General features: G+C 64.1%; 58 protein-coding genes and 1 pseudogene (1 of these 59 running past the window's edge). 25 read left to right on the top strand and 34 right to left on the bottom strand.

Going from position 1 to position 55,890, the window contains the following annotated elements; genetic code table 11:
- The 3 genes in view from P9272_RS13505 to P9272_RS13495 are tightly spaced (at most 53 nt apart) and all read right to left on the bottom strand, a layout consistent with a single transcriptional unit that may run on beyond the window.
- Positions 1–881 carry the 5' portion of a hypothetical protein gene (locus P9272_RS13505; RefSeq protein ID WP_278160914.1) on the bottom strand. Its footprint begins 706 nt before the window's first position, so 881 of the gene's 1,587 nt are visible here — the first part of the coding sequence; its start codon is at positions 879–881; the stop codon falls past the left edge of the window.
- A complete protein-coding gene (locus P9272_RS13500; RefSeq protein ID WP_278160913.1) occupies positions 878–1,312 on the bottom strand; it encodes a GtrA family protein in 435 nt (144 codons plus the stop codon). The genes P9272_RS13505 and P9272_RS13500 overlap by 4 nt, the downstream gene beginning before the upstream one ends.
- A gap of 53 nt (positions 1,313–1,365) precedes the next feature.
- Positions 1,366–2,403 carry a glycosyltransferase family 2 protein gene (locus tag P9272_RS13495; protein ID WP_278160912.1) on the bottom strand — a complete coding sequence of 346 codons (1,038 nt, stop codon included), beginning with the start codon at positions 2,401–2,403 and terminating at the stop codon, positions 1,366–1,368.
- 176 nt (positions 2,404–2,579) lie between these two features.
- On the opposite strand from P9272_RS13495, the gene P9272_RS13490 reads away from it, so the two are divergent.
- Positions 2,580–3,809 carry a glycosyltransferase family 87 protein gene (locus P9272_RS13490; protein ID WP_278160911.1) on the top strand — a complete coding sequence of 410 codons (1,230 nt, stop codon included), beginning with the start codon at positions 2,580–2,582 and terminating at the stop codon, positions 3,807–3,809.
- 37 nt (positions 3,810–3,846) lie between these two features.
- On the opposite strand, the gene coaA is transcribed toward P9272_RS13490, so the two are convergent.
- From coaA to hisB, 9 genes are all read right to left on the bottom strand, one after another.
- Positions 3,847–4,806, bottom strand: coding sequence for a type I pantothenate kinase (gene coaA / locus P9272_RS13485; protein ID WP_278160910.1), 960 nt, complete (start codon positions 4,804–4,806; stop codon positions 3,847–3,849).
- A gap of 79 nt (positions 4,807–4,885) precedes the next feature.
- Complete coding sequence (locus P9272_RS13480) at positions 4,886–5,209, bottom strand: phosphoribosyl-ATP diphosphatase (protein ID WP_278160909.1); 324 nt, start codon at positions 5,207–5,209, stop codon at positions 4,886–4,888.
- Positions 5,210–5,274: 65 nt separating this feature from the next.
- Positions 5,275–6,069 (bottom strand): imidazole glycerol phosphate synthase subunit HisF, encoded by a 795-nt coding sequence (gene hisF, locus P9272_RS13475; protein WP_278160908.1) that lies wholly within the window; start codon positions 6,067–6,069, stop codon positions 5,275–5,277.
- Positions 6,066–6,905: an arginase family protein gene (locus P9272_RS13470; protein ID WP_278160907.1), complete on the bottom strand. Its 840-nt coding sequence runs from the start codon at positions 6,903–6,905 to the stop codon at positions 6,066–6,068. The genes hisF and P9272_RS13470 overlap by 4 nt, the downstream gene beginning before the upstream one ends.
- On the bottom strand, positions 6,902–7,648 hold the full coding sequence (hisA, locus tag P9272_RS13465) for a 1-(5-phosphoribosyl)-5-[(5-phosphoribosylamino)methylideneamino]imidazole-4-carboxamide isomerase (RefSeq protein ID WP_278160906.1): 747 nt from the start codon (positions 7,646–7,648) through the stop codon (positions 6,902–6,904). The genes P9272_RS13470 and hisA overlap by 4 nt, the downstream gene beginning before the upstream one ends.
- A gap of 3 nt (positions 7,649–7,651) precedes the next feature.
- On the bottom strand, positions 7,652–7,942 hold the full coding sequence (locus P9272_RS13460; RefSeq protein ID WP_278160905.1) for a DUF1330 domain-containing protein: 291 nt from the start codon (positions 7,940–7,942) through the stop codon (positions 7,652–7,654).
- Between the two features lie 2 nt (positions 7,943–7,944).
- Positions 7,945–8,595, bottom strand: coding sequence for an imidazole glycerol phosphate synthase subunit HisH (gene hisH / locus P9272_RS13455; RefSeq protein ID WP_278160904.1), 651 nt, complete (start codon positions 8,593–8,595; stop codon positions 7,945–7,947).
- A gap of 1 nt (position 8,596) precedes the next feature.
- Entirely contained in the window at positions 8,597–9,073 is a 477-nt protein-coding gene (locus tag P9272_RS13450) for a DUF2628 domain-containing protein (RefSeq protein ID WP_128258555.1), read from the bottom strand.
- A gap of 4 nt (positions 9,074–9,077) precedes the next feature.
- On the bottom strand, positions 9,078–9,674 hold the full coding sequence (gene hisB / locus P9272_RS13445) for an imidazoleglycerol-phosphate dehydratase HisB (protein ID WP_278160903.1): 597 nt from the start codon (positions 9,672–9,674) through the stop codon (positions 9,078–9,080).
- A gap of 215 nt (positions 9,675–9,889) precedes the next feature.
- Here hisB and hslV point away from each other — a divergent pair, with 215 nt between their 5' ends.
- The 7 genes and pseudogenes from hslV to P9272_RS13410 all read left to right on the top strand — a co-directional run bounded on the left by hslV (position 9,890) and on the right by P9272_RS13410 (position 14,812).
- The gene (gene hslV / locus P9272_RS13440; protein WP_128258553.1) at positions 9,890–10,441 is read left to right on the top strand and encodes an ATP-dependent protease subunit HslV; all 552 of its coding nucleotides are present in this window, start codon (positions 9,890–9,892) and stop codon (positions 10,439–10,441) included.
- Between the two features lie 23 nt (positions 10,442–10,464).
- Positions 10,465–10,992, top strand: a complete 528-nt coding sequence (locus P9272_RS13435; RefSeq protein ID WP_278160902.1) for a GNAT family N-acetyltransferase — start codon at positions 10,465–10,467, stop codon at positions 10,990–10,992.
- A 4-nt stretch (positions 10,993–10,996) separates the two neighbouring features.
- Complete coding sequence (locus P9272_RS13430; protein ID WP_278160901.1) at positions 10,997–11,605, top strand: DUF2585 domain-containing protein; 609 nt, start codon at positions 10,997–10,999, stop codon at positions 11,603–11,605.
- Between the two features lie 5 nt (positions 11,606–11,610).
- A complete protein-coding gene (hslU, locus tag P9272_RS13425) occupies positions 11,611–12,921 on the top strand; it encodes an ATP-dependent protease ATPase subunit HslU (RefSeq protein ID WP_128258550.1) in 1,311 nt (436 codons plus the stop codon).
- 61 nt (positions 12,922–12,982) lie between these two features.
- Positions 12,983–13,215: pseudogene (locus P9272_RS13420) on the top strand (hypothetical protein).
- A complete protein-coding gene (locus tag P9272_RS13415) occupies positions 13,212–13,622 on the top strand; it encodes a type II toxin-antitoxin system VapC family toxin (RefSeq protein WP_278160899.1) in 411 nt (136 codons plus the stop codon). Before P9272_RS13420 ends, P9272_RS13415 begins: the two are co-directional and overlap by 4 nt.
- A gap of 230 nt (positions 13,623–13,852) precedes the next feature.
- Positions 13,853–14,812 carry a DUF1402 family protein gene (locus tag P9272_RS13410; protein ID WP_278160898.1) on the top strand — a complete coding sequence of 320 codons (960 nt, stop codon included), beginning with the start codon at positions 13,853–13,855 and terminating at the stop codon, positions 14,810–14,812.
- 6 nt (positions 14,813–14,818) lie between these two features.
- Here P9272_RS13410 and P9272_RS13405 read toward each other — a convergent pair whose 3' ends face one another.
- The 3 genes from P9272_RS13405 to P9272_RS13395 are packed head-to-tail and all read right to left on the bottom strand — an operon-like array spanning position 14,819 to position 17,510.
- Positions 14,819–16,045: an FAD-dependent oxidoreductase gene (locus P9272_RS13405; protein WP_278160897.1), complete on the bottom strand. Its 1,227-nt coding sequence runs from the start codon at positions 16,043–16,045 to the stop codon at positions 14,819–14,821.
- 4 nt (positions 16,046–16,049) lie between these two features.
- Positions 16,050–16,364, bottom strand: a complete 315-nt coding sequence (locus P9272_RS13400) for a MocE family 2Fe-2S type ferredoxin (protein ID WP_128258546.1) — start codon at positions 16,362–16,364, stop codon at positions 16,050–16,052.
- A 39-nt stretch (positions 16,365–16,403) separates the two neighbouring features.
- Complete coding sequence (locus tag P9272_RS13395) at positions 16,404–17,510, bottom strand: fatty acid desaturase family protein (RefSeq protein ID WP_278160896.1); 1,107 nt, start codon at positions 17,508–17,510, stop codon at positions 16,404–16,406.
- 188 nt (positions 17,511–17,698) lie between these two features.
- Here P9272_RS13395 and P9272_RS13390 point away from each other — a divergent pair, with 188 nt between their 5' ends.
- The 8 genes from P9272_RS13390 (at position 17,699) to P9272_RS13355 (ending at position 25,855) form a co-directional block, all read left to right on the top strand.
- Positions 17,699–18,730, top strand: coding sequence for a LacI family DNA-binding transcriptional regulator (locus P9272_RS13390; protein WP_278160895.1), 1,032 nt, complete (start codon positions 17,699–17,701; stop codon positions 18,728–18,730).
- Positions 18,731–19,074: 344 nt separating this feature from the next.
- Positions 19,075–20,016, top strand: a complete 942-nt coding sequence (locus tag P9272_RS13385) for a sugar ABC transporter substrate-binding protein (RefSeq protein WP_128258543.1) — start codon at positions 19,075–19,077, stop codon at positions 20,014–20,016.
- Positions 20,017–20,125: 109 nt separating this feature from the next.
- Positions 20,126–21,202, top strand: a complete 1,077-nt coding sequence (locus P9272_RS13380) for an ABC transporter permease (protein ID WP_128258542.1) — start codon at positions 20,126–20,128, stop codon at positions 21,200–21,202.
- A 2-nt stretch (positions 21,203–21,204) separates the two neighbouring features.
- Positions 21,205–21,975 carry an ATP-binding cassette domain-containing protein gene (locus P9272_RS13375; RefSeq protein WP_095768022.1) on the top strand — a complete coding sequence of 257 codons (771 nt, stop codon included), beginning with the start codon at positions 21,205–21,207 and terminating at the stop codon, positions 21,973–21,975.
- Positions 21,976–22,054: 79 nt separating this feature from the next.
- Positions 22,055–23,047, top strand: a complete 993-nt coding sequence (iolG, locus tag P9272_RS13370; RefSeq protein ID WP_128258541.1) for an inositol 2-dehydrogenase — start codon at positions 22,055–22,057, stop codon at positions 23,045–23,047.
- Positions 23,048–23,415: 368 nt separating this feature from the next.
- Positions 23,416–24,210 (top strand): SDR family oxidoreductase, encoded by a 795-nt coding sequence (locus tag P9272_RS13365; protein ID WP_128258540.1) that lies wholly within the window; start codon positions 23,416–23,418, stop codon positions 24,208–24,210.
- Positions 24,211–24,295: 85 nt separating this feature from the next.
- Complete coding sequence (locus P9272_RS13360) at positions 24,296–24,535, top strand: hypothetical protein (protein ID WP_128258539.1); 240 nt, start codon at positions 24,296–24,298, stop codon at positions 24,533–24,535.
- 228 nt (positions 24,536–24,763) lie between these two features.
- A complete protein-coding gene (locus tag P9272_RS13355) occupies positions 24,764–25,855 on the top strand; it encodes a 3-deoxy-7-phosphoheptulonate synthase (protein ID WP_128258538.1) in 1,092 nt (363 codons plus the stop codon).
- A gap of 19 nt (positions 25,856–25,874) precedes the next feature.
- Here the strand turns inward: P9272_RS13355 and P9272_RS13350 are convergent, their stop codons facing one another.
- Complete coding sequence (locus tag P9272_RS13350; RefSeq protein WP_278160893.1) at positions 25,875–26,510, bottom strand: LysE family translocator; 636 nt, start codon at positions 26,508–26,510, stop codon at positions 25,875–25,877.
- Between the two features lie 126 nt (positions 26,511–26,636).
- Here P9272_RS13350 and P9272_RS13345 point away from each other — a divergent pair, with 126 nt between their 5' ends.
- The gene (locus tag P9272_RS13345; RefSeq protein WP_128258536.1) at positions 26,637–27,338 is read left to right on the top strand and encodes a YafY family protein; all 702 of its coding nucleotides are present in this window, start codon (positions 26,637–26,639) and stop codon (positions 27,336–27,338) included.
- A gap of 41 nt (positions 27,339–27,379) precedes the next feature.
- On the opposite strand, the gene P9272_RS13340 is transcribed toward P9272_RS13345, so the two are convergent.
- Together P9272_RS13340 and P9272_RS13335 are read right to left on the bottom strand one after the other, a co-directional pair.
- The gene (locus P9272_RS13340) at positions 27,380–28,180 is read right to left on the bottom strand and encodes a class I SAM-dependent methyltransferase (protein WP_278160892.1); all 801 of its coding nucleotides are present in this window, start codon (positions 28,178–28,180) and stop codon (positions 27,380–27,382) included.
- 105 nt (positions 28,181–28,285) lie between these two features.
- On the bottom strand, positions 28,286–29,398 hold the full coding sequence (locus tag P9272_RS13335; protein ID WP_278160891.1) for a LacI family DNA-binding transcriptional regulator: 1,113 nt from the start codon (positions 29,396–29,398) through the stop codon (positions 28,286–28,288).
- A gap of 623 nt (positions 29,399–30,021) precedes the next feature.
- On the opposite strand from P9272_RS13335, the gene P9272_RS13330 reads away from it, so the two are divergent.
- The 7 genes from P9272_RS13330 (at position 30,022) to P9272_RS13300 (ending at position 37,137) form a co-directional block, all read left to right on the top strand.
- A complete protein-coding gene (locus P9272_RS13330) occupies positions 30,022–30,984 on the top strand; it encodes a sugar-binding protein (RefSeq protein WP_128258534.1) in 963 nt (320 codons plus the stop codon).
- Positions 30,985–31,106: 122 nt separating this feature from the next.
- Positions 31,107–32,672: a sugar ABC transporter ATP-binding protein gene (locus tag P9272_RS13325; protein WP_128258533.1), complete on the top strand. Its 1,566-nt coding sequence runs from the start codon at positions 31,107–31,109 to the stop codon at positions 32,670–32,672.
- A complete protein-coding gene (locus P9272_RS13320) occupies positions 32,669–33,664 on the top strand; it encodes an ABC transporter permease (RefSeq protein ID WP_127866773.1) in 996 nt (331 codons plus the stop codon). Before P9272_RS13325 ends, P9272_RS13320 begins: the two co-directional genes overlap by 4 nt.
- A 186-nt stretch (positions 33,665–33,850) precedes the next feature.
- Positions 33,851–34,693 (top strand): transporter substrate-binding domain-containing protein, encoded by an 843-nt coding sequence (locus P9272_RS13315; protein WP_278160890.1) that lies wholly within the window; start codon positions 33,851–33,853, stop codon positions 34,691–34,693.
- A gap of 194 nt (positions 34,694–34,887) precedes the next feature.
- The gene (locus P9272_RS13310; protein WP_278160930.1) at positions 34,888–35,583 is read left to right on the top strand and encodes an ABC transporter permease subunit; all 696 of its coding nucleotides are present in this window, start codon (positions 34,888–34,890) and stop codon (positions 35,581–35,583) included.
- Positions 35,584–35,590: 7 nt separating this feature from the next.
- Positions 35,591–36,322, top strand: a complete 732-nt coding sequence (locus P9272_RS13305; protein WP_278160889.1) for an ABC transporter permease — start codon at positions 35,591–35,593, stop codon at positions 36,320–36,322.
- A complete protein-coding gene (locus P9272_RS13300; protein ID WP_128258532.1) occupies positions 36,322–37,137 on the top strand; it encodes an ATP-binding cassette domain-containing protein in 816 nt (271 codons plus the stop codon). Before P9272_RS13305 ends, P9272_RS13300 begins: the two co-directional genes overlap by 1 nt.
- Positions 37,138–37,299: 162 nt before the next feature.
- On the opposite strand, the gene phnN is transcribed toward P9272_RS13300, so the two are convergent.
- The 9 genes from phnN to P9272_RS13255 all read right to left on the bottom strand — a co-directional run bounded on the left by phnN (position 37,300) and on the right by P9272_RS13255 (position 46,924).
- The gene (gene phnN / locus P9272_RS13295) at positions 37,300–37,926 is read right to left on the bottom strand and encodes a phosphonate metabolism protein/1,5-bisphosphokinase (PRPP-forming) PhnN (protein WP_278160888.1); all 627 of its coding nucleotides are present in this window, start codon (positions 37,924–37,926) and stop codon (positions 37,300–37,302) included.
- Positions 37,923–39,062: an alpha-D-ribose 1-methylphosphonate 5-triphosphate diphosphatase gene (locus P9272_RS13290; RefSeq protein WP_278160887.1), complete on the bottom strand. Its 1,140-nt coding sequence runs from the start codon at positions 39,060–39,062 to the stop codon at positions 37,923–37,925. Before P9272_RS13290 ends, phnN begins: the two co-directional genes overlap by 4 nt.
- Positions 39,063–39,089: 27 nt before the next feature.
- On the bottom strand, positions 39,090–39,797 hold the full coding sequence (locus P9272_RS13285) for a DUF1045 domain-containing protein (protein ID WP_128258530.1): 708 nt from the start codon (positions 39,795–39,797) through the stop codon (positions 39,090–39,092).
- 233 nt (positions 39,798–40,030) lie between these two features.
- Positions 40,031–40,843: a 5-deoxy-glucuronate isomerase gene (iolB, locus tag P9272_RS13280; protein ID WP_278160886.1), complete on the bottom strand. Its 813-nt coding sequence runs from the start codon at positions 40,841–40,843 to the stop codon at positions 40,031–40,033.
- A 16-nt stretch (positions 40,844–40,859) separates the two neighbouring features.
- The gene (locus P9272_RS13275) at positions 40,860–41,072 is read right to left on the bottom strand and encodes a DUF3329 domain-containing protein (protein ID WP_278160885.1); all 213 of its coding nucleotides are present in this window, start codon (positions 41,070–41,072) and stop codon (positions 40,860–40,862) included.
- Between the two features lie 64 nt (positions 41,073–41,136).
- Positions 41,137–42,051, bottom strand: coding sequence for a myo-inosose-2 dehydratase (gene iolE / locus P9272_RS13270; RefSeq protein WP_278160884.1), 915 nt, complete (start codon positions 42,049–42,051; stop codon positions 41,137–41,139).
- A 37-nt stretch (positions 42,052–42,088) separates the two neighbouring features.
- Positions 42,089–43,933, bottom strand: coding sequence for a 3D-(3,5/4)-trihydroxycyclohexane-1,2-dione acylhydrolase (decyclizing) (iolD, locus tag P9272_RS13265; protein ID WP_278160883.1), 1,845 nt, complete (start codon positions 43,931–43,933; stop codon positions 42,089–42,091).
- 54 nt (positions 43,934–43,987) lie between these two features.
- Complete coding sequence (gene iolC, locus P9272_RS13260; RefSeq protein WP_278160882.1) at positions 43,988–45,922, bottom strand: 5-dehydro-2-deoxygluconokinase; 1,935 nt, start codon at positions 45,920–45,922, stop codon at positions 43,988–43,990.
- 156 nt (positions 45,923–46,078) lie between these two features.
- Positions 46,079–46,924, bottom strand: coding sequence for a MurR/RpiR family transcriptional regulator (locus tag P9272_RS13255; RefSeq protein WP_278160881.1), 846 nt, complete (start codon positions 46,922–46,924; stop codon positions 46,079–46,081).
- Positions 46,925–47,082: 158 nt separating this feature from the next.
- Here P9272_RS13255 and P9272_RS13250 point away from each other — a divergent pair, with 158 nt between their 5' ends.
- Positions 47,083–48,192, top strand: a complete 1,110-nt coding sequence (locus P9272_RS13250) for a Gfo/Idh/MocA family oxidoreductase (RefSeq protein WP_278160880.1) — start codon at positions 47,083–47,085, stop codon at positions 48,190–48,192.
- 68 nt (positions 48,193–48,260) lie between these two features.
- Here the strand turns inward: P9272_RS13250 and P9272_RS13245 are convergent, their stop codons facing one another.
- From P9272_RS13245 to iolE (P9272_RS13215), 7 genes are read right to left on the bottom strand one after another with little or no spacing between them, the layout of a single operon-like run.
- The gene (locus P9272_RS13245) at positions 48,261–49,199 is read right to left on the bottom strand and encodes a sugar phosphate isomerase/epimerase (protein WP_278160879.1); all 939 of its coding nucleotides are present in this window, start codon (positions 49,197–49,199) and stop codon (positions 48,261–48,263) included.
- Between the two features lie 33 nt (positions 49,200–49,232).
- Positions 49,233–50,225, bottom strand: coding sequence for an inositol 2-dehydrogenase (gene iolG / locus P9272_RS13240; RefSeq protein WP_278160878.1), 993 nt, complete (start codon positions 50,223–50,225; stop codon positions 49,233–49,235).
- Positions 50,226–50,284: 59 nt separating this feature from the next.
- Positions 50,285–51,103, bottom strand: coding sequence for a carbohydrate ABC transporter permease (locus tag P9272_RS13235; RefSeq protein WP_128258520.1), 819 nt, complete (start codon positions 51,101–51,103; stop codon positions 50,285–50,287).
- Entirely contained in the window at positions 51,100–51,993 is an 894-nt protein-coding gene (locus tag P9272_RS13230; protein WP_278160877.1) for a sugar ABC transporter permease, read from the bottom strand. The genes P9272_RS13235 and P9272_RS13230 overlap by 4 nt, the downstream gene beginning before the upstream one ends.
- Before the next feature lie 11 nt (positions 51,994–52,004).
- Complete coding sequence (locus tag P9272_RS13225; RefSeq protein ID WP_278160876.1) at positions 52,005–53,318, bottom strand: extracellular solute-binding protein; 1,314 nt, start codon at positions 53,316–53,318, stop codon at positions 52,005–52,007.
- Complete coding sequence (locus P9272_RS13220; RefSeq protein ID WP_278160874.1) at positions 53,315–54,412, bottom strand: ABC transporter ATP-binding protein; 1,098 nt, start codon at positions 54,410–54,412, stop codon at positions 53,315–53,317. Before P9272_RS13220 ends, P9272_RS13225 begins: the two co-directional genes overlap by 4 nt.
- Before the next feature lie 27 nt (positions 54,413–54,439).
- The gene (gene iolE / locus P9272_RS13215) at positions 54,440–55,351 is read right to left on the bottom strand and encodes a myo-inosose-2 dehydratase (RefSeq protein WP_278160873.1); all 912 of its coding nucleotides are present in this window, start codon (positions 55,349–55,351) and stop codon (positions 54,440–54,442) included.
- Positions 55,352–55,890: the final 539 nt, after the last annotated feature.

The following is a 55,890-nucleotide window of genomic DNA, read 5'->3' as shown; positions in this document are numbered from 1 at the left end:
GGCCAGCACCACAATGCGAGGAACCCCAGGAAAAGCCAGGCGCAGCCGTAATAGGCCATGACGTGCGCAGAGACGCCGCTTTTCGCGTAAAGGTCGACCAGCAGCGGGTAAACGTCGCGCAGGAATTCCGGATACACCAGGACGACGGCGACCAGATAGGCAATGCATATGCCGCCGATGACCCAGTGCTCCAGCGCGAAGATGGGCTTTAGGCTGCGCCGATGCGTCGCGACGAACAAGGCCGAGGCCAGCACCATCACTGCATAGTAAGGTTTGACTAGCAGCAGGACGCTTCCGCAAAGGCCGGCAAAAACCGCGATGGCGGCGCCCGGCATGGCCTCGGCGTCCTTGCGCGCCCGCCAGGCGTGAAGCGCCAGCAAAGGCATGAAAAGCGCGACGCCGAGGTGCTCGCGCTGGCTGAAGACGTTCCCGGGGAAGATCACCAGCACTGCGAAAAAGGCGGGGCCGAGAGCAGACAGGCTGGCCCTCTCGGGAAATCCCGCTCGTCCGACGATCGCGCCGGAAAACCAGACACCGATCAATGCAATGAGGTAAGTCCAGGCCTGGATAAGGATTTCCGGCGCCAGGCTGAGAATCCTCGCCATGGCCACCGGCGGCAGATAGAGCCATACACTGAAGGGGGGATTGACCTCCTGCACCTGCGTATAGAGCCGCTCGCCCGAAAGCACCCGCTCGCAGATGATGATCAGCCAACTCGTGTCGGGGATCGTTCCCCAGCGCACCTGCCATAGAATTGCGATGGCCAGGAGAATAACAAAAGTGGCGACAGACCCGACATAGTCGGTTCGCGCGGACGGGAAGGCGACCCCTGCCATGGCATTGTCCCGCGTCGCGGTCGCGACCTGTTCCGACATGCTCATGGGCAGGCCGCCGCGAAAACGAATTTTCGAAGCAACACGAAATTCAGCGCCGGCACCAGGACGCAGGACAGCGCCACCGGTACCGAGGGAGAAAGGCCGCCGAGATCGGTGAGCACTGCGGCGAGCGCGAACGAGAGCAGGAACCCGATGGCGGTGGCGCCGGCGAAGCGCGGGATTTCGAAGCCGACCGCGCCATCCGACATGAACGTCACGATACGATGCCCACAATAGGAAAACACCGCGCCGGCGCCGTAGCCTGCCATCGAGGCGAACGTCACCGGCATGCCGAGGCCATGTCGGTCCGAAAGCGCCAGCGTGAGCACCGCATAGGTCAATGTCGACAGGCCGCCGATCGCAGCGAACCTCAAGATGCGGGCGGACTCCGAACGGCGGATGGCCCAGGCGATGAACCAACCACTCGCGAAGGCCATATCGTCGGCCCTGTCAAGGATCGCTTCGGGGTGGGTCGCTGGTTGCCGCACGGTCAGCCGAACCGGCGTTCGAGCGACGCGGGCTGCCTGCCCGTCGTTGCCTCGGAGCGGCTCATAGCGGCGATCGCTTCCTCGAAACCGGTCAACCGGTCGACGACATAGAGCGGCCGCCGTTTCACCTCCGCGTGGATGCCGCCGACATAGAGGCCGATCACACCGGTCATGAACAGGTTGATGCCCGACAGGAAGGAGATGATGACCACCGTCGACGTCCAGCCGTGGACAGTGCCGCTGACGAACAGCCAGGAGAACAGGGCGTAGCAGCCGAGCAAGGCAGCTGCGCCGGAAACGGCAATGCCGGCCCACAAGGCCAGCCGCAGCGGCTTGTCGGAGAAGCTGATGATGCCGTGCGCCGCCAGCCGCACCATCTTCCAGAACGGGTATTTGGTTTCGCCCGCCGCCCGCACCGGCCGCTCGAATGGTACCTCAGCCTGCCTGAAGCCCATCCAGCCGAACATGCCGCGCACGAAGCGGTCCCGCTCCGGCATGCGCTTGAAAGTTTCAAGCGCCTTGCGCCCGACGAGCCGGAAGTCGCCGACGTCGCGCGGGATGGTGACGGACGTCATCTGCTCCAGCACGCGGTAGAACAGGCTGGCGGTCAGCCGTTTGAGCAGCGTCTCGCCCTCGCGCTTGATGCGGCGGGCATAGACGATCTCGTAGCCTTCCTTCCATTTGGCGATAAGATCGAGCACCACCTCAGGCGGATCCTGGAGGTCGGCGTCCATGACGATGACGGCGTCGCCCGCGGCCGCGTCCATGCCGGCGGTGATCGCGATCTGGTGGCCGAAATTGCGTGACAGCTCGATCAGTTTGAAGCGTGATTCCCCGGCGGCCATGCCGCGCAGGAAGATGACGCTGGTGTCCCGGCTGCCGTCATCGACAAAAATGGCTTCGGCGCTCGCATCCAGCGTATCGAGCAGGTTTGTGACCCGGCGCACCAGCAGCGGCAGCACCGCCTCTTCATTGAAGATCGGAATGACGAGTGAATAGACCGGGGCCTTGCGGCTCTCGGCATTGCCCGCATTGATCACCGATGCCTCCCGAGCACCCACTGGAGTTGGGAGTGAAAACTAATGGGATTTGCCTAAGGTGCCGTTAACTTATGGGGCACGACAAGGGGCGACGGCGCATTGCCCGATGGCGAGGGACCGGGCCGGCTGACGACGGCGGCAACGCGATCTTAAGGGCGCAGGGCTAAACAGACTCGATGACAGAGGTCGCCATGCAGCCAAGCCGCATCAGGTCGCGAAGCCTCTTTGAAGTGGCCATCGTCACCGTCGTATCTATTGTCGGGTTCGGCATGGCCGACTTTTACCTGCGCAGATTGTGGACCATTGGCCCGGACGGCTTGTCGGCGCTCTCGAAGACCTTGCCTTACTGGGATTTCAGCAATCTCTGGGCCGGTGGGCGAATGGCGCTCGACGGCCATGTCGACACGCTTTTCGACGTCGACGCCTACCGGGCGGCGCTACGTGGCATGTTCGGGGCAGATCTCCCAAACCAGGAATGGAGCTATCCGCCGAGCATCCTGCTGATCGGCGCGCCGCTTGCGGCCCTGCCGATATTCCCCGCCTATCTGGTCTGGACCTTCGGCACCGTTCTGTGTCTGTGGCTGGCGGTCCGGCCCCTGAAGGTGGGAGGAGCCGCCGAGCTGGCGATTGTCTTGAGCCCCGCCGTTATCTGGGACGCGGTCTTCGGCCAGAACGGCGCGCTGACGACCGCCTTGCTGATCGGCGGCCTCGCGGCGGCACCAAGGCGCCCGGTGTTGGCGGGGATCCTGTTCGGCCTGCTGACGATCAAGCCGCATCTTGGCATCCTCGTCCCCTTCTGCCTGCTCGCCTGCGGCAATTGGCGAGCGATCGCCGCGGCCGCCGGGACCGCGGCTCTTGTGGCGGTGGCCACGGGCCTGTTTTTCGGCTTCGATGTCTGGTCGCTGTTTTACACGCAAACCCGGCCACTGATGACCGGGATCATGGAAGCGCCCTTCCCCCAGCACTACCACGCCAATGCCATGACCGTGTTCTTTACGGCGCGGGCGATCGGCTTCGGCGTCTCGGCTGCTTATGGCCTGCAGGCGATTGCCACGATCGTCGCCATCGGCGCCGTCGTCTGGCTCTGGCGGCCGGGCCGCCAAGTGGAGCATGCTGAAAGGGTCGTGCTCACCGCAGTTCTCGCGATCCTCGCCACACCCTACGGTTATACCTACGACACGATCGCTGTGGCGGTGGCGGCTGCGCTGCTGTGGACGATGGTTTCGAGACCGCCCCGTCTCGTCCTCGCCATCTGCTGGCTCTACGCGTTCGTTGCGCATATCCTCAACAATGCCGGTTTCCACATCGGCGTGCTCGTGCCGTCGTTTCTTGCCGGGTGGATGTTTTTCTCGATATGGGTGCGAAGCCGAGGAGCGCAGTCGCGCCCGAAGCCGTCAGCGGCGTAGTCGATTGGCGCGCGTCATCGGCGCTCCCCATCTCCGATCAAAGCTTCCTCAGCGCCACTTCCTCGATCAGGTGGTTCGCGCCTTTGCGCAGGATGAGGTCGGCCCGCGCCCTGGTGGGCAGGATGTTCTCGCGCAGGTTCTTCAGGTTGATGTTGGCCCACAGCCCCTCGGCGATGGCGCGCGCGGCGTCCTCGGAAAGCTGCGAGTAGCGGTGGAAGAAGGAGTCCGGATTGCGGAAGGCGGTCTCGCGCAGCCGCATGAAGCGCTGGATGTACCACTGATGGATCAGCTTCTCGTCGGCATCGATATAGATGGCGAAATCGAAGAAGTCGGACAGGAACGGCACGATCTTGCCGTCCTTCGGCAGCTTGCCCGGCTGCAGCACGTTGATGCCTTCGAAGATCAAGATGTCGGGGCGGTCGATTGTAACGACCTCGCCGGGGACGACGTCATAGGTCAGGTGCGAATAGACCGGCGCGCGGACGCTGCCTTGCGCCGATTTGATGCCCGACAGAAATCTGAGCAGCGCGCCGACATCGTAGCTCTCGGGAAACCCCTTGCGCTCCATGAGGTTCTCGCGGCGCAGGATCTCGTTGGGCAGCAGGAAGCCGTCGGTGGTGATGAGATCGACCTTGGGGCTCGATGGCCAGCGCGCCAGCAGCTCTTTCAGCACGCGCGCCGTGGTCGACTTGCCGACTGCGACCGAACCGGCGATGCCGATGATGAAAGGCGTCTTGACGATGTCCTGCGCCTTGAAGAAGGCCTGGCGCTGCCTGAACAGCAGCTGGCTCGCCTCGACATGGGCCGAAAGCAGGCGGGAAAGCGACAGGTAGATGCGCTTGACCTCTTCGAGGTCGACCGGGTCGTTGAGCGAACGCAGGCGATCGATCTCGTCCTCGGTCAGCGTCAGCGGCGTGTCGGCGCGGAACTGCGACCATTGCTCGGCGGAGAAGAAACGGTAAGGGGAATACTTCTCGGTGGGAGCAAGCTGGTCCATCGAGTTTCCTGCCTCCTAGAGCATGATGCCGAAAAGTGTGAAGCGGTTTTCGGGCGACACCATGCTTTATCCGCCTCTTTCAGGCCTTGGGCCGCGACGCCTTTTCGGCAACCCCTGAGCGGCTGGTGCGGCTCTCGAGTTCCTTGAGCACGTCGTCCAACGGAACGCCAGCGATGCCGAGCACGACCAGCCAATGATATACGAGATCGGCGCTTTCCGAAACGAGGGCCTGCTTGTCGCCGCGGATGGCGGCGATGACGGTTTCCACAGCCTCCTCGCCGAGCTTCTGCGCCGCCTTGTCCATACCCTTGGCGACCAATTTCGCCGTCCACGAGTCCGGGTCGCCGGAATGGGCGCGCTGATGAATGATCGTTTCCAGCTCGGCGAGCGAAAATTGAGCCATAGCAGTCATCTATCTGCTTGTTTAAGCATGATCTTTTCCGACAACCGGTTCCCGCTTTTCATGCTTTAAGTCCGAGGCGAGGCCGAGTCCAGCCGCATCGGCAGGCCGGCCCTGGCCATGTATGCCTTGGCCTCGGCGATTGAGTAGGTGCCGAAATGGAAGATCGAGGCGGCAAGCACGGCACCCGCGTGGCCGTCGCGTATGCCTTCGACCAAGTGATCGAGCGTTCCGACGCCGCCCGAAGCGATGACCGGCGCTCGCACGGCATCGGCGACGGCGCGGGTCAGCGCGATGTCGTAGCCCGCCTTGGTGCCGTCCCGGTCCATCGAGGTCAACAGGATCTCGCCGGCTCCCCGATCGACCATGCGTGCGGCGAATTCGACGGCGTCGATGCCCGTCTTCTCGCGACCGCCATGGGTGAAGATCTCCCAGCGTTCGGCCTCGCCGGCCGCCGACACCTTCTTGGCGTCGATGGCCACGACAATGCACTGGTTGCCGAACTTGTCGGCGGCTTCGGTGACGAAATCCGGGTTCTTCACCGCCGCCGTGTTGATCGACACCTTGTCGGCGCCGGCCAGAAGCAGCTTGCGGATGTCGGCCACCTGGCGCACGCCGCCGCCGACGGTGAGCGGCATGAAGCATTGCTCGGCCGTCCTGGCGACCACATCGAAGATCGTCTCACGATTGTCCGACGAGGCGGTGATGTCGAGGAAGCAGAGCTCGTCGGCGCCCGCGGCATCATAAGCTTTGGCGGCTTCGACCGGATCGCCGGCGTCGATGAGGTCGATGAAATTGACGCCCTTGACCACGCGGCCGTTCTTGACGTCCAGGCAGGGGATGACGCGGGCTTTCAGCATCACTTGCGTTCCAGGGTGGACAACAGCTCTACCACCAGTTCGCCGACCAATGGCGGCACGTCGCCCTTGGGGTCGAAGGCCGGATCGTAGGCGGAAATGGTGAGCCCAGCGATGGCGAGCGGGCCGGCGAGGCCGCACATCGCGGTGCGCACCTGCTCCGGCGCCGGGCCGCCGGGCGTGGTGTAGCGGTTGGCCTGCAGCTTCTCGGGATCGTGCACGTCGAGGTCAACATGCATGTGGACCTGGCGTGCGCCGTCGGCTTTCAATGTCTGCGCCGCGCTCTTCCAGTCGGGGCATTCGGTCCGGATGATCGGCAGCTCTTCCAGCAGTTTCATTTCGGCAGCGTCGAGGTCGCGCGCATTGACAAGGACGCAGCGCGACGGATCGACCGGCTTGAAGCCGGGGATATGGTTCGCCATCGGCCGCCAGCAGAGGCCGAGCACGGTGGCCAGTGCCATGCCGTCGAGGAAGCCCGTTATGGTGGTTTCCGGCGTGTTGAGGTCGCCATGCTGGTCGGCCCAGATGATGGCGTCGGCGCCGGCACCTGCCACGGCACCGGCGGCGGTCAGGCAGTTGCCGGCCAGCACGATCGGAAACCGCTTCTTGTCCAGCGCCATGCGGACTTCGCCCGAAACGGCGTTGCAGACGGCAAAGCCGGTACCGATCTCGCGCTCTTCCTCGTCCTCGACTACCTTGCCGATGTCGTTCACCTCGACGTCGTGGCCGGCAAGCTTCAGCGCATCGGCCAATCCGCCGGAAATCAGCGCGTCCGGACCCTGGCCGCATCCGCTGTGGAAATGGCCGCTGTCGTAGGATGCCAGGATGATCGAAATGTTCACGCTCTTGCCTCCGCCCGCTCGCGGCGCAGGATCGCCAGCGCCTCGGCCGGTTCGATACGTCCGTCATATAGGGCGCGGCCGGAGATCGCGCCTTCGAGTTTTTGCGCATCGGGCATGGTCATGCGCACGATGTCGGCAATCGAGGCGAGGCCGCCGGATGCGATCACGGGAATGGAAACCGCCTCTGCGAGGTCGATGGTCGAATCCCAGTTGATGCCGGTCAGCACGCCGTCGCGGTCGATGTCGGTGTAGATGATGGCGGCAACGCCGGCGCCCTCGAATTTCCTGGCTAGCTCGACGACCCCAAGCTCGGACGCCTCCGCCCAGCCTTCGACGGCGACCTTGCCGCCCTTGGCATCGATGCCGACAGCGATCTTCCCTGGAAAAGCCTTGCACGCTTCCTTGACGAGTTCGGGTTCGCGCACCGCCACGGTGCCGAGGATGACGCGCGTCAGGCCGCGATCCAGCCAGTCTTCGATTTGCGGCAAGGTGCGGATGCCGCCGCCGAGCTGCACCGGATTCTTTGTGGCCTTCAGGATGGCGCCGACCGCGGCGCTGTTGACGCTCTGGCCCTTGAAGGCGCCATTGAGATCGACGACATGCAGCCACTCGAAGCCCTGATCCTCAAAGGCTTTGGCCTGCGCGGCGGGATCTTCGTTGTAGATCGTGGCGGTGGCCATGTCGCCGTGTTTCAGGCGCACGCATTTGCCGTCCTTGAGGTCTATTGCCGGAAACAGGATCATGGGTCAGGCGCCCTCGACGATGACGAAATAGCCGGTCGAAGCGGCGAGCCGGAATTTCGAGGCGTGCTGATACTCAGGCGAATGATAGCATTCGGTCGCCTTGTCGTAGGACTCGAACTCCACCAGCACGTGACGATTGCCGGTCGGCCCTTCCGGACTCTCGTAGCGGCCCGCGCGGACTGCGAATTTCGCGCCATATTTCGCAAAGGCGACGGCATTCGCTTCGATATACTGCTTGTAGACGTCCGGATCGTGGACATCGATCATCGCCATCCAATAGCCCTTCCTGCTCATTTTCAGGGCCTCCATTTCAGGAAATTGGTAATCAGCGCCAGGCCGAGCGCCTGGCTCTTCTCGGGATGGAACTGCGTGCCGGCGAGGTTGTCGCGTGCAACGGCTGCCGTGACCGGGCCGCCATAGTCGGCGATCGCCAGCAGCTCAGCCGGGTTCTTCGCGTCCAGATGGTAGGAATGGACGAAATAGGCATGCAGCCCTTTCGGACCCGTCTCGATCCCGGAAAACAACGGGTGCTCGCGCGTAAGCTCGATCGTGTTCCAGCCGATCTGCGGGATCTTCAGCGCCGGATCGGACGGCTTGATCTCCTTGACGTCGCCGGTGATCCAGCCGAGGCCCTTGGTGATAGTCTTTTCCAACCCGCGTTCCGACATCAGCTGCATGCCGACGCAGATGCCGAGGAACGGCCGCCCCTTGGCGATTGCCGCTTCTTCCACCGCCTCCCACATGCCTGGCACCGCGTGCAGGCCGGCGGCGCAGTCGGCATAGGCGCCGACACCCGGCAGCACGATGCGGTCGGCCGAACGCACCCGCTCGGCGTCGGCCGTCAGCTCGATCGTCGCGGCGATGTCTCCCTCGCGCGCCGCGCGCTCGAAGGCCTTGGTGGCCGAGCGCAGATTGCCCGAGCCGTAATCGATGATGGCTACCCGCATGTCAGGGCCTTCCAGGCGTATGGGTCAGTCCCAGCGCCATGCCGGTTTGCGGCGGGCGCGCTAACGATGCGTCCGGCACGATGCGCGGCAGAACCGGCTGCTCCTCGCTCTCCTCGCCGGTTTCGAGCGCATGGCGCGTCTCGGCATCGACGAGGCTGCCGGCCTCGACCACGCCCCATTCGCGCCAGCCGCGCCGGCGCAGCGAAGCGATGCGCAGGTCCTGGCCTTCGAAGCCGACATAGAGCGAGACCAGCAGCGACAGCAGCGATCCGGCCCCTTCGAGCCCGAGCCTCTCGCCGGCCACCGACAGGATTGCCATGACGATGAAGGTCAAAGCCGCCTCGATCCACATCCGGTGCCAGGCTAGCCAGAGCGGCGCGACCAGGAAACCCAGCCAGGTGAAGCTGTCGCGCACGAAACTTGCGTCCTCGGCTTTCGCGCTGCCCGCCGGCGGCTGCATCACGACATAGATCGCCATAGGGCTATCCTTTCAGGGAACCCTTGGTGGACGGCACCGCGTCGGGCTGGCGTGGATCGGGCTCCAGAGCCGCGCGCAGCGCCCTGGCCACGGCCTTGAAGCAGGTCTCGGCGATGTGATGGTTGTTGGCGCCGTAATGGTTGGTCACATGCAGCGTGATGCCGGCATTCTGCGCCAGGGCCTGGAAGAACTCGCGCACCAGTTCGGTATCGAACGTGCCGATCTTCGGCGACGAGAAGCCGACGTTCCAGACCAGGAAGGGCCGGCCGGACACGTCGATGGCCGCTCCGGTCAGCGTCTCGTCCATGGCGAGGTCGATCGATGCGTAGCGCATAATGCCGCGCCGCTCGCCCAGAGCCTTGCTCAACGCCTGGCCGATCGCGATCCCGGTGTCCTCGACCGTGTGGTGGTCGTCGATATGAAGGTCGCCCTTGGCCTTGATCGTCATGTCGATCAGCGAATGCCGCGACAGCTGGTCGAGCATGTGGTCGAAGAAGCCGACGCCGGTCGAAATGTCGGCTTTGCCCTTGCCGTCGACATGGACCGAAACCGAAATCTCGGTTTCCTTGGTCTTGCGGCTGACTTCGGCGGAACGCGTCATCGTTCTGTCCTTATTGCCCTGGCCGGGGCTTCGGGCTTGAAAACGAAAGCCTTCTATCAGCATGATCCGGCGATTGCCAGTTGCCATTCCTGCCCTGTCGGCCTCGGCCGAGGGGCGGTTTGCAATCGCTGGCCCTATGCATACATATGGCCGATCAAACTTACTCGTACCGCGCCAATCGCCTTTTCAAGGGATAGCGCGAATCGGAGCTCAAAATGTCGAATGAACTCACCATGCACGCCACGACCATCATCAGCGTGCGCAAGGGCAGCAAGGTCGTGATCGCCGGCGACGGTCAGGTCAGCCTCGGCCAGACGATCATGAAGGGCAACGCCCGCAAGGTGCGCCGCATCGGCAAGGGCGGCAGCGTCATTGCCGGCTTCGCCGGCGCTACCGCCGACGCCTTCACCCTGCTCGAGCGGCTCGAAGCAAAGCTCGAGCAGTATCCCGACCAGCTGACGCGCGCCTGCGTCGAGCTCGCCAAGGACTGGCGCACCGACCGTTACCTGCGCCGCCTGGAAGCCATGATGCTGGTCGCCGACAAGTCGGTCTCGCTGGCGCTGACCGGCAATGGCGACGTGCTGGAACCCGAGCATGGCGTCATGGCCATCGGCTCCGGCGGCAATTACGCCCTGGCCGCGGCCCGCGCGCTGATCGATACCGACAAGGACGCCGAGGAGATCGCCCGCAAGGCCATGCAGATCGCGTCCGACATCTGCGTCTACACCAACAACAATTTCGTGGTCGAAACGCTCGACGCCGCCTGAGGTCCATGATCGGGGAGAGGATCATGGCCAACCAGGAGCATAGCTACGATTTTCGACCGGTCACCGAGAAGGATCTGCCTTTGATCGCCAGGTGGCTGCGCGAGCCGCATGTCGCCCAGTGGTGGGACGATCCGGAAAAGGAGATCGCCGAGATCCGCGAGCATATCGATTCGGTGTCGGTGGAAGCGCTGATCGTCGAACTGGACGGCAGGCCGATCGCCTATCTGCAGAGCTATGACCCGCATATGGAGGACGACCATCCCTATGCCGACCAGCCTTTCGGCACGCTGGGCATCGATCTGACGATCGGTCCGCCGGAGCTTGTCGGCATCGGCCATGGCTCGGCAATCCTGAGCCAGTTCGTCGAGGAGCTGTTCGAGGAAGGCGCGCCCCGCGTCATCATCGATCCGCATCCAGACAATGCCCGTGCCATCCGCGCCTATGAGAAGGCAGGCTTCAGGCCGATCGGCCGCAGGCATTCGCAATATGGGGATGTCGTGCTGATGGCCGTCGATGCGGATGAAGACGACGATGAAAATCTGGGGGACTGACCGAATGACCGCGCCTGAGGACAAGACGCTTTCCGCCTATGAGGACAGCTGGCGCATGGGCCTGCTGCTCGTGCTCGCCTTGATCGTCTTCCAGGCGGGCGCCCTTTATGGCATGGGCCATCCGCCGATCTGCACCTGCGGCTACGTCAAGCTCTGGCACGGCGTGGTCAACAGTTCGGAGAATTCCCAGCACATCGCCGACTGGTACACTTTCTCGCACATCATCCACGGCTTCCTGTTCTATGCGCTGGCCTGGGCGCTGTTCCCGCGATCGCCGGTGGGCTTAAGACTCGCCTTCGCTGTCCTCATCGAAGGTGGCTGGGAAATCCTGGAGAACAGTCCCTTCATCATCGACCGCTACCGCGCCGGCACGATTTCGCTGAACTATTACGGCGACTCGTACGGCGACTCGATCATCAACTCGGTGTCCGACACATTGTTCATGGTGCTGGGATTTGTGATGGCGCGAAAGCTACCTATATGGTTGATCGTGGCCCTGGCTCTCATCTTCGAGCTCGGCACGGGCTACATCATCCGGGACAATCTGACGCTCAACGTGATCATGCTGCTGCATCCGTTCGAGTCCATCAAGCAGTGGCAAAGTGGAATTTGAGTAATATGAGCACCTTTTCCCCACGCGAAATCGTTTCGGAACTCGACCGCTTCATCATCGGCCAGAAGGACGCCAAGCGCGCCGTGGCCATCGCCTTGCGCAACCGCTGGCGTCGTCAGCAGCTGGAAGGCCAGATGCGCGAAGAGGTGATGCCGAAGAACATCCTGATGATCGGCCCGACGGGCGTCGGCAAGACCGAGATCTCGCGTCGCCTGGCGCGGCTCGCCGGAGCGCCCTTCGTCAAGGTCGAGGCGACCAAGTTCACCGAAGTCGGCTATGTCGGCCGCGATGTCGAGCAGATCGTGCGCGACCTCGTCGAGGTCGCCATCGGCCTGACCCGCGAGAAGATGCGCGAGGACGTTGCGGCGCGCGCCCAGATCAATGCCGAGGAGCGCGTGCTGGAAGCCCTCGTCGGCAAGACGGCGAGCCCGGCCACGCGCGATTCCTTCCGCAAGAAGCTGCGCGACGGCGAGCTCGACGACAAGGAAATCGAGATCGAGGTGGCCGACACCGGAAATGGCGGCATGCCAGGCTTCGAGATCCCCGGCATGCCCGGCGGCAATGTCGGCGTGCTCAACATCAACGACATGCTGTCGAAGGCGATGGGCGGCCGCAGGACCAAGACCCGCAAGACCACGGTGCGTGATTCCTACGCACTGCTCGTTAACGACGAGTCCGACAAGCTGCTCGACCAGGACGAAGTGGTGCGCCGGGCGCTGGAATCGGCCGAGAACGACGGCATCGTCTTCCTCGACGAGATCGACAAGATCGCCGCAAGGAGCGACATTTCGGGCGGCCCGTCGCGCGAAGGCGTGCAGCGCGACCTGCTCCCGCTGGTCGAAGGCACCACCGTCGCGACAAAATACGGGCCGATCAAGACCGACCACATCCTGTTCATCGCGTCCGGCGCCTTCCACGTGTCCAAGCCATCCGACCTGCTGCCCGAGCTGCAGGGCCGCCTGCCGATCCGCGTCGAGCTGCGCGCGCTGGAGAAGTCGGATTTCGTCCGCATCCTCACCGAGACCGAGGCGAGCCTCATCAAGCAGTATATCGCGCTGATGAAGACCGAGGGCGTCGAGCTGACCTTCACCGACGACGCCATCGATTCGCTGGCCGGCATCGCCGTCGACCTCAACGCCAGCGTGGAGAATATTGGCGCGCGGCGCCTGCAGACGGTGATGGAGCGCGTGCTGGACGAGATCTCTTACGACGCGCCGGACCGCAACGGTACGACGGTCACAATCGACGCCGCCTATGTCGAGAAGCATGTCGGCGACCTGTCGCGCAACACCGACCTGTCGCGATTCATCCTGTAGGCGCCGCCGCCGGCAGATAGCCTTCCTTTCGCGCGTTGCGCGCACGGGACGGCTAGGGCGCATGGCCGGAAATCTGCACGTCCGCAATCTGGATGACGACTTGAGCTGAAGATGCGTGCGGCCCGGCATGGGCGATCGGCCGAGGCCGAGCACCGTGAAATCCTTAGGCAGGTGCTGGAAAATGAGAGCGAGCCCTCGTTCGAAGAGCTGGCGGCCCGACTGCGGTTGCTCACTGCCCAGCGAAAGCAAAAACCCTCCGAAGTGCTGCTGCGCGAAGAACGTGACGAACGGTGACGGAAACGCTCGTCGTTGATGCCAGCATCGCTGTCAAATGGGCGGTCGAGGAGGAGGGTACGTCTCTGGCGCTTGGCTTGCGGCATGGTCGACGCTTCGCGGCGCCGGAACCGCTGATCGTTGAGTGCGCCAACATTCTCTGGAAGAAGGTCCAGCGCGGTGAAGTCAGTCGCGAAGAGGCGAAGATGGCCGCAAGCTTGCTGGAGCGTAGCGATATCGAATTGTTTGGCATGCGGGGATTGCTCGCCAAAGGGACCGAACTGGCGACGGATATCGGTCATCCGGCCTATGACTGCATGTATGTCAGCCTTGCGATGAGCCGAAATTGTCGCTTTGTGACCGCGGATGAACGCCTTGTCCGAGTGCTGCACCAGAAGGCTCCCGTGAAATCGCCAATCTATGCATGACCTTGGAGCAGCTCTCAGCCGGCTCGAATTGATGCCGTTGATCGATACCCGCCGTTCTTGTCAGGCGGCAACGCAACGGCGGCTGATCTCTTTGGTGACTGTCCTTTACCTCAAACCTGCAGTGTGGCCAGATGGTACCATCTGGCCGCCTTTCGATGTGGTTTGACCGCGCCTTCTCTCGACTCTGTCGTACGCTTTTCCTAGTTTGCCGCGAATTCAAAGGCGGCGGCATGAAGAAATATATCCTACTTTTTCTGGGCATCGCTTTGGCGGCGGCGGTGACGATCGCCGACGCGGCGACCATGGTGCCTCCGGGCAATCGCAACGCCGTGCAGCCGGACATTCCGGGCGCGTCCAGCCGGCGTACGCAAGCAACCAACACCACCTTCCAGGCCAAGTACCGGAAAGTCTACGCGTTGCTGCAGAACGACGCCGAGCTGCGCGGCAAGATCAGGAAGGTGGCGGCTGCCTACGGCATCGATCCGATGCATATCGTCGGCGCCATCGTCGGGGAGCATACATACAATGTCGACGCCTACGACCGGCTGCAGACCTACTACGTCAAGGCGATGTCCTATCTGTCGAGCAAGCTGACCTTCGCCTATGAGGGTGAGGATGTCAGCGATTTCGTCCAGCGGCCGGAATTCAAGAAATGCGCCGGCATGGACGACAGCTACGATCTGTGGGAATGCCGCGAGCAGGTGTGGAACCATGCCTTCCGCGGCAAGAGCGTCGGCGGCGAGGATTTCCCCGACGACCGCTTCGGCGCCACCTTCTTTCAGCCCTATTATGCCGGCCAGACCTTCGGTCTCGGCCAGCTCAATCCGCTGACCGCGCTGCAGATGAGCGATCTCGTGCACAAGGTCTCCGGCCTGCCGAAGCTCGACGTCGAAGATCCCAATGCGGTCTACAAGACCATCATGGACCCGGACCTGACGCTGCCTTACGTCGCCGCGACCATCAGGAAGTCGATCGACGCCTATCGCAGCATCGCCGGCTTCGACATCTCCCACAATCCGGGGCTTACCGCGACGCTTTACAATGTCGGCAACCCCGAGCAGCGCGCCTATGCGCTGAAGGCCGAGAACGACAGGCGCCGCGCCGCCGGCGAACCGGAAAAGCTGCCCGAGGAGAACTATTACGGCTGGCTGGTCAACGACAAGCTCGATGAGCTGAAGGCGCTTTTCTAACCAGACCTACGCCGCCAGCAGCGATTTTAGCTTGACCGTCTGCGAGCCGAGCGCCTCCGGCGCCGGGCTCGCCCGCTTGGCGATCAGCATCTCCGCCAGGCGGATGTCGCGCGCCACTGCGTTGCCGGGACCGATGCCGCTGGCGGCGACCAGCCTGCCGTCCCCGGCCAGATGGAACAGGATGAAGGCGCCGTCGTCGAGGTCGCGCCGCACGATGTTCTTGCCCTCGTCGGAAAGCCCGGCGATCTGCAAAGTGAGCCCGTACTGATCCGACCAGAACCACGGCACGGCGGCATGCGCCTCGTTGGCCCCCAGCATGTTCCTGGCGGCCAGCGCGCCTTGCTCCTGCGCGTTGCGCCAGGCCTCCAGCCGCACGCGCCGCCCGCCATAGACGGCGAGCGGGAACGAGCAGCAATCGCCGGCGGCGAAGATATCCGGATCTGCGGTGCGCAAATGCTCGTCCACGGCGATGCCGTTGTCGATCGCGAGCCCCGCCTCGGCGGCAAGCGTGGTCACCGGCACGGCGCCGATGCCGATCACGGCGAGATCGGCGACGATCTTCTGCCCGTCGGCCAGCGCGATGGCGACTTCCTTGCCGTCATCGGCGATTGCGGCGATCCCCTGGCCAGTGCGGATCGCAACTCCCTCGGCCTCATGCGCCTTGTGGATGATCCCGGCGATCTCGGCCGGCACGCCCCGCATCAGGATGCGCTGCTGCGCCTCGATGACGGTGACCGTGGCGCCGAGTTTCCGGGCCGAGGCCGCAAGCTCCAGACCTATGAAGCCGCCGCCGATGATGGCGACGCGCCTCCCCGAGCCGAGATGGGCGCGGATGGCAAGCGCGTCGTTGAAGGTCCTGAGATAAACGCAGCGCGACCCGAGGCCCGGCATCGGCAGCTTGCGAGGTACGGATCCCGTGGCCAGCAGCAGCTTGTCGTAGGACAGGGAAGAGCCGTCCGACAGTTGCACGGTATGGGCTGCGCGGTCGATCGCGACAGCCAGGACGGAATGGATGTGCCGGATCGCGCGTTCGGCGAGGACCGCGTCTGTGGCGATCGCCTTGATGGAGGGAGCCTCGCCGCTCATCGCTTCCTTCGACAGCGGTGGTCGTTCATAGGGCAAATGCGGCTCGTCGCCGACCAATGTCACCGGCCCGTCATAACCGAGGTCGCGCAGGGCGAGCGCCGCGCGCCCCCCACACTCGCCCGCACCGATAATCAGCATCCCCGTCATGGTTTTACCCGATCTGGATCAGGACTTTTCCAGCGTCGACCTTGACCGGATAAGTCTTCAGGTTCACGCAGACGGGTGCGCCGCGCGCGTCGCCGGTCTTATAGTTGAAGCGGCCATTGTGCTTCGGGCATTCGATGATGTCGTCCATCACCAGCCCTTCGGCCAGATGCACCTTTTCATGCGTGCACAGGCCGTCGGTTGCGAAATACTCGTCGTCCGGGCTGCGGTAGATGGCGTAGGTGAGGCCGGAATGGTCGAACCGCATCACGTCCTCTTCATCGATATCCCCGGCCGCGCAGGCCTCGACCCAGTCGCTCATCTCGCTCTCCTGGAATTCATGGTCATTTGGTCGGGCTGCTCACTCGGCCGCTGCCGACACTGGATTGTCGTTGTGCAACTCTTCCCGGTAGGGTTTCGCCGTCGGCGGCAGCGCGCGCTTGAGGAAATAGTCCTCGTTGCGCAGCTGTCGCAGGAAGGCGGGGATCATCTCGCGATAGCCGGCCAGGATCGAGGGCGTCGGCGCCGGCAGGTCGTGCCTGATCGTCTCATGCAGCTTGGGCAGCGCGTGATAGGGCACCATCGGGAACATGTGGTGCTCCACATGGTAATTCATGTTCCAGTAGATGAACCGGCTGATCGGATTCATGTATACAGTGCGGCTGTTCAGACGGTGGTCGACGACATTTTCGGCGAGCCCACCATGCTGCAGGAGCCCGGTCATCACATGATGCCAGGCGCCGTAGAGGCGAGGCAGGCCGACGAGCATCAGCGGCAGCCATGAATGCAGATAAAGCGCCAGCGCGATGGTCGCGATGTAGATGGCGAGCCAGACGCGTGCCACGCGGATCGCCTTCGGCTGCTCCTGCTCGGGAATGAAGCTTTTTTCGGCGGCGCTGATGTTGCCGGCGGCATTGCGCAGCATGTCGGTCATCGCGTGCCAGGCATCGAGAATGCCGAAGAAGTTCAGCACCACGCGCAAAAGGTCCGGCGGGCGCATGACGGCGATCTCGGGGTCGCGGCCGACAATGATCGTGTCTGTGTGGTGGCGCGTATGGCTCCAGCGCCAGGTCACCGGATTGCGCATGATCATGAAGCAGGCGAGCTGGTAGACGACGTCGTTCATCCACTGCGTGCGAAAGGCCGTGCCGTGGCCGCATTCGTGCCAGCGGGAATCGGTCGAGGAACCGTAAAGCGTCCCATAGACGAAGAGGAAAGGCACGCACCACCAGCTGCCCCAGAACCAGATGCCGCCCGCCGCGCTGACGACGAAGGCGGCGAGCCAGATGATGGTGTCGCGGATCGCCGGCTGATCGGAGCGCTGCATCAGCTCCTTCATCTGCTTGCGGGGGATCTCGGTATGGTACCACTCGGCCGCCGCAAGGCCATTCTCGACCGCAACCTTGGCGTCACGCCCGGTCAGGCTGTAGTCGCGCGGCGATGCCGCCGAAGACGTGATTGCCGTCATTGGGGTCCTCCGTCAGCGCCTTGGCGAACCGCCCCGAGCATGTAGGGCTCGCGCATCGCTGACTTTCGGCTTCAGCATAACCACAAGGTCTGATAGTCTCAACATCACAAAGATAGTTTCTATCATTTCCTATCAGTATCAGATATGCTGAATCGGATATCCATAGTCGGGCAAGCGAGGAAGCATTCATGGCAAAGCGGCCGACAATCACCGATCTCGCGCGCGTCTCGGGCGTCAGCGTCGCCACCGTCGACAGGGTGCTGAACAGCCGCCTGCCGGTGCGCGAGGAGACGGCGCGCCGCGTCTACGACGCCGCCACCGAGATCGGCTATCATGCCGCCGGGCTGATCAAGCAGCGAATGCGGCAGGAACTGCCGGAGTACCGGCTCGGCTTCCTGCTGCTCAGGGGCAATGATGTCTTCTACGGCGATTTCGCCCGGGAGATCGAGCTGGCGGTCGCGCAATCGCAGCGGTTTCGCGGCGTTGCGACGGTCGATTTCGCCGCCTCGCTGGCGCCTGACGAAATCGCTGCCCAGATGCGCAGGCTGGCAGCCAAGTCGAGGGGCATCGCCGTCGTCGGCCCGGACCATCCAAACCTCACGGCGGTCGTGGAAACGCTGAAGGCGAGGGGACAGCCTGTCTTCTCGCTGCTGTCGGATTTTGCCGCAGGCATCCGCGAGGGCTATGTCGGTCTCGACAACCGCAAGGTTGGGCGCAGCGCGGCCTGGATGATCTCCAAGGCCGCCAGAAAGCCGGGCAAGGTCGCGCTCTTCGTCGGCAGCCATCGCTTCCACGGCCATGAATTGCGCGAGATCGGCTTCCGCTCTTTCTTTCGCGAACACGCGCCGGACTTCACCGTGATGGAGACGCTGGTCAACCTCGAGGCCAATGACGTGACGCATGACGCCATGCTTGATCTCCTGGCGCGCCATCCTGATCTCGCCGGCTGCTATGTCGCCGGCGGCGGCATGGAGGGCGCGGTCTCGGCGCTGCGGACGGCGAAACCGGCCGAGATGCCGGTCGTGATCTGCAACGAGATCAATGCCGTCTCGCGCGCGGCACTTGCCGACAACATCCTCACCATGGTGATCTCGACGCCGCTTGCCGCGCTCTGCCGGGAACTCGTCGGACTGATGACCCACGCCATTGAAAGCGGCGCCGCCAATGCGCCCGGGCAGACCTTCCTGCCCTTCGACATCTATCTGCCGGAAAACATCTAAGCGTCAGCCATGATGGAATCCATCAGGCTGATGGATTCTTGCATCGTGGTTCACCGTGGCTCGGGCGCAATTTTCGACCCCCTTGGTCCGTCTTAGACGCTGATGGTGAGCGAAAAACCGGCCGCCCCAGTCAGAATCGCCCTTGACGTTTCTCAAGCGAAATGGAATAAATATTTCACTAGCTAGACCTTTTGGTTCTTTCGTTCCGAGAGCGTCTGTTCGAACGGAGGAAGAGGCGTTCCAATCGAATTGGCGACGCCGCATGGCCGCAGGGAGAGATTCTCCGGGCAAACCGGGGATTCCGGTTCAATGGGTGCAGCCGGACACCAAGTGGAGGAGATAAAATGAAGAAACTGCTTTTGGGCGTCGCGCTTTCGGCGCTGATGTGTTCATCCGCCTTTGCCGCCAAGATCGGCGTTTCGATGGCTCTTTTCGACGACAACTTCCTCACTGTGCTGCGCAACGGCATGATTGCGCAGGCCAAGGGCATGAGCGGCGTCGAACTGCAGGTCGAGGACGCGCAGAACGACGTGGCAAAGCAGCTCGACCAGATCAAGAACTTCGCCGCTTCGGGCGTCGACGCCATCATCGTCAACCCGGTCGACACCTCGGCCACGCAGGCGATGTCGGATGCGGCCGCCGCGGCCAAGATCCCGCTGGTCTATGTCAACCGCGAGCCGGTCAACGTCGACAAGCTTCCCGACAACCAGGCATTCGTCGCTTCGAACGAAGCCGATTCTGGCACGCTCGAGACCAAGGAGGCCTGCCGCCTGTTCAAGGAAGCCGGCAAGAAGGAAGCCAATGTCTATGTGATCATGGGCGAGCTTTCGAACCAGGCCGCGGTGCAGCGTACCAAGGACATCGAGGAAGTCATCGCCACCCCGGACTGCAACTTCATCAAGATCATCGACAAGCAGACCTCGAATTGGAAGCGTGACGAGGCCCAGAACCTGATGACCAACTGGCTGTCGTCGGGCAAGGCCTTCGACGGTGTCATCGCCAACAACGACGAAAGCGCCATCGGCGCCATCCAGGCGATGAAGGCCGCCAATGTCGACATGAAGTCGGTGGTGGTCACCGGCGTCGACGCCACCCAGGACGCGCTGGTGGCGATGCAGGCGGGCGATCTCGATGCGACGGTCTTCCAGGACGCGGCCGGCCAGGGCGCCGGCGCGCTCGATGCCGCGCTGAAGCTCTCCAAGGGCGAGAAGGTGGATAAGAAAGTCTACATCCCGTTCCAGCTCGTGACGCCGGCGAACATCGACAAGTTCTTGAAGAAGAACTGAGGCGCCTCGATATCGGGCGGCGCGTCCGGTCGGAACACGCGCGCCGCTCCGCCTTTCCCTCTCGTCCGCACGGGAGGCCGGACAAGTGCGCCCGACGGAGGAAGACGACGTGTCACAGACATCGCATGGCATTGGCGGGCTGAGCTACGACGCCAAGAAGCGTCCGTGGCCTGCCGAGTTCAACGTGTTCCTGGCGCTCGTTATCCTGGTCGCCGCTTTCGAGCTGGTGGGCCGCGTCTTCCTCGGCGACAGCTTCCTGTTCAACACCCGCGAGAATGTCTCCGGGCTCTTCAACGAGCAGCGCTTGCAGATCATCATCCTGCAGGTGTCGATCGTCGGCATCATCGCCATTGGCGTCACCCAGGTCATCATCTGCGGCGGCATCGACCTGTCCTCAGGCTCGATCGTCGGCGCCACCGCCATGATTGCCATGAGCTTTGCCCAGGTCGCGACGGTCAACGGCAATCCTAATCCCAAGGCGATGTTCATCGCCTATGGCTGGACCGACCTGCCGGTCATCGTGCCGCTGCTGGTCGCGATCGGCTGCGGCCTGATCGCCGGCCTGATCAACGGCCTCTTGATCGCCTTCACGCGCATCCCGCCCTTCATCGCCACGCTTGGCATGATGGTCACCGCCCGCGGCATCGCCAAATGGTGGTCGAAGGGCCAGCCCATCTCGTTTCCGACCGACAGCTTCGCGGCGATCGGCAAGGGGCTGATGCCGGTCGTCATCTTCATCTCGCTGGCGATCCTGTTCCAGCTCATCCTGACCTACACGAAATACGGCAAGCATTGCTACGCCATCGGCTCCAATGAGGATGCGGCGCGCATGTCCGGCATCAAGATCGCCAACCACAAGGTGCTGGTCTATGCGATCGCCGGCATCCTTGCCTCGATCGCAGCAGTGGTGCTGTCCTCCAAGAACCTCACCGCCCAGGCCGGCATGGGCGTCATGTATGAGCTCGACGCTATCGCGATGGCGGTCATCGGCGGCGTCTCGCTGTCGGGCGGCCGCGGCTCGATCATCGGCACGGTGATCGGCTCCCTGATCTTCGGCGTCATAATTTCCGGCTTCACCTTCCTGCGCCTCGACGCCTATTATCAGGAGATGGTGAAGGGCGTGATCATCGTCGGCGCGGTCGTTCTCGATCAATGGCGCCAGCGCCGCCGGGCGATAGGAGCTTGACCATGTCCGACATCGTTCTGAAGACCGAAAACCTCACCAAGCACTATGGCGGCGTGCATGCGCTGCAGGAGGCGAATTTCGAGCTGCGCAAGGGCGAGCACGTCGCCATCATGGGCGACAACGGCGCCGGCAAGTCGACCTTCGTGCGCCAGATCACCGGCGTCGAGCAGCGCACCGACGGCAAGATCTGGTTCGACGGCAAGGAGGTCAATTTCGCCGGCCCGATCGAGGCGCGCGAGGCCGGCATCGAGACCGTGTTCCAGAACCTCGCTTTGGCCGACGACCTCGACGTGCCGTCGAACCTCTTCCTCGGCCGCGAGAAGGTGCTGTTCAACCTCGGCCCCTTCTCCATCCTTGACCGCAAGGCGATGCGCAAGGCGACGGAGGCGGCGCTTGTCCGCACGGCGGTGAAGATCCCGAACCTCTCCAGCACCATTCGCCACATGTCGGGCGGCCAGCGCCAGTGCGTGGCGATCGCCCGGACGGCGACCTTCGCCTCCAAGCTGATCATCATGGACGAGCCGACCGCCGCGCTCGGCGTGCAGGAGACGGCGCAGGTCGAGAACATCATCCGCACGCTGAAGGAGAATGGCGAGCCGCTGATCCTGGTCAGCCACAACATGCGCCAGGTGTTCGACCTGGTCGACCGCATCGTCGTCTTCCGGCGCGGCAGGATCGTCGCCAATTTGCGCAAGCAGGACACCGACGGCAACGACATCGTCGCCTATATCACCGGCGCCAAGACCGGACAGGCGGAGCTGCAGGCTGCCTGACGGCGCGCCACGACAGGATCAAATCATCCGCGCCTCAAGGGCGCGGCTATGCGTACAACCCCACCTCGAAGGACATTCCATGACACTCCGCTTCGCTCTTCTCGGCGCCGGCCGCATCGGCAAGGTGCATGCCCGGGCCGTCGGCTCAAATCCGCAGGCAAAACTCGTCGCCGTGGCCGACGCCTTCGAGAAGGCCGCGACGGAGCTTGCCTCCGCCTATGGCGCTGAAGTCCGCACGATCGAGGCCATAGAGAAAGCCAAGGACATCGACGCCGTCATCATCTGCACGCCGACCGACACGCATGCCGACCTGATCGAGCGTTTCGCCAAGGCCGGCAAGGCGATCTTCTGCGAGAAGCCGATCGACCTCTCCGTCGAGCGCGTCGAAAAATGCTTGGCGGTGGTCGAGAAGACCGGCGCCACGCTGATGGTCGGCTTCAACCGCCGCTTCGATCCGCATTTTGCTGCCGTACGCAAGGCGATCGACGACGGTGCCATCGGCACGGTCGAGATGGTCACCATCACGTCCCGCGATCCCGGCGCTCCGCCGCTCGACTACATCGCCAGGTCCGGCGGCATTTTCCGCGACATGACCATCCATGATTTCGACATGGCCCGCTTCCTGCTCGGCGAGGAGCCCGTTGCCGTCAGTGCCCACGCTTCGGTGCTGGTCGACAAGAAGATCGGCGAAGCCGGCGATTTCGATTCGGTCAGCGTCATCCTCGAGACCGCCTCCGGCAAGCAGGCCGTCATCTCCAACTCGCGCCGCGCCACCTATGGCTACGACCAGCGCATAGAGGTGCATGGCTCGAAGGGCATGGTCGCGGCCGAGAACCAGCGGCCGGTCTCGATCGAGCTTGCCAACGATAAGGGCTATACGCGTCCGCCGCTGCACGACTTCTTCATGACCCGCTACATCGACGCCTACGCCAACGAGATCGCCTCTTTTATCGCTGCGGCGACTGCCGGCAAGAAGGCTGCGCCGAGCGGCAAGGACGGGCTGATCGCGCTGAAGCTCGCGGACGCGGCTTTGGAGTCGGCGAAAACGGGGAAGACCGTCCGCGTCGACTAGTTCAAGGGCGAGCGTTTTGAGGGCGATCAGGTCGTCGATCTGCAGGGTTTGGGGATTAGCCGGAGCATCCGTCATGTCGTCATCCTATGGCGAAGCAAGGAGCGAAGCGACGCGGCGCAGACCATAGGATTCATGCCGTTACATTTGAGCGATGCTAACGGTCCAGAATGCTGCTCCGCTGCGTTCCTCGGCCGGGGTCACGGAATCCTAGGGTCTTCGCGACGGAGCTAGGCTCCTGCTTCGTCCTAGAATGACGAAGTCGAGGGCTCTTCGACCAAGTTATCAACGCGACACGGCGCCAAGAAACCGATCGTAACGTCAATGAATCTCGAAATTCCATTGGTAGTCAAAGACACAGGAGCACAGCGATGAGCGGTTTGGCCGGTCGCAATTCAGAAACGCGCGCCATCGTCACCGGCGGCGCGCAGGGTATTGGCTTCGCCGTGGCTGAAGCCTTGGCCGACGAGGGCTGCCGCGCGCTGGCGCTGATCGGCCGCTCGCAGGAGAAGGGCGACAAGGCGGTCGCGGCTCTGAAGAAAAACGGCGTCGACGCCATCTTCATCAGCGCCGATGTCGCCAAGGTCGCCGACTGCAAGCGTGCCGTCGAGGTGGCGATCAAGCATTTCGGCACGTTGAATGGGCTGGTCAATGCCGCCGCCACATCCGCGCGGGGGTCGCTGGTGGAGACCACCGAGGAGCTGTTCGACCAAATATTCGACACCAATGTGCGCGGCCCCTTCTTCCTGATGCAGGGCCTTGTCGCGCATCTCCTGGAACGCAAGGCGCCGGGCTCGATCGTCAACGTGCTGTCGATGTCGGCGCATGCCGGCCAGTCCTTCCTGACGCCCTATTCGACCAGCAAGGGCGCGCTGATGACGCTCACCAAGAATGTCGCCAGCGCCTACCGGAAGAACCGCATCCGCTGCAACGCCGTGCTGCCGGGCTGGATGGACACCGAGGGGGAGGCGATCGTGCAGAAGAAATGGCACGGAGCGTCGGATGACTGGCTGGAAAAGGCAGAGGCCGCGCAGCCGATGGGCCAACTGGTGAAGCCGGCCCAACTCGCCCGGCTGATCAGCTACATGCTGAGCCCGCAGGCCGGTGTGATGACCGGCTCGCTGGTCGACTACGATCAGAATATCGCGGGTGTGATCGGCGAGTAAGGGCCGGTCTCGGAGCGCTTTTTGTCCCACGCCTCCGGGCCCATCTTTTGCTATAAGCAGGGCGCGCCAATAGGAGGAGAGCGCCTTGCACCCGTACTGGATCACGATAGGCGGTCATCTTGGTGTTGGCGTCACTGCACGGTCGGAAGGCGACGCGCTGCAACTCGTCGCGCTTGCCTTCCCATCTCAAAAAGCGGTCAGCATCGAGATCATCAAGGATATGAACGATCTCGATCAGAATCACGTGCTGCCCAATTTGGGTGGGGCGAACTGGCTTCGGCGTGGCATCTGGTTTCCCCAAGGCTACGAGCACATTGCAAGCTGAGACAATGCGCACCCTTAAGAGGCACGTGACAACCGCCCTCGCATCGACTATATGAGCCGCATGATCCACCTGACCGCCTCGTTTTGGTACTTTAGCTACGGTAGCTCGCTGGCGGCGGGAGGATTGCGCTCGATCTGAAAAATTTCCAGATCAAAATCCGACAAGCCGCCAGACCTGGCGGCTTTTTTGTTTCAGCCGGCAGGTCTCCTAAACCAGGAGCAGAAAGCCGTGTTGACCACCACAGACGACCTTCGGGTCACCGAAATCAGAGCCTTGAGCACGCCCGACGAGGTGATGCGCGAGATACCGCGCTCGCTCACCGCGACGCGCACCGTTGCCTCCTCGCGCAACGCCATTCATTCCATCCTGACCGGGGCCGACGATCGACTGCTTGTCATCGTCGGCCCTTGTTCCATCCACGATCCGGTCGCCGCCGTGGACTACGCCAGCCGTCTGGCGGCGCTGCGCGAGACCCTTGCCGACCGGCTCGAGATCGTCATGCGAGTCTATTTTGAGAAGCCGCGCACAACGGTCGGCTGGAAGGGGCTGATCAACGATCCCGATCTCGACGGCAGCTTCAACATCGAGAAGGGCTTGCGCATGGCCCGCAACGTGCTGTCGGCCGTCAACAATCTCGGCCTTCCGGCGGCGACTGAGTTCCTCGACATGACCATCCCGCAATATATCGCCGACCTCGTCGCTTGGGGCGCCATCGGCGCGCGAACGACCGAAAGCCAGATCCATCGCGAGCTGGCTTCGGGTCTTTCCTGCCCGGTCGGCTTCAAGAACGGCACCGACGGCAATCTCAGGATTGCCGGCGAAGCGGTGAAGTCGGCAGCACAGCCGCACCATTTCATGGCAGTGACCAAGGGCGGCCGCAGCGCGATCGCGGCGACCACGGGCAATGAGGACTGCCATGTCATTCTGCGCGGCGGCATCCAGCCCAACTACGATGCGGCGAGCGTCGATGCCGCCGCCGCCGAGCTTGGCCACATCGGTGTCGCGCCGCGCCTGATGATCGATGTCAGCCACGCCAACAGCGCCAAGAAGCCGGAGAACCAGCCCAAGGTCGCGCATGATGTGGCGGGCCAGGTCGCAGCGGGTGACGAGCGCATCATCGGCGTCATGATCGAGAGCAATCTCGTCGCCGGCCGCCAAGACGTTTCGCCCGGCAAGCCGCTCGTCTACGGCCAGAGCATCACCGATGGCTGCATCGACTGGGCGACTACGGAGACCGTGCTGCACGGCCTCGCCGGCGCCGTCGAATGGCGCCGGTCGGCGAAGCGCGAGATGTTCGCCAGCCGTCAGGGCGCGGCATAAGCCGAATGGGGGGCGGCGGTCACGCCGCCCTCAACCCTTCCCAGGCCGTGAATACCGAAACGGCAAACAGCAGCAGCCCGGCGCTTCGCCCGGCCAGGATGGTCGCGCGTGGATTGTCGACCAGCAGCCCCCGGCTGCGGCCGGCTGTGACGGCGAGCCCGCCATAGATCGCCGCCTGCGTGGCGACCGTCAGCAATCCCATGATGGTCGCCTGCATCCAGATCGGGCCGTAAGCCGGCTTCAGGAATTGCGGATAGACGGCGAGGATGAAGAGATAGGCCTTCGGATTGATCAGGCAGGTGACCAGGCCCTGGCGAAACGCCTTCCAGGCCGAACGGCTCCCCGTGGGCCCGTCATCGCCGACGGTGATCGAGCTGCGCATCAGCGAAACGCCGATATAGGCCATGTAGGCGGCGCCGGCGATAAGCAGCGGCGTGAACAGCACCGGCACGAAATGCATGAGCAGCCCGACGCCGACCGCGCCGTTCAGCGTGTGCACCGCGCCGCCGAGCATGATGCCGGCGGTGGCCGCCAGGCCTCGATTGCTGCCGCCGGTCAGCGCATTGGCGAGCACGAACAGCATGTCCATGCCCGGAACGGCGATGATGCCGAACAGAAGCACGAAGAACAGCCAGAGATTTTCGCCATAACTCATGTCAGTTGCCTGTCGCCTCGTTCGCTTGGGTGCAAAGGAATCTATTGATTTTCAAGTGGGTAGGCGGCCCTATAGGTCACGCCAACTGACGAGGATGTGTCAGTTGCGTCTCGGTAGGGTGGAAAAATGCGCAAGGCCTCGCGCCTGTTCGAGATTATCCAGATCCTGCGTCTGGCCAGGAAGCCGGTGACCGCGGCTGCAATGGCCGGGCAAATGGAGGTGACCGTGCGCTCAGTCTATCGCGACATCGCCGCGTTGCAGGCGATGCGCGTGCCGATCGAGGGCGGGCGCGGGATCGGCTACATATTGCGCCCCGGCTTCGACCTGCCGCCGCTGATGTTCTCCATCGAGGAGATGGAAGCGATCGTGCTGTCACTGGCGCTGCTCGAACGCACGGGCGACGACGAGCTGAAGCAGGCCGCAAAACGCGTCGGCGCCAAGATCGCCGGCACCGTGCCCCCGCCTTTGCGGCAGACGCTGGACGCCAACGCCCTTCACGCCTGGGGATTTGCCGCGCCTTCCGCGCCCGCTGTCGATCTCGCGCTGGTCCGCCGCGCCATCCGCGACGAGGAGAAACTCGGCCTCGCCTATCGCGACGAGGCGGGACGCGCGACCGATCGCATCATCCGCCCGGTCGCGCTGATCTATTATGCCGAGACCGCCAATATCGTCGCCTGGTGCGAATTGCGCCAGGCCATCCGCAATTTCCGCAGCGACCGCATCGAGGACTGCCGGCCAACGAACCTGTGGTTCAAGGGCGAAGGCGACCGGCTGCGGCAGGTCTGGGTCGACGGCTGGGAGATCGATACCGCGGCCGCCGGCAACTGATGCGTCACCGCGGTGCCGTGCGCCGCACCTCTATATGGATGTCAGGGCACGATGCCGCGGCAGGCCCAGGCTACATTGGCGAAGGATCGCGGACCGTCGGGCCGGCCTGCCTGATAGGCATCGCGGACGGCGGCCTCGACGCGCTCGCGCTCGGCTGCGTCCAGCGTGGTCATGTATTTGCCGAGCGGGCCTTCTCCGGCGCGGATCGGCGCCCAAAGGTCGTCGAAATCCGAGTAGTCCATCCGGATCATCAGCTCCGCTTCCGTGACGTCGGCGAGACCCTGCTCGACAAAGGTCCGCTTCATCTCGCCCGGCTGCATCATAGGCTGGAAGCAGTAGCGGCTGCGCATCTGTCGTCCGCTTTCGCTGACCGCGGCAATCGTGTCGATCATCATGCGCATGCCGGTCATGCCGCCATAGTGGTCCCAGACCACTGCTGCGACTATGCCGCCCGGTCGCGCCACGCGGCGCATCTCGGCCACCGCCTTGCCGGCCTCCGGCACGAAATGCAGCACCAGCAGCGCCAGCGCGCGGTCGAACGCGTTGTCTGAGAATGGCAAGGCGGTGGCATCGGCCTGGTTGATGGTGACGCGCGGATCGGTGTTTTTCTCCTTCGCCGCCGCGACGAAGACCGGGGAAAAATCGATGGCCTGGATCTCGGCAAGATCGGCGGATTTTGCCAGCTCGAATGTCAGGCTCCCGGTGCCGCAGCCGACATCGAGGATTGTCTCGCCGCCGGCCAACCCCGCGAACTCGATGAACTTGGGCGCCAGCCTGCGGCTCCAGCGCCCCATCAGTTGCTCATAACCGGATGCTGCATGGACAGTGAAGGTGGACGTCATCTGAGCCTCCCATTTATGAGTCCAAGCTAAACGACGGCGGAATTGCTGCCAAGGCACCGGCAATCTGCAACATCGGCAGCAAAGGTAGCCGAACGCGCCGGCGCTTTATGTAGGTGACTTCACGTCCGCCACGCTCTCCCGCTCCACCAGCGGGCACTCGAGCTTGGTGATCGGGTACCGGCCGCGGCCGGGCGTCGGCGGCGTTTCGAGCTGCTCGATCGCCCATTGGCCCATCGCCAGATGCGGCAGGATCAATGTGGTCAGCGGCGGGAAAAGGTGGCGGGCGATCTCCTCGTCGTCATAGCCAACCACGGAGATGTCCTGCGGGATATGCAGGCCGGCTTCCTTGAGCGCCTCGTAGCAGCCAATGGCGGTGCGGTCGTTCTGGCAGAAGATGGCGGTGGGACGCTCCTTGAGCCCGAGCAGCTTCACCGTCGCGGCATAGCCGGCGCTGGCCGACCAGTCGCCCTCGACCACCAGCTCCGGGTCAAAGGGGATGTCCGCTGTCGCGAGCGCCCGGCGATAGCCCTTGAGCCGGTCCTGCGCGGCCTGCATCCACGGCTCGCCAGTGATGGTGGCGATGCGGCGATGCCCATGGGCGATCAGGTGCCTTGTCGCGCTCTGGCCGCCGGCGATCTCGGAGGGAACCACGGCCGGGAAGGCATAATCGGCGGTGTAGCAGTTGAGCAGGATGACCGGGATGTCGAGGCTGTAGAGGAAATCCGGCGCCGTGATCTCGCGCGTGAAGATGGTCATGTAGATCAGCGCCGAGATGCCGCGCCGCGTCAGTGCTGAAATCGCGCGGGGCTCCATCACTGCGTCGCCCATGGTCTGCGCCACCAGAAGCACATTGCCGGCGTTCCACGAGGCCTGTCGCGCTCCCTCGATGGCGACCACTGCCTCGGGGCTGGTGGCGAGCTGGTCGACCGCAAAGCCGATGACGCCGTCGAGGCCTTCGAACGGCGTCACTGGCGGCCTGAGCGCCGAAAAGACCGGCGGCGAATAGCCCAGCGCCCGCGCCGCCTCGATCACCCGGTCGCGTGTCTGCTGCGAGAGCCTGATGCCCGGCGAATTGTTGAGCACGAACGAGACCGTCGCCTGCGAGCAGCCGGCGGCGCGCGCAATGTCGGTCATGGTCACACGCCCCTTCGGTTTGGCCGCCAGCTTGCGGCGCCTGGAAGTTCCGGGGGGATCGCGCAGGTCCGTCGGTTCGCTCATGGTCGTTTCCCAAACCCAGCCGGCTCTAAAGCAAAGGCGGCGGCAACGGCAAGATGGTCGAGGCCGTCGCCGTTTACGAGACTGCGCGTGCTAATACATATTCGCAAGCAAGTCATGCGAAGCACCGGCTGAGCCGCTTCTCGACGAAACCGGTCAGACAAGGTCAGCAATGCTGACAATTCTCGCGTATTCCGCGCGGTTGCGGACCTGTTGCGCTCGCTCTCTTCGCTCCTGGCGCGTCCTTTGACCAGCGTCTCCTCCGCGTCGGCAACGCGCCTCGTGGTGTCATAACTAATAGTCTTTACTAATAGCCCTAAGCGTTCTACTGTCAACTCGGCGTGTCCGAACGGGCCTCCGTTGGGCGCGGCAGGTGCGATGGACGCTCGCTCGAAACGCGGCTTTATCGCCGGTCTGGGCTGTATCCATTCTCACGAAAATGTCAGACAAATCGGACTATTTACGAACGCCACATGAGTGTCTAGTGTCTCGACCGCGGCCCGATCGGCACCGTTCTTAAGTCGGCGGACCTTTGCGCCAGACCCTTGAGGAGGAGGGTTGTCCGGACCGCGGTCGAGACATCGCCAACGAGTTCTATAGTCAGGTTCTACAAGGGAGGTTGAAATATGAAATTTTTGATCCGTAACGCATCTGTCGCCGCAGCGGCCCTGCTCATCGGGCTTGCGACCACAGCGGTAACCCGCGCGGACGACAAGCCGACGCTGGCCTTTGTCGTCAACGGTGCGTCAGACTTCTGGAAGGCGGCGGAAGCCGGCGTCAAGAAGGCGCAAGGCGAGCTGCCCGACTACAATCTCGAGCTGAAATATCCGGAACAGTCCTCGGTCGCCATCCAGCAGCGCCTGATGGACGACTTGGTGACGGCGGGCGTCAAGGGCATCATGGTCTCGGCCGTCGACCCCAAGACCTCGACCGATGGGCTCAACAAGATCGCGTCGGAAACCGCGCTGTTCACGACCGACTCCGATGCGCCGCAGACCAAGCGCGTCGCCTATATCGGCTCGTCCAACGTCGATGCCGGCAAGCAGGCGGCCGAGATCGCCAAGAAGGCGATGCCGAATGGTGGCAAGTGCCTGGGCTTCGTCGGCCTGCTCGGCGCCGACAACGCCAAGGAACGCATCCAGGGCATGAAGGACGGGCTCGCCGGCAGCAAGATCGAGCTGGTCGATGTGCGCGGCGACGATATCGACCAGGCGCGCGCCAAGAAGAATGTCGAGGACGCGCTGGTCGCCAGCCCCGACATCACCTGCATGGTCGGCTTCTACTCCTACAACACGCCGCGCATCTATGAAGCGCTGCGCGACGCCGGCAAGCTCGGCCAGATCACCGTCGTCGGCTTCGACGACGATCCGATCACGCTGGGCGGCGTCAAGGAAGGCACCGTTGCCGCCACCGTGGTGCAGCAGCCGTTCGAATGGGCCTATCAGGGCATGAAGCTGATGGCCGCTTATCTCAAAGGCGACAAGTCGGGCATCCCGGCCAACAACCTGATCATCATCCCGACCAAGATCATCGGCAAGGATGATGTCGACGCCTATGCCGCCAACCTCAAGGCGATGCAGGGCAAGTAAGCCCGGCACAGTTGCGCCGGCTCAAGGTTTTTCCCTTGAGCCGGCGTTCGTATTGACGGACCCGCCAAGGCCCGTCAGTCTGTAGCCCACCGGCTGCTGCCAAGTGCGGTAACTATGGCGCGATGACCCCTACCGACACCACTCACCCAGACACCGCTCCGTTCCTGAGCCTTGAGGCCGTGCGCAAAACCTATCCGGGCGTTGTCGCGCTAGATAGGTTCTCCATGGAAGTTCGCCCCGGCGAGGTCATCGGCCTTGTCGGCGAAAACGGCGCCGGCAAATCGACGCTGATGAAGATCCTCGGCGGCGTGACGCGGCCGGACAGCGGCACCATCACGGTCGATGGCGCCGCGCATGACGGGCTGACCGTCGAGCAGAGCATCGGCTCCGGCATCGCTTTCGTGCACCAGGAATTGAACCTTTTCGAGAACCTCGACGTCGCCGCCAACATCTTCTTCGGCCGCGAGCCGCTGAAGGCCGGGCCGCTGAGGCTGGTCGACCGGGCCAGGCTGCGCGAGATGGTGGCGCCGCTCCTGAAGCGCGTCGGCGCCAATTTCTCGGCCGATGCGCCTGTCGCGTCGCTGTCGCTCGCTCAGCAGCAAATGGTCGAGATCGCCAAGGCGCTGTCGATCAAGGCCCGCCTTGTGATCCTCGACGAGCCGACCTCCAGCCTGCCGATGGCGGAAACGGAAAAGCTGCTCGACGTCATCAAGGGGCTGAAGGCTCAAGGCATCAGCGTCATCTTCATTTCGCATCGGCTGCATGAGATCGAGCGTGTCGCCGACCGCGTCGTGGTGCTGCGCGACGGCACGCTGGCCGGCACGCTGGCGAAGGACCGGATCAACCACGACGAGATGGTCAGGCTGATGATTGGCCGCATGCTGAAGGAGCGCGAGAAGGCCGGCGAAGCCACGCGAGCGCCGGGCAGCGTCGCGCTCGCTGCCGAGGCGATCCGCACCAGCACCTATCCAGACCGGCCGGTCAGCATCGAGCTGAGACGCGCGGAGATCCTGGGCCTTGCGGGCCTGGTCGGCTCCGGCCGCACTGAACTCGCGCGCGTGCTGTTCGGCATCGAAGAGCGTTTGGCCGGCAGCGTCACGCTTAACGGCAAGCCACTTGATGTCGGCTCGGCCGCTGACGCGGTGGCGAACGGCATCTTCCTGGTGCCGGAAGACCGCAAGCTCACCGGCGTTTTGCTCGACCTGTCGATCGCGCAGAACATCTCGCTGCCCAACCTGCCGGCCCATGCCAGGCGCTCGCTGGTCTCGGCCGGCGCCGAGCTCGCGACGGCGGAAAAGCAGAAGAAGAACCTCGGCATCAAGGCGCCGTCGGTGCTCACCCGCACCGGCACGCTGTCCGGCGGCAACCAGCAGAAGGTGGTTCTCGCCAAATGGCTGGCGATGAACCCCAAGGTGATGATCCTGGACGAGCCGACGCGTGGCATCGACATCGGCGCCAAGGCCGAGATCTACGGCCTGATGCGGGCGCTGGCCGATGCCGGCGTCGCCGTGCTGATGATCTCCAGCGACATGGAGGAGGTGATCGGCGTCTCGGACCGCATCGCGGTCATGCATGAGGGGCAGATTTCCGGCATCCTCGACAAGGACGATTTCAGCCAGGAGAACGTGCTCTTGCTGGCGGTCGGCAAGAAGCCGAAACTGCTGCAAGCGGCGGGAGGAGCGCAATGAGCAAGAAAGATCTCGGCCTGCTGATCCTGATCCTGGTGGTCGGCGCGGTGGTCACGGCAATCAATCCACGCTTCCTCTCGGCGATCAATCTCGCCAACACCTCCAACCTTGTCGCCCTGTTCGGCATCCTGTCGATCGGCCAGGCCTTCGTCATCATCACCGGCGGCATCGAATTGTCTGTCGGCTCGCTGATCGCGCTGCTCGGCACCCTGTTCATCGACTTCATCGCTGTGCGCGAATTGGACTGGCCGCTGGCCTTCGTGGTGATCATCGTGCTCGGCGCCGTCATCGGCTTCGTGCATGGCTGGCTGATCACAAGGCTGAAATTGCAGCCCTTCGTGGTGACGCTGTGCGGCCTGCTCATCTATCGCGGCGTGGCGCGTTTCTACACGGCCGACGGTACGGCGGGCTTCGCCTTCGGGCAGAATTTCCCGACACTCGAATTCCTGACCGCGGGCCGCTCCTACGGCTTGCCGAACTCCTTCATCGCGCTGATCGTCATCGCCATCGTCATGTGGGTGGTGCTGCACCGCTCGGTGTTCGGCCGCTATCTCTACGCCATCGGCAAGAACGAGGAAGCGGCGAAATATTCAGGCATCCGCACAGGCCGGGTGATCATCGCGGCCTATGTCATCTGCGGCGTGCTGACGGCGCTGTCGGCGATCTATTTCGCCATGTACACGCGCTCGATCTCGCCGGCGAGCCACGGCCAGTTCTACGAGCTCTACGCCATCGCGGCCGCCGTGCTCGGGGGGTTCTCGCTGCGCGGCGGTGAAGGCTCGCTGGTCGGCGTGATCCTCGGCACGGTGCTGCTGCAGGAACTGCAGAACCTCGTCAACCTGCTCGGCATCCCCTCCTCGCTCAACTTCGCCGTCATGGGCGGCGTGATCCTGATCGGCGTGCTGGTCGACCAGCAATGGGGCGTCTTCCGCGCCCGGCGCCGCATGATCGAGGCGACGCGCCAGAATGTTGCGGGCGCGCCGGCGGAGTAGCCTCGCTCTAACGTTCACGGTCCCTATTGGATCGATGCTCGCCATGAACCCCCCGGGCGGGCCCGGATTCGCGGGCGGATTGCAGCAGCGCGTGAACCGGAAAAAACTGCCCTTGTCGCAGAATTGGGGCTGGGCTAAGCAATTGGCATCTGAGGGTTCCAAGAACAAAAATTGGGAGACACACCTGTGACATCATCACGTTGGATCGCGCTCGCGGCGCTGGCATTGACCTGCTCGACCCCGGCGCTGGCCAAGGACTGGAAAACCGTTACCGTCGCCATGGAGGGCTCCTATGCGCCCTGGAACCAGACGGACGCCAGCGGCAAGATCGTCGGCTTCGAGGTGGACATCCTCAACGACGTCTGCGCGCGCGCGAAGCTCGAATGCAAGATCGTCGCGCAGGACTGGGACGGTGTCATTCCCGGACTCACGGCGGGCAAGTTCGACATCGTCATGGACGGCATGTCGATCACCGAAGAGCGCATGAAGACGATCGACTTCTCGATCCCCTACGCCTCGTCGCCGGTCGCCTTCCTGGCCGACAAGAACGGCCCGCTGGCCAACTTGTCCAACAGCGGCAAGATGATCGACCTATCGAAGGACGACGCCGAATCCAAGGCGGCGCTCGACACGCTGCGCAAGGAGCTCACCGGCAAGAATGTCGGCCTGCAGGTCTCGACCACCGAGGCGACCTTCGCCGACAAATATCTCAAGGACGTCGCCAACGTTCATGAATACAAGACCACCGACGAGCACGACCTCGACCTCATGGCGGGCCGCATCGACGTAGCCTTTGCCGACACCACCTATTTCCTCGGCACGCTGGCCAAGCCGGATGCCAAGGACCTGGAATTCGTCGGGCCGCAATTCAAGGGCGGTCCGATCCTCGGGCCAGGCATCGGTGCAGCCTTCCGCAAGACCGACAAGGACTTGCAGGACATCTACAACAAGGCGCTCAAGGCCGCGCTCGACGACGGCTCGGTGTCGAAATACTCCATGCAATGGTTCAAGATCGACATTACCAAGTAATGTCGCAACGGGAGCAGCCAAAGCTGCTCCCGTTTTGCATTGAGTGCATGTCGGCCCAAAAATGCGTAGCGGTTTTGGGAGAACGACATGCATCAAAGGCGGGCAACCGTCGATGCACATCTCGGCGTCCGCAGGAGCCGTAAGTGGAGTTTCTCAACGATCTCAGGGACCAGGTGTCGACGGCCTATGCGCTCTTGGCCGCCGGCTGGGGCGTGCAACTGCTCTGGGGCATCGCCTGGACGCTCGCCGTCACCATCGTCTCGATGTTGATTGGTGCTGTGCTGGGCTCGTTGGTGGCGGCGGCCAAGCTCTCGCATCGCGGCGGATTGAGATTCATCGGCGAGAGCTACACCACGGTTTTCCGCGGCGAACCGGAACTCTTGATCATCTACCTGTTCTACTATGGCGGCACGCAGGTGCTGACCGGGGTGGCGCGGTCGACCGGGTCGATCGGCTCGACCGACATCTTGAACATGCCGAGCTTCCTCGGCGGCGTTCTCGCTGTCGGCATCATTTCCGGTGCCTACCAGGCCGAGGTTTTTCGCGGGTCGTTCCTGGCGATCCACCGCGGCGAATTGGAAGCAGCCCGCGCCTATGGCATGTCGGCCTGGCTGCGGTTTCGCCTCGTGATCATGCCTCAGGTCCTGCGCCTTGCGGTGCCGGGGCTAGGCAATGTCTGGCAATTGACGATCAAGGATTCCGCGCTGATCTCGGTCACCGGCGTCGCCGAACTGATGCTCACCGCCAACAAGGCTGCGCGCTCGACGCATCATTCGCTGCTTTTCTACACGCTCGCCGGCATCCTTTACCTGGTGATGACCTCAGTCTCGACGCCGATCTTCGAGAAGGCCGAGCGTTACACCTCGCGCAGTTTCATGCGGCCGAAGTGAGGTGGCGGTGGATTTCGATTTCTATCTTTCCACCATGTGGAGCGTGCTGAAGGCGCTGCCGCTGACTCTCGAAATCTGGTTCTTCGGCATCGCCTTCGGGCTCCTTATCGCCACCGGCCTGACCTGGCTGCGCGCCTCCGGCTACAAACTGGGCGAGTATTTCACCCGCGGCTACGTCTTCATCTTCCGCGGCTCGCCGCTCTTGGTGCAGCTCTATCTGATCTATTTCGGGCTCTCCCAGTTCGACTTCGTCCGCCACAGCCCGGTTCTATGGCCGATCCTGCGCGATCCGATGTATTGCACGATCGTCGCCATGGCCTTGAACACAGCCGCCTATGAGAGCGAGATTTTCCGCGGTGCGCTCCGGGCGGTGCCTGTCGGCCAGATCGAGGCGGCCAAGGCATTCGGCATGTCGGCCTTCACCCGCTTCCGCCTCGTCACGCTGCCGATCGCGCTGCGGCTCGCTTTGCCGGCCTATTCGACCGAAATCATCCTGATGACCAAGGCAACCGCGCTCGCCTCCGTGGTGACGATCATGGAGATGATGGGAACGGCACAGAAGATCCAGCACGACACGTTCCGACCGATCGAGGTGCTGACCTGCGCCGGAGTGATCTACCTGCTCCTCAACCTGTCGATCGCCCGGCTATTCGCCTGGGTCGAATACAGGCTTTCGCCTCATCTGCGGCCACCGCCCGAGCAAAGCCAGCAAATCAAACCCGTCCCGGAGGTGTTGTGATGTCGGCAAATGTCGCCGCTGCAGCGAAATCGGCACCGGCCTCTGGCGAGACGCCCGCCATCAGCGTCAAGGACCTGCGCAAGTGCTTCGGCGATCACGAGGTGCTCAAGGGCATTTCGCTCGAGGCCCACAAGGGCGATGTGATTTCCATCCTCGGCTCATCGGGTTCGGGCAAGAGCACGATGCTGCGCTGTATCAATCTCCTGGAGACACCTGACTCCGGCGAAGTTCGGGTCGACGGCGAGCTCATCAAGATGAAGCAAGGCCGCGACGGCCATCAGATGCCGGCCGACATTCGCCAGGTGGAGCGCATCCGCGCCAACCTCGCCATGGTGTTCCAGAGCTTCAATCTATGGTCGCACATGACGGTGCTCGAAAACCTCGTCGCCGCGCCGACGCATGTATTGAAGCGGCCGCGCGCCGAGTGCCTGGAGCAGGCCGAGGCGCTGCTGAAACGCGTCGGCATATGGGAGCGCCGCAACTACTATCCGCCGCATATGTCGGGCGGCCAGCAGCAGCGCGCCGCGATCGCCCGCGCACTGGCGATGAATCCCAAGGTGATGCTGTTCGACGAGCCGACCTCGGCACTCGATCCGGAACTGGTCGGCGAGGTGCTGCGCGTCATGCGCTCGCTCGCCGAGGAAGGGCGCACCATGCTCGTCGTCACCCACGAAATGGGCTTTGCCCGCGACGTGTCCAGCAAGGTGATGTTCCTGCACAGGGGCGAGGTGGATTCGGTCGGCGAGCCGAAGGAGATGTTCGCCAGGCCGCCGACGCCGCAATTCAAGCAGTTCATCGCCAACTTCAACAAGTGAAGACAGACCTCGCTCGGCGCTAAGATGTGCAGAGATTCAGGTCAGGCCGAGCCGAAAGTGGTGGCTTCCGAGAACCGGAGCGGAGCGTACTTAAGAACGTGAGCACCGGAAGCGCAGGGAGCCGCTACTTGCAGGCCGGCCTCACCTGAATATCAGCGCATCTTAGATCATGTCCGACAGATCGGAAAACGCCATCGCCTTGCGCAGCACCTCGGCGAAGCGTTCGCCGGCAATGTCTTTGTCGCCGCTGTTGTCGATCGAGGTGACGTCCGGCCCGGTCAGCTTGACGCTGGCGCTACGCGCCAGGCGGGCAAGCACCTCGCCGCGCGATTCGCGGCCGCGCGCCGCCAGCCGTTCGGCCAGGATCTCCGGCGTGGCGGTGATCTCGACCACGGCCAGATTGGCGTAGCGCTCGCGCAGCGCCGGGATGACCGCGCGCGACACGTTGGCGACCGCGACATGGCCGTTCGCCACGGCCCAGTCGACATCGGCCGGCAGGCCGTAGCGCAGGCCGTGCGCATCCCAGCAAAGTGAGAAGGCGCCGTCGGCCTCGGCTTCGGCGAAGGCGGCGTCCGCCAGCGTGTCGTGGTCCTCGCTTGCCGTGTCGCTCGGCCTGGTGATGACGCGGCGCACGAATTCCAGCCGCGTCTCGCCGGCAAAGCGCTGCTTGGCGTAGCCGATCACCGTATCCTTGCCGGCGCCGCTCGGACCGACCACCGCGACGAAGACGCCGTTGCGGATCGGCAGGCTCTCGGCCAGCTCGCGCTCGATGAGGGCCGAGACCATCATGCGACCCGGCGGCCCTGGCGCCACACGGTGCGCACGACCGGCACATGGTCGTCGACGCGCACGCGCACCAGGTCGGCGCGGCGGCCAGGCTCGATGACCCCGCGGTCGGAGAGGCCGACCGCTTGGGCCGGGTTCTTCGACACCATCGCCACCGCCTGCGGCAGCGAGATCGCTTCGATGACGTCGCCGAGGAAGAAGGCCGACTGGATTAGGCTGAAGGGGATGTAATCGGACGACAGGATGTCGAGCAGGCCGTCGGCGGCAAGCGTGCGCGCCGAGACGTTCCCGGAATGCGAGGCGCCGCGCATCACGTTCGGCGCGCCCATCAGCACGCCGAGCCCCGCCGCCTTGGAGGCCTTGGCCGCTTCTTCCGTCGTCGGGAATTCGGCGACGCGCACGCCCTGCTGGATCGCTTCGTCGACATGGCCGGCGGTCGCGTCGTCATGACTGGCCAGCACGATGCCGCGCTCCTTGCAGGCGGCCGAGATGAACACGCGGTTAGGCCCGGAATTGCGGGCCGATTCCGCCATCCGCTTCTCGCAGAATTTCTGGAAGTCGCGATCGGTAAGCTTCAACTTACGCTGATAGTAATAGGCATAGGTCTCAAGATTGACGAACTGCCGCTGCCCAGGCGCATGGTCCATCAGCGAGGCGAGCTTCACCCTGTCGTCGGTCTCGAAATTGGCGAAGGCCTCGAGGCAATCCGGCGCCGAGACCTCGCAACGCAAATGGATGAAATGGTCGGCTCTCAGCCGATCCTGTCGCACGCTGTCCTCGATCGCGTCAGCCAGCTTGCGGACGTCGTCGGATTTCAGGTCGGCGTCCTCGTCCATGCCGACGCGCAAGGCGTCGAGCACGGTGGTGATACCGGCGGTCGCCACCTGGGCATCATGGGCAAGCACGGCGGCGATCGGGTTCCAGCGCACCTTTGGGCGCGGCGCGTAATGACCTTCGAGGTGATCGGTGTGCAGCTCGACGAGGCCCGGGATGATGTAGTCGCCCCCCATGTCCTCGCCGGTGCGGGCAGCACCCGGCTCGACGGCGGCGATCAGGCCGTCGCGCAACAGAAGGGAGCCCTCGACGATCTCGTCGGGCAGCACGATGCGGGCATTGGTGAGAACGGTTTCGGCGGTCATCTCAGGCGGTCCTGTCTCGGCGGTCAATCAAGCTGTTTTGCGGGCGTGGCCACGGCCAAGCGCATGGTGGGAAAGCACCATGAACGGCGCGCCCGGCTCGCTTTCGACGAACAATGTGAGCGCATCCACCGGCACCGGCTGCCGCAGCACATCGGCGAACAGGCTGTCGATCGCCGCGCGAAGGCGTGGGCTTTCCTCGAGCCCGACGCGCCCCGACAGCGTCATGTGGAAGCGGAACGTGTCGAGGACGTAAGGATAGCCCCATTGGCAGAGGTTGCGGAATTCTTCCGGCTTCAGCGCGTCCGGGCTGCGGCGCTCAATCTCAGCTTCGGTCAGCGGCGCGCGGAAATTGTCGAAGGCGCGCACCACCTCGCCGGCGAGATCGTTGAGCGGTGGGAACTGTGTTTCCGGCACCAGCGCGAAGAAGCCGTCGATCTGGCCGACCACCAGGCGTGGAACGACGACCGGCGGCGTCGACTCGGCAAAAGCGTCGAGCGCGGCGCGCAGCGAGGCCTCGGTTTCGTTCGGCGCCAGTCGGAAAGGCGCCTTCAGCGTGGCATGGAACCCATAGCGCCGGGCGGACGCGGTGTGGAAGGCTACCTCGGCGGCCGACAGATCGCCCACCGCCTCGACCGGCCGCGTCGCCGCGCCGAACGGGTCGCGGCCCAGCCATTTGGCGGCAATGCGCGCCAGCTTCTCGTCCTGTCCCGGTGTGTAGTAGATGGCGTAGCGCATCGGCGTTCCTCGTCAAGCGCGCTGCGCCCCTAAGGATCATGCGACGCGCCTCAAGTCATTGTGCTGGCAAGTCGTGGGCCCGAAACGCCGGAGCGCTTGCGGCGACATGCACCGGAACCGCTGCCATAGGTGATTTCCATGACGGATTGACGAAGCTTTCATGGGTTTTCGAAGGCAAGTCCAGCACAGAGCTCGTTAGCCGACAACTTTTCCCGGCTGGACCAATCGGCCGTTCAGGCCTTCATCAGCCATTCGTGCTCGGCCGCGTTGTGGAATTTCCACGTGCGCTTCGGTCCGGCCATGACGTTGAGATAATAGAGGTCGTAGCCGTGGCAGGCCGCGCATGGGTGATAGCCCTTCGGCACCAGCACGACATCGCCGTCTTCGATCGCCATCGCCTCGTCCAGCTCGCGCACGCCGTTGCGGTCGGCATCCGTATAGACGCGCTGGAAGGCAAAGCCCTGCGGCGGATTGAGGCGGTGGTAATAGGTCTCCTCGAGATAGGATTCGGCCGGCAGGTTGTCCTGGTCGTGCTTATGCGGCGGATAGCTGGAGGTATGCCCGCCGGGCGTGATCACCTCGACCACCAGCAACGAATCCGCCGGCTTGCCTTCGGGCAGGATGTTGGTGACGTAGCGTGTGTTGGTGCCCTTGCCGCGCACCTCCTGGCCGAGATCGTCCGGTCCGATGACGCGAACGGGAAGACCGCCGCCGAGGCCGGGCGCCGAGCAGACGGCGAGCTCCAGCTCGGTGTCGGCCGTCACCGACCAGTCGGCGCCTTGCGGCACATAGACCGACCAAGGCTTGCCCTCGAAGGGCGACATGCGCTCGCCGAGCAGGCCGAGTTCCTTGCCGCCGGCGGTCGCCTTGCCCTTGCCGGTGACGAAGACGAGGCAGACCTCGCGGCCGCCCGTCTTGCCGACCGCCGTCTCGCCCGCCTTCAGCCGATGCAGGTCGAACCCGACATAGGTCCAGCCGGCGCTTTGCGGCGTGACATGCGCGACATGGCCGTGGCCCTTGTCGGCCTTGACGATGAGTTTCGACATGCGGGGCTCCTTTGGATTATTCCTTCGGCTCGGCCGGAGGCTTCGCCTCCTCCGCCGGCTTGTAGAGATAGAAAAACTGCCACACCGCATAGCCGGCGAAGCCGAGCGCGATGACGCCCCAGAACGGCGTGCCGGAGGCGAACTCGATGACCGACCAGATCAGGCAGACGGCGAGGACGGCGATGCGTCGCCACAGCGGCCGGAAGAAGGGGTGCTCATAGTCTTTCATCGCGCCAATCCAGGATTTGCCCAAAGCGCAACGGATAAACCGCACGCCCCGGCGAATCCACCGTTTACGCCGGAAACCCTTGCGTCTCCACCGTATAGCCGGCGGCCGTCATCACCCGCATCAGCTCCTTGTGGCCGACTTGAGCCATCTTGAGTGGCGGGTTCTTCTTCGGATCCTGTTCGGCTTCCACGACGAACCAGCCTTCATAGCCATAATCTGCGAAACGCTGAACGATGGCGCCGAAATCGAGCGAGCCGTCGCCAGGCACGGTGAAGGCGCCGAGCGCCACCGCATCGAGGAAGGATTGTTTGGTGCGGTCGAGCCCTTCTATCACACCCATGCGCACATCCTTCACATGGACATGGTTGATGCGCTTGTGATGGTTGTCGATGGCGCGCAGCACATCGCCGCCGGCAAAGGCGAGATGGCCGGCGTCGAGCAAAAGCGGGATGCCTTCGCCGGAGTTGCGCATGAAGGCATCGAGCTCCGGCTCGGTCTCCACCACCGCCGCCATGTGATGATGATAGGAAAGCGGCATGCCCTGGTCGGCGCACCATTCGCCGAATTCGGTGACGCGCCGGCCATAGGCCTTCATCTCGTCGTCGGAGAGTGTCGGCTTGGTGGCCAAAGGCTTCGAGCGGTCGCCCTGGATCGAACGGCCGACCTCGCCATAGACGATGCAGGGCGCGTCGACCGCCTTGAAAAGGTCGATCATCGGCTGGATGCGGTCCTTGTTCTTCGCCAGGTCCTCGTTGACCAGCGTGCCGGAGAACCAGCCGCCGCAAAGGGTGACGTCGGCCTCCTTCAGGATCGGCAGCATCACCTTGGGATCGTTGGGGAAGCGGCGGCCCATCTCCATGCCGGTGAAGCCGGCCGAGCGCGACTGGCGCAGGCACTCCTCCAGCGACACGTCGTCGCTCAGCTCCACGAGATCGTCGTTCCACCATGCGATGGGAGACATGCCCAGTTTGGCTTTCAAGTCGTCACTCCAAATGTCGGTTCGTTGCGCGGCCGGATCAGCCTTGGCGGCTGCCCACGGCTTCCTCGTATTTCTTGCGGGCGGCGTTCACTTCGCGTCGCGCCGAGACTTCCGGCACGGCGACGTCCCACCAATGGCCGCCGGCCTCGGTCGAGATCAGCGGATCGGTGTCGATGACCAGAACGGTCGTCCTGTCGCTCTTCTTCGCCTTGGCCAGCGCCGTCTCCAGCTCGGCGATCGACGCCACCTTTTCGGCATTGGCGCCCATGCTTGCCGCATGCGCGGCGAAGTCGACGTCGGGCAGCACCTCGTGGCGCGCGTCCTTGAGCAGATTGTTGAAGTTGGCGCCGCCGGTCGCCATCTGCAGGCGGTTGATGCAGCCATAGCCGCGATTGTCGAGCAGCACGACGGTGAGCTTCAGGCCAAGCATCACCGACGTTGCGATCTCGGAATTGAGCATCAGGTAGGAGCCGTCGCCGACCATCACGACGACCTCTTGGTCGGGCCTCGCCATCTTGACGCCGAGCCCGCCCGCGATCTCGTAGCCCATGGTCGAGAAGCCGTATTCGGCATGGTAGGAGCCCGGCGCGCCAGCCTGCCAGAGCTTGTGCAATTCGCCCGGCAGCCCGCCGGCGGCATTCAGCAGCGTGACGCCCGAGCCCATGGCGCGCTGCACGGCGCCAATCACCTGCGCGTCGGAAGGATAGGCGGCGTTGGTTGAGGCCGTCACCTTGGTGGCTGCGGCCTGCCACTCCGTCTTGCCCTTCATGGCATTGTCGGTCCAAGTGGAAGGCGCCTTCCAACCCTTCAGCCCCGCGCTGAGTTCTGCCAGGCCCTCGGCCGCGTCGGCGACCAGCGGCAGCGCCCAGTGCTTTCCGGCATCGAAGACCTGCGTGTTCAGCCCGATGATGGTGCGACCGGCATTCTTGAACAGCGCCCAGGATCCGGTGGTGAAATCCTGCAGCCTCGTGCCGACCGCAAGCACGACATCCGCCTCCTCCGCCAGCCGGTTGGCGGCGGACGTGCCGGTGACGCCGACCGCCGCCATGTTGAGCGGATGGTCGTCAGGCAGCGAGGATTTGCCGCCCTGCGTTTCGCAGACCGGAATGCCGGCGCCCTGCACAAGCTTTGCCAGTTCATCGGAAGCCTGCGAATAGAGCACGCCGCCGCCGGCGATCACCAGCGGCTTCTTGGCGCCCTTCAGTGCCGCGACGGCGGCCGCCAGCTCGTTTCGGTCCGGCCGCAGCCGGCGCGGCGTCCAGGCGCGCACGGCGAACAGGCTTTCCGGATAATCATAGGCCTCGGCCTGCACATCCTGGCAGAGCGAAAGCGTGACCGGGCCGCATTCGGCCGGATCGGTCAGCACCTGCATGGCGCGGTTCAGCGCCGGGATGATCTGCTCCGGCCGGGTGATGCGGTCGAAATAGCGCGAAACCGGGCGGAAGCAGTCATTGACGCTCGCCGTGCCGTCGGAGAAATCCTCCGCCTGCTGCAGCACCGGGTCGGGCAGACGGTTAGCAAACACATCGCCCGGCAAGAATAGGACCGGCAACCGGTTCACATGCGCGAGCGCGGCCGCCGTCACCATGTTCAGCGCGCCGGGGCCGATCGACGAGGTCGCGGCCATGAAGCGGCGACGGAAATTCGCCTTGCCATAGGCGATCGCCGCATGCGCCATCGCCTGCTCGTTATGGGCGCGGAAGGTCGGCAGCTCGTCGCGGACCTGGTAGAGCGCCTCGCCGATGCCGGCGACATTACCATGGCCGAAGATCGCCCATACACCGCCGAAGATCGGCACCGTCTTGCCGTCGATCACGGTCATCTGCCGGCTAAGGAAGCGGGTCACAGCCTGCGCCATCGTCAGGCGAACGGTCTTCGTCATTTGTCGTTCCTCCGGCTTTGTTGGCGCCGTTTTCTTATGCTGCCCGTGTTGTTCTTATGCTGCTTTACGGCCGCGCGCGGCAAGCCACGCTTCGGTCAATTGTTCGAAGCGGGCCGCCATGTCGGCGACAGCCTCGTCATCCGACATCCGGCCGGCCAGCCATTGTTCGGCGGCGTTGATGAAGATGGTGCGGCCGACGGCGAAACCCTTGACGATCGTTGCATTGGCGGTGGCGGCGAAGGCCGCGACCAGCTCGTCCTGCGGCGCTTCCAGCCCGAGCAGCACGACGCCGCGGCACCATGGATCGTTCTTGACGATCACCTGTTCGATCTTCGCCCAGGCCCCTGCCGAAGCCTGCGGCTCGAGCTTCCACCAGTCCGGCTTGATGCCCAGCGCATAGAGTTCCTCCAGCGCGCGCGGAATGGTGGTGTCGTCGAGCTTGCCATGCTTGCCGGCGATGATCTCGACCAGCAGCTCGCGGCCGACTTTCCGTGCCGCCTCGAACAGCGCGCGCAGCTTCTGCTGCTGCTCGACCTTGAGCGCTTCCGGGTCGTCCGGGTGGTAGAAGCACAGGCATTTGATGCAATGGTCGACCGGCCATTCGGTGAGCTGCGAACCGATATCCTGCGAGAATTCGAAGCGCAGCGGCCGCGATCCGGGCAATTCGACCGGGCGGCCGAGCCAGGCGAAGGGATGGCGCGCGAACTCGAACATGGCGTCGCGGCCGTATTTCTCGTCGATCAGCATGCCGTAGCCGTCGCGGCCGGCGGCGACTTTAGCCGCCGCCTTGACCGTCAGCACTTTGAAGTCAGGGATACGTGCCACGTCGGCGCCGACCCTCGCCGCGACATCCTCGAGCTGGACGCGATGGTCGCAGGCCAGCGCCATCAGCGAGGGAATGTCGCGCCGCCGCGTCGTTGCCCAATGGATGTGGTTGATAGCCTCGTCCTTGCGCAGCGCCAGGTGCTTGCTGCCGTGCTTCAGGAAGAACTGCAGCTCCTCGAAGGTCGGATATTCCGGCGCGCAGAGCAGGCGCGACACGGCAAAGGCGCCGCAGGCATTGGCCCAGGTCGCGGCCGTCGCAAAACTCTCGCCGCCGAGCCAGCCGCGCAGGAAGCCCGACATGAAGGCGTCCCCGGCGCCGAGCACATTGTAGATTTCGATCGGAAAGCCCTTGCCGACAATGCCGTCCTCGAGGTCGTCGCTGATCGGCCCGTCATAGACGATGCAGCCCTTGGCGCCGCGCTTGAGCACGATGGTGGCCGAGGACAGCGCACGGATCGTCTTCAGCGCGCTCAGGCAATCGTCGGCCCCGGAAGCGATCATGATCTCCTCCTCGGTGCCGACGATGAGGTCGCAATCCGGCAGCACCGTCTTCAGCTGCGCCGAGACACGGTCGGATTTTACATAGCGCTCGAAACCCTCGGCATGGCCGGCAAGCCCCCAGAGGTTCGGGCGATAGTCGATGTCGAAGACAACCTTGCCGCCTCGGGCCTTCATCAGCCGGATCGCCTTGCGCTGCGCGGCATCCGAGTTGGGGCGGGAAAAATGCGTGCCGGTGACGACCACCGAGCGCGCCGAGGCGATGAAAGCCTCTTCGATGTCCTCTTCGGCGAGCGCCATGTCGGCGCAGTCGGAGCGATAGAAGATCATCGGCGAGACGCCTTCGCTCTCGACCGAAAGCAGCACCAGCGCCGTCAGCCGCTCCTTGTCGGTCTTCAGGCCATCGACCGAGACGCCCTCGCGCCGAAGCTGCTCGCGGATGAAGCGGCCCATCTGCTCGTCGCCGACGCGCGTCAGCAGCGCCGAGCGCAGGCCGAGCCTCGCCGTGCCGACGGAAATATTGGCCGGGCAGCCGCCGACCGACTTGGCGAAAGAGGTGATGTCCTCCAGCCGCGAGCCGATCTGCTGGCCATAGAGATCGACCGAAGCGCGGCCGATGGTGATGACGTCGAGCGGCGGGTATTTCCCTTCCACGGCTTCGCCCATTGGAACCTCCCATCGGCCTTGTTGTGCAGAGCAGCGTCGTTTTGGACAGCACGCGCCGGCGACGGCGTGATATCGTCAATATGAAATATTAATTCCAATCCGCAGTCAATATGGAATGAGTGTTCCCGAACCGAAAAGCGACCTGGCCGGCGAGGCTCAGGCCTTGCGCCGGCGCCCTGTTTCGCGGCGCTTCTCGCCGACGGCAACCGTCAGCGCCATGGCCAGCGCCATCGTCGCCGAGATCGAGCGGAAGCCGCCGAAATCGGCCTCGGCGACCTCGAACCAGACCTTGGCGAATTGCGCCAGCGGCGAGAAGGAGGAGTCGGTGATGGCCACGATCGGCACGCCCTGTTCCGCGATCGCGCGCGTCTCCTCGATGGTCGCCGGCGCGTAAGGCGAGAAGCTGATGGCGATGACGGCGTCGCGCGGCGTGGCGAAGCCGATCATCTCGGCGGTGAGCCCCGCGGCCGATTCCACCAGCTGGTTGCGGATCTTCAGCTTGCCCAGCGCATAGGCGATGTAGGAAGCGACCGGATAGGAGCGGCGCTTGGCCAGCACATAGATGGTCTCGGCCTTCGCCAGGAGCGCCACAGCCTCCTCGAAATGCGCATCGTTGAGCGAACGCGAGATGTCGCCCAGCGAGGTGCTGGCGGCGGCGACGAAGCCGTCGAAGATGGCCCGGTGGCCAGCGCCTTCCTCGGCCTTGGCGCGCAATGCCGCCAGGCGCTCGTCGTAAGAGGAGTTGCGCTCGCGCAGGCGCTCGCGAAAAACCTGTTGCAGGCTGGTGAAGCCGTCGAAGCCGAGCTGCTGGGCAAAACGGATCAGCGTCGATGGCTGCACACCGGCCGAGGCGGCGATGCTCGCCGCCGTGCCGAAGGCGATGTCTTCGGGGTTGTCGAGCGCATAGGCGGCGATTTGCGCGATGCGCTTGGGCAAGCTCGCGCGCCTGTTCAGGATCGTCGCGCGCAGCGTTTCGAAATCGCGAGGCACCCGTTCGTCCATAGTCGCTCCGTCCGCGCCCATGTGGTTTGTCCCTCTCCTGCCCCATCATAGCGAGTTCGTGCAAGAACACCATAAAAAATGATTTGTATGTTCCATTCTTCACCAAAATGGACTAATTCATCCATACCGCTATTCCCCTCATCCTGGAGACAATCGACATGGTCGGAGTGGGCCTCATCGGCACGGGCTTCATGGGCAAGTGCCACGCCATCGCCTGGAACGCAGTAGGCACCGTCTTTCCCGATGTCGACAAGCCGAAACTGGTGCATCTGGGCGAGGTGAATGACGAGTTGGCCCGGCGCAAGGCCGGCGAGTTCGGCTTCGCCAAGGGCTCCGGTGATTGGCGCGCCGTGGTCAACGATCCTGACGTCGACGTCGTCTCCCTGACCACGCCCAACCAGTTCCATCCAGAAATGGCGATCGCCATCCTCAATGCCGGCAAGCATCTGTGGTGCGAGAAGCCGATGGCGCCGAGCTTTGCCGAAGCCGAGAGCATGGCGGCCGCGGCCAGGAGATCCGGCAACGTCGCCGGGCTTGGCTACAACTACATCCAGAATCCCGCGATCCGCCATATCGGCGCGCTGCTCGAGGAGAAGATCATCGGCGACGTCAACCTTCTGCGCATCGAGATGGACGAGGACTTCATGGCCGACCCGGAAGCGCTGTTCTTCTGGAAGCATGAGGCGTCGTCCGGTTACGGCGCGCTTGACGATTTCGCCGTCCATCCGCTGTCGCTGATCAAGGTGCTGTTCGGCCGCGTTTCGCGCGTCATGTGCGACATGGCCAAACCCTATATCGACCGCAAGACCGCTTCGGGCGCCCGGCGCGCGGTCGAGACTTATGACATCGCCAGCGTCTTGATGCATCTCGAGAACGGCGTCGCCGGCACGCTGCTGGTCAACCGCTCGGCCTGGGGCCGCAAGGGCCGCATCGCTATCCAGATTTTCGGCTCGAAGGGCTCGATCCTCTACGACCAGGAGCGGATGAACGAGTTCCAGCTCTATCTCACCGCCGACCGGCCGACCGAGCAGGGCTACCGCACCATCCTGGTGGCGCCGCACCACAAGCCCTACGATTCCTTCCTGCCCGCGCCCGGCCATGGCCTCGGCTTCAACGACCTCAAGATGATCGAATGCCGCGAGCTTCTGATGCGCATCGCCGGAAAGCCTGCCCGCATCATCGACTTCGACGAGGGGCTGGAGATCGAGCGCACCGTGCATGCCATGGCGCGCTCCTTCCAGGAGCAGCGCTGGGTCGATGTGAGGTGATCGACCCGAGGGCCGGGACCGGTTTGACGGCCCACGGCGACCGGCCAATGCAAAATCGGATCTGAGCATCAGGCCAGGTTGATGGCGACGTTGCGCAGCAGGGCCACCGATTTGCGCATGCCTTCCATCGGCGACAGCATCATGTCCTCGTGCTCGATCGACAGCACGTCGTCGTAGCCGGCCTGCTTCAGCGCCGTGCAGAACTGTCGCCACCAGGTCTCGCCGTGGCCGTAGCCGAGCGTGATGTAGTTCCAGGCCCTTTCGGCAAAGAGCGTTGGCGGGCGCGCATCGAGCACGCCGTCGACGCCGGCCGGCACCGGCTCGACGCGCGTGTCCTTGGCGTGGACATAGTAGATCGCCGAGCCAAGCTTGCGCACGGCGGCAATGGGATCGGCGCCCATCCACATCGGATGGCTCGGATCGTAGTTCGCGCCGACCGTCTCGCCGACGGCATCGCGCAGCCGGAACAGCGTCTGGACGTTGTACACGGCCTGATGCCCATGCAATTCCAGGCAGAGCTTCCTGATGCCAAGATTGTTCGCAAATCCGACCAGATCGCGCCAATAGGGAATGATGCACTCGTCCCACTGGTAGCGCTGGATGTCGGCGCATTCGGGCGGCCAGTCGGTGATGATCCAGTTGGGGTTGGCGTCGCCCGGCCCGCCGGGCAGCCCCGACATCATCACCACGCGGTCGATGCCCATCAGGCTTGCCAGCCGGATCGTGTCCTCGGTCACCTGGCGGTGCTGCTTGCCCTGCGGTCCGGGGTGCAGCGGGTTGCCCGAGCAGTTGAGCGCCGCGATCGTCAGACCGTGGTCGCGGACCTTGGCGACGAATTCGGCGCGGGTGGCAGCACTTTCCAGCAGGGCCGCCAGCTCGATATGCGGCGCAGACGACCAGTTGCCGCAGGCGAACTCCAGAGTCTCCAGCCCCAGTTCGGCCGAGGCGCGCAGCATCTCGTCGAAGGACAGGTTGCCCAGGCTGTCGGTGATCATGCCAATCTTCATGTCGGGACTCCCGCTTGACTTCAGACCATCTGCTCAGAGCTTCACCGGCTCGAACCGGCCGGACCGTGCGGAGGCGAGGGCTGCCTCGCAGAGGATCATGGCCTTGCGACCGTCGCTGGCCGTGACCGCTGGGCTGCTGCCGGTTTCGACGCAGGTGATGAAGTGATCGATCTCGGCGGCGTAGGATTCCGCGTAGCGCTCGACGAAGAAGTAGTAAGGCTTGTCGCGCGATATGCCCTTGCCGCCATACATCTCCACCGAGGTCGGCAGCCGGTTGCCGGCCTGCAGCATGCCGTCGGCACCGTGCACCTCGATGCGCTGGTCATAGCCATAGGCGGCCCTGACGCTGTTGTTGATGTGGCATTGCCGGCCCGACGCCGTTCGCAGGATGAACATCGCGGTATCGTAGTCGCCGAGCTTCCTGTATTGCGGCGCCACCAGCGAGGAACCGGTCGCGAACAGTTCGACTGGTTCCTCGCCGAGCATGTTCCGCGCCATGTCGAAGTCGTGGATGGTCATCTCGCGAAAGACGCCGCCGCCGCCGGCCAGCGCTTCCTCGGTTTCGGGTTCGGGGTCGCGGCTGGTGATGATGACCTGCTCGACGGCGCCGATCTCGCCGCCGTCGAGGCGCTCCTTCAGCGCGCGGAAGCTCGGATCGAAGCGACGGTTGAAGCCGATCTGGAAAGGCACGCCGGCCTTCGCGACCGCCGCCAGGCACTCGTCCGTGCGCTTGAGATCGAGATCGATCGGCTTCTCGCAGAAGATCGCCTTGCCCTTCGCGGCCGCTGCCATGGCGAGGTCTGCATGGGTGCGCGTCGCCGATGCGATGAACACCATCTTCACCGACGGATCGTTAATCACGGCCTCTGTGTCGGCGATCTCGGCTCCGGTCGCTGCCGCGACCTTGGCGGCGGCTTCGCGGTTGGGATCTACGATATAGCGCAGCCGCACCTTCGGGTGGCGCGCGAGATTGCCGGCATGCACCCTTCCGATCAGTCCCACCCCGAACAGACAAACATCCATCATGCGTTCAACTTTCCTGTGCGGCCGTCCGCGACGGCGAGTTCAACATGCCCGGCCGGCGGTCACTTCACGGCACCCATGGTTAGGCCGCGAACCAGGTGCCGCTGCACCAGCAGCGCGAAGAAGACGATCGGCAGCGCGCCGATGACGCCGGCGGCGGCCATCGAGGCCCAGTCGGTATCGATGCGCCCGATGAGTGTCGCGGTGCCGCGCGGCATGGTCATCGCCCGCGGGGTCGCCGTCAGCGCCAGCGCGAAAAGGAATTCGTTGAAGGTGACCAGCACGGCGAAGATCGCGGTGGCCGCCAACCCTGGTGCGGCCAGCGGCAGCGTGATGCGGCGGAAGGCGCCAAAGCGCGAATCCCCGTCCACCATGGCCGCCTCCTCCAGGTCGACGGGGATCTCGCGGAAGAAGCTCTCCATCATCCAGACGCAGAAGGTGATGTTGAAGGCGGTGTAGGTGGCGATAAGGCCTAGCCAGCTGTCGAGCAGCCCGAGGCTCAGCATCAAGAGATAGACGGGGATCAGGATCACCACCGGCGGGATGATGCGCAGCGTCAGCAGGAAGAGGCCGATCTTGCGCTCCGCGGCGAACGGAAGGCGGAACCTCGCGATCGCGTAGGCGCCCATCGCGCCGAAGACCAGCGCTATCGCGACCGAGAAGAAAGTAACCACCACCGAGTTCGTCAGGTAGGAGCCGAACTGCTTTTCAGTGAACAGCCTTACGTAATTGTCGAGCGTCGGCACATGCGGATAGAGGGTGCCTTCCTGCGTGATCTCGCGGTTGGACTTGAGCGAGGTGGACACCAGCCAGTAGATCGGCAGCAGCACGACCGCCAGCACGAAGATGGTGGTGAGGATGCGCGCCAGACGGGTGCTCATGACGCGTCGATCCTGCGCAGGAGCCTGATGGCGCTGAAGGCGAGCGCGAGCACGACGAGGCCGATCGTCACGAACAGCGCCGCCGCGTATCCGGTCTGCTGGAACTTGAACGCGGTGTCGTAGCCATAGATCGAGATCAGTCTCGTCGCTTCGCCCGGCCCGCCTCGGGTCAAGACGAAAACCTGGTCGAATGTGCCGAAGGCGTCGATAGTGCGGAGCACGATTGCGATCGCCAGCACCGGCCGCATCATCGGGAAGGTGAGATCGGCGAAGACTCGCCAGGACCCCGCGCCGTCGACGTGCGCCGCCTCGAACGGCTCGTGCGGTAGCGACTGCAGTCCGGCGAGCAGGATCAGGAACATCAGCGGCGTCCACTCCCACACGTCGAGCACGACGAGGCCGATGAAGGCATTGAGCGGGTTGCCGAGGATTTGGACCCCGCCGCCGCCCATGGCCACCGAGAGCGCCGTCAGCATGCCGGCGTCGCTAGCGTAGATCAGCCTGAACAGTATGGCGACGACGACGGGCGTGATCACCATGGGAATGATCAGCACCGTCCGCAGCAGCCGGATGCCGCGAAATTCGTGCAGGCAGAACAAGGCCAGCGCGAAGCCCAGCACAGCCTCGATCGACACCGAAAGCGCCACGAACTTGACCGTGACCCAGAGCGAATTCAGGAACTGCGCGTCGCTCCAAAGCTGCACATAATTGTGAAAGCCGACATTGGCGACCGGCGAACCATAGCGGTAAGCCCTGGTGCTGGCGCGCAGCCCGTCCCAGAGCGGATAGACCAGCACGCCGAGCACGACCATCAGGCCCGGCGCCAGCATGAGATAGGGGAGGGCGAGGTCGAGCCCCGCCCCCTGCAGGCGATATTTGCGTGCCTGCATGCCGTTTTGCATCAGTAGTACCCGGCCGCGGTCAGGTAATCCTTGACCTGCTTGGCCGCCGTATCCAAGGCTGCGCCGCCGCCGGAGCCTGCCTGCAAGGCCTTGTTGAGCTCGATGCCGAGCAGTTCCTCGACCTTCGCCCAGTCGGGCGTGCGCGGCCGCGGCAGCGCGCCGGCGTCGAGCTGCTGCAGCGCGACCGGTATAAGCCGGTTGCCGGGCTTGGCGATGCCGAAGGCGCTGCGCTTGACGGGGATAGAGCCCGCTTCCGAGAGCTTGGCCTGCGTCTCGGCGCTGACATACCACTTCAGGAACTCAATGGAGTTCGCCTTGTTGGGCGCCGATTTCGGCACGCCGGCGATGAAGATGCCCATCTGGGCGATCGCCTTTTCCTGTTTCGGCACGACGCCGAAATCGAGCTTGCCCGCCACCTTGGTCTGGGCAGGGTCATCCGCCTTCAGCGCGTTGCCCGAATACTGGATGATCGCTCCTGCGTCTCCGCCCAGGATCGCCGCGCCCTCCTGGTCGGAGTCGAACTCGACCACCCCGCTCGGCGCGTTCTGCTTCATCGTGCCGACGAAGAAATCGGCCGAGGCCTTGCCTTCGGCCGAATTGAAGATCGGATTCCACTTGTCGTCGAAGAAGGAGCCGCCGAACGACAGGAAGACCGGATACCAGCTGGTGACGATCGGGTTGCCGGAGACGCCGCGGAAGACGACGGGGTATTTGATCTTGCCGGCCGCGACGCCTTCCTTCCCCTTGGCGATCACTTCGTCCCAGGTCTTCGGCGCGCCGCCGGTGAAGACGTCGTTGCGATAGGTCAGCGTCTGCAGGTCGCCGACGAAGGGCACGCAGATCAGCGTCGGCTTGGCGTTCTCGAAGCCCTTGACGCGCGGCCCCTTTTGCGGCGGCCAGTAGCCCATGTCGATCATCGGGCCGATCCAGTCCTTGTCCGACCCGTCGATGCCGCCGGCGCCAAGGTCCTCGAGCACGTTGGCGGCGCCGAACTGCGGCACCCACGGGTCGTCGAGCAGATAGAGGTCGTACTGGCCGGCGCCGCTCTGGGCATCGGCGAACCACTTCTCGAGCGTCACCCCGTATTCGTCCTCGAGGAACTGGATGTCGAAGCCCTGTTCCTTGGCCAGCGGAATGATCTTCTCCTTGAACGGTGTCAGGCCGCCATCGGCGAAGGCGCCGATGATCACCTTCTTGCCGGCCGCCTTCGCCGGCATCGGCAGGCCGAGCGTGGTCAGCGCAGTGGTCGCCAGGGCCAGGCCAAGCGCCCCCTTGATGACGGAGCGGCGAGTAAGTCTGCTGGAATGCATCATGTCACTCTCCCATTGTTGTTGACCCTGTGGACGGCTGTCAGACCGGCCGAACTGAAGAAACAGGCGTTCGCCGGGTCGAAGGCGACGCCGATGCTTTCACCCACCACACCCCGGAATTCGCGGCCCGCCCGGACCGACACGTTGCCGCCTTCCAGGCGGACATTGACCAGCGTCTCGTTGCCCATCGGCTCGACGACGTAGATTTCGCCAGGCAGCGCGTCAGGCGTGTCGACCGCGGCCGCGCTGCAGTCCTCCGGCCGCAGGCCGATTTCGGCGATTGAGGCGGCACGGCAGGCGGCAAGCCGCGCGTCGTCCAGCGGAACCACTTTGCCGGCCACGATGACACCTTGCTCGGAAAGCGCTGCCGGCAAAATGTTCATCGGCGGGTTGCCGACGAAGGTGGCGACGAAGCGGTTCGCCGGGCGGTCGTATATCTCGATGGGCGGCGCCATCTGCTGCAGCTCGCCGCCATGCATGACGGCGACGAAATCGGCCATCGTCAGGGCCTCGACCTGGTCGTGGGTGACGTAGATGGTGGTGGCGCTGAGGCGCTGGCAGAGCCGCTTGATCTCGCCGCGCATGGTGAGCCTGAGCCGCGCGTCGAGATTGGAGAGCGGCTCGTCCATCAGGAACGCCGCCGGGTCGCGCACGATGGCGCGGGCCAGCGCGACGCGCTGGCGCTGTCCGCCCGAAAGCTGGCGCGGACGGCGGTCGAGCAGGTGGCCGATCTCGAGTATGGCGGCGACCTCGCCGATCTTCGCCTTTCGCCCGGCATCCGGCGTTCCGCGGATCCACAGCGGATAGCCGATGTTTTCGGCGACCGTCATCTGCGGATAGAGCGCGTAGCTCTGGAACACCATGGCGACGTCGCGGTCGCGCGGCTGCAGCCGGGTGACGTCGCGCTCGCCGATGAAGACCTTGCCGGCGGTCGGCATGTCGAGCCCGGCCAGGATGCGCAGCGCCGTCGTCTTGCCGCAGCCCGACGGGCCGAGCAATGCGAGGAACTTGTGATCCGGCACGGCAAGGTCGAGCGACCGCAGCACGTTGAGCGCGCCGAAGCTCTTGACCACCTTCTGGTACAGAACCGAACTCATCTCCCTCCCCGGCGCCCCATGCTTTCTTCAGGCCTTGCGCTCGTGGACGTAGAAGCCCGCGCCCTCGGCCAGCTTCTTGAGATTGCGATACCCCATCGTGGCATAGGTCAAGGGGTGCGCCTTGGCCGGGTCCTGCTCGGCCTCCACAACCAGCCAGCCGGAATAACCTCGGTCGGCGAGGATCTTGAGCAGCGTCGGATAGTCGATCGCGCCGTCGCCCGGCACGGTGAAGATGCCTTCCATCACCGCGCCCATGAAGCTCATGTCGGTCTCGCGCGCCTTCTTCAGGATGGTCGGCCGCACATCCTTGCAATGCACATGCACGACGCGTTCGACATGCCGGCGCAGCAATTGCTCCGGGTCGCCGCCGGAAAAGGCGCAGTGCCCGGTGTCGTAGAGCAGGCCGACCGCCTCGCCGGTGCTGTGCATCAGCCTGTCGATCTCCTGGTCGGTCTCGACGATCGTGCCCATGTGATGGTGGAAGGCCATGCCGACCCCGAAATCTGAAAAACGCTCGGCGAGCCTGGTGATCTTGGCGCCATAGGCCTTCCATTCCCCATCCATTAGCTTCGGCCGCAGCGAGATCGGGTCGTGGATGGCGCCATGCCGGCCGCGCGAGGTGTCGGCATAGACGACATGCCGGGCGCCAAGGTCGCGCAGCAGCGTCAGATGCGGCCGGATCGCCTCGAACTCCTCGTCGACCTCCTTCTCGCAGATGCGCCCGTCATACCAGCCGGAGACCAGCGCCAGCCCGTAATGGTCGAGGATGGGCCGAAGCGTGCGGCTGTCGCGCGGGAACTTGCCGCCGAGCTCGGTGCCGGCATAGCCCGCTTCCGCGGTTTCGCCGAGGCAGGTCTCGAGCGGCGTGTCGCCGCCCAGCTCCGGCACATCGTCATTGGTCCAGGTGATCGGGTTGATGCCAAGTCGAACTGTGGTCATTGCTCGCTTTCCGCCCCGCAGCCGGATGGCTGCGGGGTTCATGGTCTCGGGAGGGAAATGGCTTCATGCCTGCGGCGGGCGTGCATCGCCCTGCCTTGCCTGTCCGGCCGGCAGCCTCCCAGTTGCCTTGCCCGGACTTTGTGTTCCCCGGTCTTGCGCCGACGTCTTATCCCCAACGTCTATGAGCGAAGTCTACGCCGCTCTGTCTCCATCGCGAGGGCCAGTTTTCCGAAAAATGAAGGAACCAGTTTGTGACGGGAGGCGGCTGTGGCAGGATGATGGGATGAGAAATTCAAGAGCGTTCGCGCAGCACTATGGAACCAGGCGTCCACCGTCGGCGCGAGGCACCCCGCTCTGTCCTGCCGGACATCTCCCCCGCAAGGGGGGAGATTGGCTGTGGCAACGCCGGCTCTCCCTTTGCAACGTTGGCAGTTGGCGAAACCGACGGCGACATCTGATCTCCCCCCTTGCGGGGGAGATGGCCGGCAGGCCAGAGGGGGGTGGGCGGGAACTCGGCCTTCGCAAGTTTTGGTTCCTCG

The organism is Mesorhizobium sp. WSM4976 (assembly GCF_029625685.1).
In the GTDB taxonomy this organism is placed as follows: domain Bacteria; phylum Pseudomonadota; class Alphaproteobacteria; order Rhizobiales; family Rhizobiaceae; genus Mesorhizobium.
Note: the sequence above shows the minus strand (reverse complement) of the source record. Positions and strands in the feature narration are given on the sequence as shown.

Bases quoted from the DNA above. Each gene is read 5' to 3' on its own strand.
- P9272_RS13500 (WP_278160913.1), bottom strand. From the start codon at position 1,312: ATGGCCTTCGCGAGTGGTTGGTTCATCGCCTGGGCCATCCGCCGTTCG.
- P9272_RS13490 (WP_278160911.1), top strand. From the start codon at position 2,580: ATGACAGAGGTCGCCATGCAGCCAAGCCGCATCAGGTCGCGAAGCCTC.
- coaA (WP_278160910.1), bottom strand. From the start codon at position 4,806: ATGGACCAGCTTGCTCCCACCGAGAAGTATTCCCCTTACCGTTTCTTC.
- P9272_RS13480 (WP_278160909.1), bottom strand. From the start codon at position 5,209: ATGGCTCAATTTTCGCTCGCCGAGCTGGAAACGATCATTCATCAGCGC.
- hisA (WP_278160906.1), bottom strand. From the start codon at position 7,648: ATGATCCTGTTTCCGGCAATAGACCTCAAGGACGGCAAATGCGTGCGC.
- P9272_RS13460 (WP_278160905.1), bottom strand. From the start codon at position 7,942: ATGAGCAGGAAGGGCTATTGGATGGCGATGATCGATGTCCACGATCCG.
- hisH (WP_278160904.1), bottom strand. From the start codon at position 8,595: ATGCGGGTAGCCATCATCGATTACGGCTCGGGCAATCTGCGCTCGGCC.
- P9272_RS13450 (WP_128258555.1), bottom strand. From the start codon at position 9,073: ATGGCGATCTATGTCGTGATGCAGCCGCCGGCGGGCAGCGCGAAAGCC.
- hisB (WP_278160903.1), bottom strand. From the start codon at position 9,674: ATGACGCGTTCCGCCGAAGTCAGCCGCAAGACCAAGGAAACCGAGATT.
- hslV (WP_128258553.1), top strand. From the start codon at position 9,890: ATGTCGAATGAACTCACCATGCACGCCACGACCATCATCAGCGTGCGC.
- P9272_RS13435 (WP_278160902.1), top strand. From the start codon at position 10,465: ATGGCCAACCAGGAGCATAGCTACGATTTTCGACCGGTCACCGAGAAG.
- P9272_RS13430 (WP_278160901.1), top strand. From the start codon at position 10,997: ATGACCGCGCCTGAGGACAAGACGCTTTCCGCCTATGAGGACAGCTGG.
- hslU (WP_128258550.1), top strand. From the start codon at position 11,611: ATGAGCACCTTTTCCCCACGCGAAATCGTTTCGGAACTCGACCGCTTC.
- P9272_RS13410 (WP_278160898.1), top strand. From the start codon at position 13,853: ATGAAGAAATATATCCTACTTTTTCTGGGCATCGCTTTGGCGGCGGCG.
- P9272_RS13405 (WP_278160897.1), bottom strand. From the start codon at position 16,045: ATGACGGGGATGCTGATTATCGGTGCGGGCGAGTGTGGGGGGCGCGCG.
- P9272_RS13400 (WP_128258546.1), bottom strand. From the start codon at position 16,364: ATGAGCGACTGGGTCGAGGCCTGCGCGGCCGGGGATATCGATGAAGAG.
- P9272_RS13395 (WP_278160896.1), bottom strand. From the start codon at position 17,510: ATGACGGCAATCACGTCTTCGGCGGCATCGCCGCGCGACTACAGCCTG.
- P9272_RS13390 (WP_278160895.1), top strand. From the start codon at position 17,699: ATGGCAAAGCGGCCGACAATCACCGATCTCGCGCGCGTCTCGGGCGTC.
- P9272_RS13385 (WP_128258543.1), top strand. From the start codon at position 19,075: ATGAAGAAACTGCTTTTGGGCGTCGCGCTTTCGGCGCTGATGTGTTCA.
- P9272_RS13375 (WP_095768022.1), top strand. From the start codon at position 21,205: ATGTCCGACATCGTTCTGAAGACCGAAAACCTCACCAAGCACTATGGC.
- iolG (WP_128258541.1), top strand. From the start codon at position 22,055: ATGACACTCCGCTTCGCTCTTCTCGGCGCCGGCCGCATCGGCAAGGTG.
- P9272_RS13365 (WP_128258540.1), top strand. From the start codon at position 23,416: ATGAGCGGTTTGGCCGGTCGCAATTCAGAAACGCGCGCCATCGTCACC.
- P9272_RS13350 (WP_278160893.1), bottom strand. From the start codon at position 26,510: ATGAGTTATGGCGAAAATCTCTGGCTGTTCTTCGTGCTTCTGTTCGGC.
- P9272_RS13345 (WP_128258536.1), top strand. From the start codon at position 26,637: ATGCGCAAGGCCTCGCGCCTGTTCGAGATTATCCAGATCCTGCGTCTG.
- P9272_RS13340 (WP_278160892.1), bottom strand. From the start codon at position 28,180: ATGACGTCCACCTTCACTGTCCATGCAGCATCCGGTTATGAGCAACTG.
- P9272_RS13335 (WP_278160891.1), bottom strand. From the start codon at position 29,398: ATGAGCGAACCGACGGACCTGCGCGATCCCCCCGGAACTTCCAGGCGC.
- P9272_RS13330 (WP_128258534.1), top strand. From the start codon at position 30,022: ATGAAATTTTTGATCCGTAACGCATCTGTCGCCGCAGCGGCCCTGCTC.
- P9272_RS13325 (WP_128258533.1), top strand. From the start codon at position 31,107: ATGACCCCTACCGACACCACTCACCCAGACACCGCTCCGTTCCTGAGC.
- P9272_RS13320 (WP_127866773.1), top strand. From the start codon at position 32,669: ATGAGCAAGAAAGATCTCGGCCTGCTGATCCTGATCCTGGTGGTCGGC.
- P9272_RS13300 (WP_128258532.1), top strand. From the start codon at position 36,322: ATGTCGGCAAATGTCGCCGCTGCAGCGAAATCGGCACCGGCCTCTGGC.
- phnN (WP_278160888.1), bottom strand. From the start codon at position 37,926: ATGATGGTCTCGGCCCTCATCGAGCGCGAGCTGGCCGAGAGCCTGCCG.
- P9272_RS13290 (WP_278160887.1), bottom strand. From the start codon at position 39,062: ATGACCGCCGAAACCGTTCTCACCAATGCCCGCATCGTGCTGCCCGAC.
- P9272_RS13285 (WP_128258530.1), bottom strand. From the start codon at position 39,797: ATGCGCTACGCCATCTACTACACACCGGGACAGGACGAGAAGCTGGCG.
- iolB (WP_278160886.1), bottom strand. From the start codon at position 40,843: ATGTCGAAACTCATCGTCAAGGCCGACAAGGGCCACGGCCATGTCGCG.
- P9272_RS13275 (WP_278160885.1), bottom strand. From the start codon at position 41,072: ATGAAAGACTATGAGCACCCCTTCTTCCGGCCGCTGTGGCGACGCATC.
- iolD (WP_278160883.1), bottom strand. From the start codon at position 43,933: ATGACGAAGACCGTTCGCCTGACGATGGCGCAGGCTGTGACCCGCTTC.
- iolC (WP_278160882.1), bottom strand. From the start codon at position 45,922: ATGGGCGAAGCCGTGGAAGGGAAATACCCGCCGCTCGACGTCATCACC.
- P9272_RS13255 (WP_278160881.1), bottom strand. From the start codon at position 46,924: ATGGACGAACGGGTGCCTCGCGATTTCGAAACGCTGCGCGCGACGATC.
- P9272_RS13250 (WP_278160880.1), top strand. From the start codon at position 47,083: ATGGTCGGAGTGGGCCTCATCGGCACGGGCTTCATGGGCAAGTGCCAC.
- P9272_RS13245 (WP_278160879.1), bottom strand. From the start codon at position 49,199: ATGAAGATTGGCATGATCACCGACAGCCTGGGCAACCTGTCCTTCGAC.
- iolG (WP_278160878.1), bottom strand. From the start codon at position 50,225: ATGATGGATGTTTGTCTGTTCGGGGTGGGACTGATCGGAAGGGTGCAT.
- P9272_RS13235 (WP_128258520.1), bottom strand. From the start codon at position 51,103: ATGAGCACCCGTCTGGCGCGCATCCTCACCACCATCTTCGTGCTGGCG.
- P9272_RS13230 (WP_278160877.1), bottom strand. From the start codon at position 51,993: ATGCAGGCACGCAAATATCGCCTGCAGGGGGCGGGGCTCGACCTCGCC.
- P9272_RS13225 (WP_278160876.1), bottom strand. From the start codon at position 53,318: ATGATGCATTCCAGCAGACTTACTCGCCGCTCCGTCATCAAGGGGGCG.
- P9272_RS13220 (WP_278160874.1), bottom strand. From the start codon at position 54,412: ATGAGTTCGGTTCTGTACCAGAAGGTGGTCAAGAGCTTCGGCGCGCTC.
- iolE (WP_278160873.1), bottom strand. From the start codon at position 55,351: ATGACCACAGTTCGACTTGGCATCAACCCGATCACCTGGACCAATGAC.